The 57081-nt window shown below is 60.9% G+C and carries 53 protein-coding genes, 1 tRNA gene and 1 pseudogene (2 of these 55 running past the window's edge); 24 read left to right on the forward strand and 31 right to left on the reverse strand.

Annotated features, from left to right (window positions below; all coding sequences use genetic code 11):
- On the forward strand, window positions 1-514 hold the 3' portion of the coding sequence (gene ctrA / locus V6617_RS04815) for a response regulator transcription factor CtrA (protein ID WP_014131573.1). Its footprint begins 188 nt before the window's first position; the window shows 514 of its 702 coding nt (coding positions 189-702); the start codon falls outside the window, past its left edge; its stop codon occupies window positions 512-514.
- A 72-nt stretch (window positions 515-586) separates the two neighbouring features.
- Here ctrA and V6617_RS04820 read toward each other — a convergent pair whose 3' ends face one another.
- From V6617_RS04820 to V6617_RS04835, 4 genes are all read right to left on the reverse strand, one after another.
- Window positions 587-1378, reverse strand: a complete 792-nt coding sequence (locus tag V6617_RS04820; RefSeq protein WP_338609491.1) for a DUF2189 domain-containing protein — start codon at window positions 1376-1378, stop codon at window positions 587-589.
- A 182-nt stretch (window positions 1379-1560) separates the two neighbouring features.
- On the reverse strand, window positions 1561-1920 hold the full coding sequence (locus V6617_RS04825; RefSeq protein WP_338609493.1) for a response regulator: 360 nt from the start codon (window positions 1918-1920) through the stop codon (window positions 1561-1563).
- A 138-nt stretch (window positions 1921-2058) separates the two neighbouring features.
- Window positions 2059-2718 (reverse strand): histidine phosphotransferase ChpT, encoded by a 660-nt coding sequence (gene chpT, locus V6617_RS04830; RefSeq protein ID WP_338609494.1) that lies wholly within the window; start codon window positions 2716-2718, stop codon window positions 2059-2061.
- A 100-nt stretch (window positions 2719-2818) separates the two neighbouring features.
- Window positions 2819-3322, reverse strand: a complete 504-nt coding sequence (locus V6617_RS04835; RefSeq protein ID WP_338609495.1) for a YHS domain-containing (seleno)protein — start codon at window positions 3320-3322, stop codon at window positions 2819-2821.
- Window positions 3323-3449: 127 nt separating this feature from the next.
- Here V6617_RS04835 and V6617_RS04840 point away from each other — a divergent pair, with 127 nt between their 5' ends.
- The 3 genes from V6617_RS04840 to V6617_RS04850 all read left to right on the forward strand — a co-directional run bounded on the left by V6617_RS04840 (window position 3450) and on the right by V6617_RS04850 (window position 6853).
- On the forward strand, window positions 3450-4022 hold the full coding sequence (locus V6617_RS04840) for a DUF1134 domain-containing protein (RefSeq protein ID WP_338609496.1): 573 nt from the start codon (window positions 3450-3452) through the stop codon (window positions 4020-4022).
- A 159-nt stretch (window positions 4023-4181) separates the two neighbouring features.
- Complete coding sequence (locus V6617_RS04845; protein WP_338609497.1) at window positions 4182-5318, forward strand: hypothetical protein; 1137 nt, start codon at window positions 4182-4184, stop codon at window positions 5316-5318.
- A 158-nt stretch (window positions 5319-5476) separates the two neighbouring features.
- Window positions 5477-6853 (forward strand): dicarboxylate/amino acid:cation symporter, encoded by a 1377-nt coding sequence (locus V6617_RS04850; protein ID WP_338609499.1) that lies wholly within the window; start codon window positions 5477-5479, stop codon window positions 6851-6853.
- Between the two features lie 129 nt (window positions 6854-6982).
- Here V6617_RS04850 and V6617_RS04855 read toward each other — a convergent pair whose 3' ends face one another.
- The 10 genes from V6617_RS04855 to V6617_RS04900 all read right to left on the reverse strand — a co-directional run bounded on the left by V6617_RS04855 (window position 6983) and on the right by V6617_RS04900 (window position 18254).
- Window positions 6983-7987 (reverse strand): zinc-binding metallopeptidase family protein, encoded by a 1005-nt coding sequence (locus V6617_RS04855; protein WP_338609500.1) that lies wholly within the window; start codon window positions 7985-7987, stop codon window positions 6983-6985.
- Between the two features lie 67 nt (window positions 7988-8054).
- Window positions 8055-10178: a flagellar biosynthesis protein FlhA gene (gene flhA / locus V6617_RS04860; protein WP_338609502.1), complete on the reverse strand. Its 2124-nt coding sequence runs from the start codon at window positions 10176-10178 to the stop codon at window positions 8055-8057.
- A gap of 113 nt (window positions 10179-10291) precedes the next feature.
- Window positions 10292-11683 (reverse strand): sigma-54 dependent transcriptional regulator, encoded by a 1392-nt coding sequence (locus V6617_RS04865; RefSeq protein WP_338609504.1) that lies wholly within the window; start codon window positions 11681-11683, stop codon window positions 10292-10294.
- A 32-nt stretch (window positions 11684-11715) separates the two neighbouring features.
- Window positions 11716-12003 carry a flagellar motor switch protein FliN gene (fliN, locus tag V6617_RS04870; RefSeq protein ID WP_338610636.1) on the reverse strand — a complete coding sequence of 96 codons (288 nt, stop codon included), beginning with the start codon at window positions 12001-12003 and terminating at the stop codon, window positions 11716-11718.
- A 60-nt stretch (window positions 12004-12063) separates the two neighbouring features.
- Complete coding sequence (locus V6617_RS04875) at window positions 12064-12690, reverse strand: FliH/SctL family protein (RefSeq protein WP_338609505.1); 627 nt, start codon at window positions 12688-12690, stop codon at window positions 12064-12066.
- Window positions 12687-13760, reverse strand: a complete 1074-nt coding sequence (gene fliG / locus V6617_RS04880; RefSeq protein WP_338609506.1) for a flagellar motor switch protein FliG — start codon at window positions 13758-13760, stop codon at window positions 12687-12689. Before fliG ends, V6617_RS04875 begins: the two co-directional genes overlap by 4 nt.
- 7 nt (window positions 13761-13767) lie before the next feature.
- Window positions 13768-15393, reverse strand: coding sequence for a flagellar basal-body MS-ring/collar protein FliF (gene fliF, locus V6617_RS04885; RefSeq protein ID WP_338609508.1), 1626 nt, complete (start codon window positions 15391-15393; stop codon window positions 13768-13770).
- Window positions 15394-15665: 272 nt separating this feature from the next.
- Window positions 15666-15944 carry a DUF1153 domain-containing protein gene (locus V6617_RS04890; RefSeq protein WP_014131558.1) on the reverse strand — a complete coding sequence of 93 codons (279 nt, stop codon included), beginning with the start codon at window positions 15942-15944 and terminating at the stop codon, window positions 15666-15668.
- 174 nt (window positions 15945-16118) lie between these two features.
- On the reverse strand, window positions 16119-16832 hold the full coding sequence (locus V6617_RS04895; RefSeq protein WP_338609510.1) for a flagellar hook assembly protein FlgD: 714 nt from the start codon (window positions 16830-16832) through the stop codon (window positions 16119-16121).
- Between the two features lie 12 nt (window positions 16833-16844).
- Complete coding sequence (locus V6617_RS04900; RefSeq protein WP_338609512.1) at window positions 16845-18254, reverse strand: flagellar hook-length control protein FliK; 1410 nt, start codon at window positions 18252-18254, stop codon at window positions 16845-16847.
- Window positions 18255-18531: 277 nt separating this feature from the next.
- On the opposite strand from V6617_RS04900, the gene mnmA reads away from it, so the two are divergent.
- Window positions 18532-19680: a tRNA 2-thiouridine(34) synthase MnmA gene (mnmA, locus tag V6617_RS04905; protein ID WP_422394804.1), complete on the forward strand. Its 1149-nt coding sequence runs from the start codon at window positions 18532-18534 to the stop codon at window positions 19678-19680.
- 15 nt (window positions 19681-19695) lie between these two features.
- On the opposite strand, the gene V6617_RS04910 is transcribed toward mnmA, so the two are convergent.
- Window positions 19696-19914 carry a hypothetical protein gene (locus V6617_RS04910; protein ID WP_338609514.1) on the reverse strand — a complete coding sequence of 73 codons (219 nt, stop codon included), beginning with the start codon at window positions 19912-19914 and terminating at the stop codon, window positions 19696-19698.
- A gap of 254 nt (window positions 19915-20168) precedes the next feature.
- Window positions 20169-21122: a ring-cleaving dioxygenase gene (locus V6617_RS04915; protein ID WP_338609515.1), complete on the reverse strand. Its 954-nt coding sequence runs from the start codon at window positions 21120-21122 to the stop codon at window positions 20169-20171.
- A 131-nt stretch (window positions 21123-21253) separates the two neighbouring features.
- Here V6617_RS04915 and V6617_RS04920 point away from each other — a divergent pair.
- The 3 genes and pseudogenes from V6617_RS04920 to V6617_RS04930 all read left to right on the forward strand — a co-directional run.
- A pseudogene (locus tag V6617_RS04920) lies at window positions 21254-21460 on the forward strand (DUF4130 domain-containing protein); the annotation flags it as partial.
- 52 nt (window positions 21461-21512) lie between these two features.
- Entirely contained in the window at window positions 21513-21722 is a 210-nt protein-coding gene (locus tag V6617_RS04925) for a hypothetical protein (protein ID WP_338610810.1), read from the forward strand.
- 65 nt (window positions 21723-21787) lie between these two features.
- Window positions 21788-21864: transfer RNA gene (locus tag V6617_RS04930), tRNA-Met, on the forward strand.
- Window positions 21865-21954: 90 nt separating this feature from the next.
- Here V6617_RS04930 and V6617_RS04935 read toward each other — a convergent pair.
- Window positions 21955-22521, reverse strand: coding sequence for an alpha-ketoglutarate-dependent dioxygenase AlkB (locus tag V6617_RS04935; RefSeq protein ID WP_338609517.1), 567 nt, complete (start codon window positions 22519-22521; stop codon window positions 21955-21957).
- Between the two features lie 165 nt (window positions 22522-22686).
- Entirely contained in the window at window positions 22687-23841 is a 1155-nt protein-coding gene (locus tag V6617_RS04940; RefSeq protein ID WP_338609519.1) for an ROK family protein, read from the reverse strand.
- Window positions 23842-24069: 228 nt separating this feature from the next.
- Here V6617_RS04940 and V6617_RS04945 point away from each other — a divergent pair, with 228 nt between their 5' ends.
- From V6617_RS04945 to V6617_RS04995, 11 genes are all read left to right on the forward strand, one after another.
- The gene (locus V6617_RS04945) at window positions 24070-25374 is read left to right on the forward strand and encodes an extracellular solute-binding protein (RefSeq protein ID WP_338609521.1); all 1305 of its coding nucleotides are present in this window, start codon (window positions 24070-24072) and stop codon (window positions 25372-25374) included.
- A 71-nt stretch (window positions 25375-25445) separates the two neighbouring features.
- A complete protein-coding gene (locus V6617_RS04950; protein WP_338609523.1) occupies window positions 25446-26327 on the forward strand; it encodes a sugar ABC transporter permease in 882 nt (293 codons plus the stop codon).
- 4 nt (window positions 26328-26331) lie between these two features.
- Window positions 26332-27249, forward strand: coding sequence for an ABC transporter permease subunit (locus V6617_RS04955; RefSeq protein WP_338609525.1), 918 nt, complete (start codon window positions 26332-26334; stop codon window positions 27247-27249).
- A 1-nt stretch (window position 27250) separates the two neighbouring features.
- Window positions 27251-28363 carry a sn-glycerol-3-phosphate ABC transporter ATP-binding protein UgpC gene (locus tag V6617_RS04960; RefSeq protein ID WP_338609527.1) on the forward strand — a complete coding sequence of 371 codons (1113 nt, stop codon included), beginning with the start codon at window positions 27251-27253 and terminating at the stop codon, window positions 28361-28363.
- Window positions 28364-29194 (forward strand): glycerophosphodiester phosphodiesterase family protein, encoded by an 831-nt coding sequence (locus V6617_RS04965; RefSeq protein ID WP_338609528.1) that lies wholly within the window; start codon window positions 28364-28366, stop codon window positions 29192-29194.
- 2 nt (window positions 29195-29196) lie between these two features.
- Entirely contained in the window at window positions 29197-30027 is an 831-nt protein-coding gene (locus tag V6617_RS04970) for an inositol monophosphatase (RefSeq protein ID WP_338610638.1), read from the forward strand.
- A gap of 146 nt (window positions 30028-30173) precedes the next feature.
- Complete coding sequence (locus tag V6617_RS04975) at window positions 30174-31016, forward strand: MurR/RpiR family transcriptional regulator (RefSeq protein WP_338609531.1); 843 nt, start codon at window positions 30174-30176, stop codon at window positions 31014-31016.
- A 144-nt stretch (window positions 31017-31160) separates the two neighbouring features.
- Window positions 31161-32282, forward strand: a complete 1122-nt coding sequence (locus V6617_RS04980; RefSeq protein ID WP_338609533.1) for a substrate-binding domain-containing protein — start codon at window positions 31161-31163, stop codon at window positions 32280-32282.
- A 59-nt stretch (window positions 32283-32341) separates the two neighbouring features.
- Window positions 32342-34087: an iron ABC transporter permease gene (locus tag V6617_RS04985; RefSeq protein WP_338609535.1), complete on the forward strand. Its 1746-nt coding sequence runs from the start codon at window positions 32342-32344 to the stop codon at window positions 34085-34087.
- Window positions 34088-34097: 10 nt separating this feature from the next.
- Window positions 34098-35159, forward strand: a complete 1062-nt coding sequence (locus V6617_RS04990) for an ABC transporter ATP-binding protein (RefSeq protein WP_338609537.1) — start codon at window positions 34098-34100, stop codon at window positions 35157-35159.
- Window positions 35156-35761: a histidine phosphatase family protein gene (locus V6617_RS04995; protein ID WP_338609539.1), complete on the forward strand. Its 606-nt coding sequence runs from the start codon at window positions 35156-35158 to the stop codon at window positions 35759-35761. The genes V6617_RS04990 and V6617_RS04995 overlap by 4 nt, the downstream gene beginning before the upstream one ends.
- A gap of 161 nt (window positions 35762-35922) precedes the next feature.
- Here the strand turns inward: V6617_RS04995 and V6617_RS05000 are convergent, their stop codons facing one another.
- The 5 genes from V6617_RS05000 to V6617_RS05020 all read right to left on the reverse strand — a co-directional run bounded on the left by V6617_RS05000 (window position 35923) and on the right by V6617_RS05020 (window position 43452).
- On the reverse strand, window positions 35923-37089 hold the full coding sequence (locus V6617_RS05000) for an MFS transporter (RefSeq protein ID WP_338609541.1): 1167 nt from the start codon (window positions 37087-37089) through the stop codon (window positions 35923-35925).
- A gap of 29 nt (window positions 37090-37118) precedes the next feature.
- On the reverse strand, window positions 37119-39215 hold the full coding sequence (locus V6617_RS05005; RefSeq protein ID WP_338609542.1) for an ABC transporter ATP-binding protein: 2097 nt from the start codon (window positions 39213-39215) through the stop codon (window positions 37119-37121).
- Window positions 39216-39223: 8 nt separating this feature from the next.
- Entirely contained in the window at window positions 39224-40399 is a 1176-nt protein-coding gene (locus tag V6617_RS05010; protein ID WP_338609543.1) for an ABC transporter permease, read from the reverse strand.
- Window positions 40400-40404: 5 nt separating this feature from the next.
- The gene (locus V6617_RS05015) at window positions 40405-41397 is read right to left on the reverse strand and encodes an ABC transporter permease (RefSeq protein WP_338609545.1); all 993 of its coding nucleotides are present in this window, start codon (window positions 41395-41397) and stop codon (window positions 40405-40407) included.
- 69 nt (window positions 41398-41466) lie between these two features.
- Complete coding sequence (locus V6617_RS05020; protein ID WP_338609547.1) at window positions 41467-43452, reverse strand: ABC transporter substrate-binding protein; 1986 nt, start codon at window positions 43450-43452, stop codon at window positions 41467-41469.
- A 231-nt stretch (window positions 43453-43683) separates the two neighbouring features.
- Between V6617_RS05020 and V6617_RS05025 the strand changes: the two genes are divergently transcribed.
- Entirely contained in the window at window positions 43684-44730 is a 1047-nt protein-coding gene (locus V6617_RS05025) for a LacI family DNA-binding transcriptional regulator (RefSeq protein WP_338609549.1), read from the forward strand.
- Between the two features lie 107 nt (window positions 44731-44837).
- A complete protein-coding gene (locus V6617_RS05030) occupies window positions 44838-46139 on the forward strand; it encodes an HAD family hydrolase (protein WP_338609551.1) in 1302 nt (433 codons plus the stop codon).
- A gap of 59 nt (window positions 46140-46198) precedes the next feature.
- Here the strand turns inward: V6617_RS05030 and V6617_RS05035 are convergent, their stop codons facing one another.
- The 8 genes from V6617_RS05035 to V6617_RS05070 form a co-directional block, all read right to left on the reverse strand.
- Window positions 46199-47107 (reverse strand): ABC transporter ATP-binding protein, encoded by a 909-nt coding sequence (locus tag V6617_RS05035; RefSeq protein WP_338609553.1) that lies wholly within the window; start codon window positions 47105-47107, stop codon window positions 46199-46201.
- Window positions 47104-48144 carry an ABC transporter ATP-binding protein gene (locus V6617_RS05040; RefSeq protein ID WP_338609554.1) on the reverse strand — a complete coding sequence of 347 codons (1041 nt, stop codon included), beginning with the start codon at window positions 48142-48144 and terminating at the stop codon, window positions 47104-47106. The genes V6617_RS05035 and V6617_RS05040 overlap by 4 nt, the downstream gene beginning before the upstream one ends.
- Entirely contained in the window at window positions 48141-49001 is an 861-nt protein-coding gene (locus tag V6617_RS05045; protein ID WP_338609556.1) for an ABC transporter permease, read from the reverse strand. Before V6617_RS05045 ends, V6617_RS05040 begins: the two co-directional genes overlap by 4 nt.
- Window positions 49002-49004: 3 nt before the next feature.
- Window positions 49005-50009 carry an ABC transporter permease gene (locus V6617_RS05050; RefSeq protein WP_338609558.1) on the reverse strand — a complete coding sequence of 335 codons (1005 nt, stop codon included), beginning with the start codon at window positions 50007-50009 and terminating at the stop codon, window positions 49005-49007.
- A gap of 64 nt (window positions 50010-50073) precedes the next feature.
- The gene (locus V6617_RS05055) at window positions 50074-51984 is read right to left on the reverse strand and encodes an ABC transporter substrate-binding protein (RefSeq protein ID WP_338609560.1); all 1911 of its coding nucleotides are present in this window, start codon (window positions 51982-51984) and stop codon (window positions 50074-50076) included.
- A gap of 133 nt (window positions 51985-52117) precedes the next feature.
- Window positions 52118-53626, reverse strand: a complete 1509-nt coding sequence (locus tag V6617_RS05060; RefSeq protein ID WP_338609562.1) for an alpha-N-arabinofuranosidase — start codon at window positions 53624-53626, stop codon at window positions 52118-52120.
- Between the two features lie 111 nt (window positions 53627-53737).
- Window positions 53738-54667, reverse strand: coding sequence for an ArsR/SmtB family transcription factor (locus V6617_RS05065; RefSeq protein WP_338609564.1), 930 nt, complete (start codon window positions 54665-54667; stop codon window positions 53738-53740).
- Window positions 54668-54810: 143 nt separating this feature from the next.
- Entirely contained in the window at window positions 54811-55026 is a 216-nt protein-coding gene (locus V6617_RS05070; protein WP_338609566.1) for a tautomerase family protein, read from the reverse strand.
- Between the two features lie 142 nt (window positions 55027-55168).
- On the opposite strand from V6617_RS05070, the gene V6617_RS05075 reads away from it, so the two are divergent.
- The 3 genes from V6617_RS05075 to V6617_RS05085 all read left to right on the forward strand — a co-directional run.
- Entirely contained in the window at window positions 55169-55864 is a 696-nt protein-coding gene (locus V6617_RS05075; protein ID WP_338609568.1) for a helix-turn-helix domain-containing protein, read from the forward strand.
- 251 nt (window positions 55865-56115) lie between these two features.
- Window positions 56116-56964, forward strand: coding sequence for an ABC transporter ATP-binding protein (locus tag V6617_RS05080; RefSeq protein WP_338609569.1), 849 nt, complete (start codon window positions 56116-56118; stop codon window positions 56962-56964).
- On the forward strand, window positions 56961-57081 hold the start of the coding sequence (locus V6617_RS05085; RefSeq protein ID WP_338609571.1) for an iron ABC transporter permease. It continues 902 nt past the right edge of the window; 121 of the gene's 1023 nt are visible here — the first part of the coding sequence; it begins with the start codon at window positions 56961-56963; its stop codon lies beyond the right edge, outside the window. Before V6617_RS05080 ends, V6617_RS05085 begins: the two co-directional genes overlap by 4 nt.

Here is a 57081-nt window from a genome sequence, read left to right on the forward strand (position 1 = left end):
GCGCACGCTGCGCGTTGCGAAGGTTCAGACCCCCATCCTCATTCTCTCAGGTCTGGCAGGGATCGAAGACAAGGTACGCGGTCTGGGCTTCGGCGCCGACGATTACATGACCAAGCCGTTCCACAAGGACGAACTGGTCGCCCGCATTCACGCCATCGTGCGCCGGTCCAAGGGCCATGCGCAGTCGGTCATCAACACCGGCGATCTTTCCGTCAACCTCGATACCAAGACCGTCGAAGTTGGTGGTCAGCGCGTGCACCTGACGGGCAAGGAATACCAGATGCTCGAGTTGCTCTCGCTGCGCAAGGGTACGACGCTCACCAAGGAAATGTTCCTCAACCATCTCTATGGCGGGATGGACGAGCCGGAACTGAAAATCATCGACGTGTTCATCTGCAAGCTGCGCAAGAAGCTTTCGGTGGCCACGGCCGGCAAGAACTATATCGAGACCGTCTGGGGCCGCGGCTATGTGCTGCGTGAGCCCGACGAAAACGAGTTGGCCGAGAGCGCCTGATCGGCCCTGACAAGTCTGCTGAATTCAAAGGCCCGTGCGATCCCCCTCGCACGGGCCTTGTTCGTTGCGGGCTCAGACCACCAGCTTGCGGTAGAGGTGCCAGGTCGCGTGTCCGAGCATGGGCAGAGCGAGGGCAAGGCCGACAAAGAGCGGGATCGATGCGACAAAGAGCGTGACCGCGACCACGAGACCGAAAATTGTCATCTGAACCGGGTTGGTGGTGAAGGCGCGCACTGAAACGGCAACCGCTTCGCCAGCACTTCCGCCGCGATCGACGAGCAACGGGAACGCGATTGCCGTTGTGGCGAGGACGACAAAGGCAAAGCCGAGCCCGACAAGATTGCCCCAGACCAGAAGGCTCCAGCCCTGCGCTGTGGTGAAGGTCTCGATGAGCAGCGCGATCAGCGTTGCGGGCGGGTTTGCCCCGAAATGGGCATCATAGACGGCATTGGCCGCGGTGAGCCAGAGCGCGAAGACCACGGCCAGCATTGCGCCCAGAATGACAATCGAACCGATCGCAGGGTGTTTGAGCACGCTCAAGGCGTGACGGGGGCTGTCGTCTTCGCCCTGTTCTCGGCGCCGGCTGAGCTCATAGAGACCGATGGCGGCGAGTGGGCCGATCAGCGCAAACCCGGCCGCCAAGGGATAGAGCAGGGGAAACGTCGCGCCACCGGCGCTCCAGACGGCGAGCACGATGCCGACTGCGGGATAGATGAGAGCCAGAAACAGGTAATGGGATGGATGGCGCCAGAAATCGGAAACGCCCTTGCCGAGGGCGTTGAAAACGTCGCCGGTCGAGATCGTGCGGATGGCGCGTTCGGACGTGTGGGATTGGGCAAGGGCGGGGTTGGAAGACACGGGCATGCTTATCTCCTCGGTTCACAAGGAGCGCGGTGCCTCGCATTTCCCCCGGGCGCGGGCACACCGCGCTGCACGGAGCGTTACCAGTATGCGCAACGCAACGGATTGAGCATACAGCAATTTGCGATGATGCGGCATGCCCCGTCACACACATGTGTGTAGCGCCGATCTCCCAGCCCGGTGCCCTAGACGAAGGGCTGGAACTTGGATTCCAGCATCTGCTGGTCGAAGGGCTTGAGCATGTGGTCGTTGGCGCCGGCCTTGCGGGCCATGGCGATGTGGCCGATGTCGCGTTCGGCCAGACAATAGACGATCTTTGGCTTGTCGCCGCCATTATAGCCGCGCAGGGCCTTGAGAAATTCAAGTCCGCTCATGATCGGCATCTGCCAGTCGAGCAGGATGACGTCGGGCATTTCCTGGGCGCATTTTTCATACGCTTCCTGCCCGTCCTCGGCTTCGTCGACGATGAAATCCATGTCTTCTAGAATACGCCGCGCGACTTTGCGGATGACGCTGGAATCGTCAACGATCAGACACGATTTCATGAGCCCGTCCCTCAGCTTCCGGGCTGATTTGCGCCCGGGATCGCCATGAGTTTACCGCCACAATGGTTAGCGAATGGAAAAGGTGCGCCATTTTTGCTGGCGCGGTCCTCCATTTGGGCTCACTCAGGGCCGGGCAGGCTAGTCGATCGTATGGGAGAGCGGATCGGCGGTGAAGCGCAGGATTTCGCCGTCGAGGGCAAGATTGAGCCCCATATGCGACAGACGGGCCAGCACACCGGTGTAAAACGGCTGGATACCGCGGGCGTCGACACTGCCTTCTTCGGGCGTGCCGGCAAGAAGGCTCTGCACCGCATTGGGAATGAGGGTTTTTGGGCCAGTGGCGGTAATGGTGAAATTCTCGGCTCCTGCCTCGCCTTCCACCTCGACGGTCACCGTGCCGCCGCGCGGAACGCCCTGGGTGGCGATCAGCAGCATGTTGAGCAACAGCTTGGCCTTGTTCTTGGGCAAAAGCATGGGAGAGACCTTCCAGTCGAGGTCGGCCTTTTCCCCGGCCATCAGAAGCGTTGCGACCCGATCGGCCTCGCGGGTATCGATCTCGGTGCCGGCGGTCGAGGATGCGCCAAAGGCCAGGCGGGCGAATTCGAGCTTGGCGCGGGCCTGACGGGTCGAATTTTCGATCAGTTCCTTGGCGAAGGTCTGCATGTCGACCTGGGTGGGGTCGGCGAGCACTTCAAGACCATTGCCAATGGCGCCTACGGGGTTGATGAGGTCGTGGCAGACACGCGAGCACAGCAATGCGGCAAGGTCCGGCGCGCTCAGTTCGACAATGCTCGTCATGGCCAAATTCTCGCTTTTCGTTGTTCGAATCAATTTTCAAAGCACTTTACTGTGCAAGTGGGGCAGGGCAACGCCAAGTTTGTCGTGCGGTCGCCCAGCTCTAACGATGTTGGGCGGCACGCCGGTCGGGCAATGCCTCCCAGTTGACGGCCGCCGTGGCCAGCGCGGTGCCCGGCGCCATATCGAAGGCGGCGCGGTTGCCGATGGAATAAAACAGCATCAGCCGTCCGCCGATTATACGGAAAATCTGGGGATTGCCGTCGGAAAGATGTCCCCGGGCCATGGCCATGGCGCAATGGCCCCCGAAAATCGGCGCGTAGATTTCCGGGTTTGCGGCGAATATGTCCCGGTTGGCGGCGGAGACGAAGTACCAGGAAACCCCGTTCCACTCCAATTCGTTGACCGGAGAACCCTGCAGGGCGGCATCTTCGGTAAAATAGGCCACAGGATCGAATCCCGACAGCGCCACGCCGGTCAGAGCGTTGGTGATAATGGACTTTTCCTGCGCGGGGGCCGCCGCGGCAAGGCACAGGGCGAGAAAAAGCAGGCAGAAAGTCGTGTAAGACTTTGTAAGGGTTAAGATTTGTTTACCTATTTGCCGCATTATCGCTCAATGAACCGCTATGCTGTTGGGGGCGGACTGGTCGATCCTAGCGCAGGGCCGTTTGGCCTTGGTTAACCGGGACGCATATCGCGAATTTTTTACGCGCGAAGTGGGAGCATGTAATTTGATGATGAATCGCTTCTTGGCAGCACTGGTTCTCGGTCTGGGCCTTGTCCTGGGCTCTGCACCGGCCAACGCCCAACAGGGATCGCTGTCGGACACCTATTCGAGCGACGAAATCCTTTCGGCCGGGCACCAGTTCTTCGGGTCCGTTGCCCAGGGGCTGGCCTCGGTGATCGAGCAGGCTTTCGAGCAGTATGGCCAGCCAAACGCCTATATTCTGGGCCAGGAGGGTGGTGGGGCCCTGTTCATCGGCGCCAAATATGGCGACGGGACAATGTATACGCGCAATGCGGGGACCCATCAGGTGTTCTGGCAGGGCCCGAGCCTGGGGCTCAACATCGGTGCCGACGGCAGCCGGGTTATGATGCTCGTCTACAACCTGCCTTCGGTGGAATCGATCTATGACCGCTATCCGGGCGTCGAGGGATCGATCTTTGCGGTTGGTGGCATCGGCATGACGGCGCTCAAACTCGACGATGTCTACGTGGTGCCGATCAGCTCGGGTGTCGGGCTGCGGGCAGGCGTTGCCGTTGGCTATCTCAATTTCACGCGCGAGCCGACCTGGAACCCATTCTGATCTCAACCAGTTCCGATGGGCGAGAGGTGTCCAGGTCATGTCACAGCTGTGAGATGACGCTTCGGATTTGATCGAGTAAGGTTACCTGCAACAGGGTGTGGCGTCGGGGGCTTCCCGGCGGCATAGTATGGGCAGGGCTTCCCGCCAGGGGAGAGGCGTATGGTCATTGAAAATGCGATGTATTTCACGCTCGGCTTCCTTGCGGCGGCCCTGTTTGCCATCGCCGTCGGCCCGGCGTTCTGGCGCCGCGCCGTTCGTCTGACCAAGCGCCGGATCGAAGCGGCAACCCCGGTCACGCTCGCCGAATTCCGCGCCGACAAGGACAAGCTGCGGGCTGAATTCGCCATTACGCTCCGCAAGCATCAGCTCAAGATCGACGCGCTGCGCAACCAGATTTCGGGGAACGTGGTGGCGCTGGATGCGGCGATGAGCGAACTGGCGGCGCTGCGCACCGAGCGCGACGAGCAGTTCGCGGCCATCGGGTCGCTCCAGACGCGTGAGCAGGAACTGGTGGCCCGAATCCGCGACATAGAGCGCGACTCCGCGGCGCTTGCCGCACGGCTCCGCCAGTCCGATGTGGATTATTCCGATATCGACCCCGAGCTCATGCCCGATGAGGGCGAGGCCGTTACAGCCGAGCAGCTGACCGGAGATTACCGTTCCGATGTCGAGGATTTGCTGACGGCGCTCAATATCGAGCGCCAGCGCAACGGTTATCTCGAAGACCAGACCCGCATGCTTCTGGCGCGTCTTGAAAAAAAGAAAAAGAGCGGGCTCAAGGACGAAGCGATCGCCATGCTGCGCGATACGCTGTCCCAGAACGATCCCGAAAGCGAGGCGCGTGTCGAGTTGCGTCGAGCCGAAGCGCGGATTTCGGGAGCCGAGAACCGTCTCAACGCGTTGCTCAGCGAATCGGCGGCTGACGGGCACGAAACACATACGGACGGTTCACGTCGGCTCCTGGCCGAAGATTTTTCCCAGGCCGAGCAGAGCGAATTGCTCCGGACCGCGGTTGTCGGGCTCGAGGAGGCCATCATGAACGATTGGGACACTGAACGGTTCGACGCCGAGGCGCTTCGCTCACAACTCGAAGCCATAGCTTCGGACGTATCCAGGCTGGTTTACGCCGGGGACGCCGAAGACGGTCCGGCCATGACCGAAAGCCTTTTCGACAAGGTCCGCAAGTTCGCCGCCGACAGTCTCGATGTGGAAGAGCTCGATCCCCGCGACAAGGCATCGTCCGGCGGCACGGTATCGGACCGCATGCTCGCCATGCGCGATCGGGCGGCGCAGTAGGTTTCATTCCACAGTCTGACGAAATGGCGGGAGGATATTTCCTCCGGGGCACCAGCGGCAGCATGCCCAGACCTTGGCGTCCGCGATCGGTGGGCGTAGATTTTGCCTAATACTTATGCATCGCGTCTATTTCGCGGTCATCGAATACGAGGCAAATAATGTCATCCCCAATTTCCCAATCCGTGGCGCGGAAGCCCAAGGGCCCGCTCTACACCAATTTCGGATTCCAGGTATTGCTGGCCCTGGTTGTCGGTCTGCTGCTGGGCCTGATCGCCCGGCAGATGGGACCAACCGACGCCGGCCCCAACTGGCTTGTGCAAACGCTTTCGACAGTGGGCTCGAGCTTCGTGCAACTGCTTCGAACCATCGTGCCGGTCCTGATCTTTACGGCCATAGTGGCCTCGATTGCCAATCTGCGCGAACTCAACAATGCGGCACGTCTCGTCTGGCAAACCCTTTTGTGGTTCGCGATCACGGCACTCATCGCCGTTCTGATCGGGATTGCGCTGGGTCTCATCATTCAGCCGGGGCTCAATACGGCAGTGACCGACGCCGCTGCCCGCGCGCCTGCACGTTCGGGGTCCTGGCTCGATTTTCTCACCGGTCTCATCCCCTCCAACATCCTTGGCCTGCAGGCCTCTACGCGCGTCAGCGATGGCGGGGCGTCCACGAGCCTGAGCTTTAATGTGCTGCAAATCCTCGTGATTTCCATCGCGGTGGGTGTTGCCGCGCTCAAGGTGGGCGATGCGGCAAAACCGTTCCTCGAATTCAACCGCTCGTTTCTCAAGGTCATCCACAAGCTGTTGTGGTGGATCATCCGGCTGACCCCAATTGCCACAGTGGGGCTGCTGGGCAATGCCGTGGCTGTCTATGGCTGGGAAACGCTGGCCCAGCTTGGCTGGTACGCTGCGGCGATCTATATCGGGCTGGCCATCGTGTTGCTGATTGTCTATCCGACGCTGCTCACCGTTCACGGGCTCAACCCGATCCGCTATTTCCAGGGCGCATGGCCGGCCATCCAGTTTGCTTTCGTGTCGCGGTCGTCGGTGGGCACCATGCCGATTACCGAACGCGTCACCGAGAAAAATCTGGGCGTGCCGCGTGAGTATGCGAGCTTTGCAGTGCCGCTGGGCTCCACGACAAAAATGGATGGGTGTGCTTCGATCTATCCGGCGATTTCGGCGATCTTCGTGGCACAGTTTTTTGGCATCCAGCTCGGTTTGCAGGAATATCTGCTGATCGTGTTTGTGTCGGTGATCGGTTCGGCGGCGACGGCGGGCCTGACGGGCGCGACGGTCATGCTGACTCTGACGCTTTCCACGCTGGGCCTGCCGCTGGAGGGTGTGGGGCTGTTGCTGGCCATCGACCCGATCCTCGATATGGGCCGCACCGCGGTCAATGTCGCGGGACAGGCGCTGGTGCCGACCATTGTTGCCAAGCGGCAGGGGATTCTCGATCAGAGAGTTTATGACACCGTCGAGCACATTGAGGCGCTCGATACGACACCCAGCGGGGTCAGCGCTCCGGCCCAGTAGAGCGTGTCCAGCAAAAGTGGAAACGGTTTTGCGGTTCGGACACGCGACAAAATAAAGATCTAGAGGATTTTCGCGACTCGAAGAAAAGCAGAAATACTCCAGATGAAAGGGAGGCTCCGGCCTCCCTTTTCAGTTCCGCCCGTCGTGAACCAGTTTGGCGATGAAATCGATCTTTCCAACGATCGGATCGGAAAGGATGAAGGGGTAGGCGTCAGGTAGCCCCATTGAGCGATTGAGTTCGTTGAGCATGACGCTGACCCCCACCCAGGCTTCGGTCAGAGCCTGAGTGTCGCTCGTGCTGTAGGGATCGAAATCGATGTCGGCGGAAAGCTCGCCGGACCGGTCACGCATCGGTTCGGTCGATACGCCAAGGCTTCGCGCCGTCTCGAGCGTATCGGCGATGTGGAGGTAATGTGCCCAGGTTTCGGCGAAGTCCTCCCAGGGGTGGGAGCTGGCGTATGTGGACACGAAGCGCTGCGGCCAGTCGGGTGGTGCGCCATTGGCGTAGTGAATTTGGAGCGCTTCATTGTAATTTGCAGCATCATTGCCGAACACCGCGCGGCAGCGCTCGAGCCAATCGGTGCCGCTGACCAGAAGATCCCAATAGTAATGGGCCGTCTCGTGCCGGAAATGACCGAGCAGCGTGCGGTAGGGCTCTCTCATTTCGGTACGGCGTTTTTCGCGCTCGGCGTCGTCGGCTTCGGCGAGCGCTATGGTGATCACGCCCTTGTTGTGGCCGGTCATTATCGTTTCGCCGCCGGTATCGGCAAGAAAATTGAAGGCGAGGCCGCGATGGCTGTCCTCGTCCTTGGTTATCAGGGGCAGGTTGAGGCGGATGAGACTATAGAACAGACGCTTTTTGGCGCGCTCAAGTGTCTGCCAATCGGAGAGATTGCGGACATCGGAGATGTCGGGAACCGTCTCGTTGTGACGGCAGGCCCTGCAAAAGCCGCCAGTGGGGGCAATCCAGTTGCAGGCGCCATGATCGGCGTTGGCGCAATAGGGGGCGGACTGGGAAATGGCGACCATCTGATTGGTCGCGGGGTCGTAGCCGATCGCCGTACCGCACTGGCCACAGGCGCTGTTGTCGAAATAGACGGTCTGACGGCAATTGGGGCAGGTAAAAAGGCGCATTGCTGCCTCCGATGGCGTTCGCTGCTGCAACGCCCCCGACGGCGCTCGGTTGCTTGTTTAGCGCATTCTAGATGCTGCCCACGGTGCGCAGCCTGATGCGCGGGTGGACTTCGTTCTGGCTCATGACGACCGTCTGGGGGCGGAAGCGTTCGATGATGGCACGTACATGCGGGCGGATGTGAGGCGACGTGATCAGGACCGGGATTTCGCCCATCTGGGCGGCGTTTTCGAACCCGTTCTGGATGCCGGCGATAAATTGCTGGAGCTTTGAAGGTGCCATGGCGAGGTGACGTTCCTCGCCTTCGCCCATCATCGCTTCGGCAAAATCGCGCTCCCAGTTGGGCGAGAGGGTGAGCAGCGGCAAATTGCCATCCATGCCCAGATTGGCCGCGCAGATCTGGCGGGCAAGACGGGCGCGGACATGCTCGATGATCTGGGCAGTGCTGCGGGCCGAGCCGGCGATTTCGGCCACGCCTTCGAGAATGGTGGGCAGATCGCGGATCGAGACGCGTTCGGCAAGAAGACCCTGGAGCACCCGTTGGATGCCCGAAACCGAAATCAGCGAGGGGACGATGTCTTCGACCAGCTTTTGCTGATCCTTGTCGAGGCCGGAGAGCAGCGACTGGACATTGGCATAGCTCAACAGATCGGCGGTGTTGGCCTTGAGTACTTCGGTGAGGTGGGTCGAGATCACCGTCGAGGGATCGACGATGGTCAGGCCCTGCACCTCGGCCTCGTCGCGCAGCGCGGCGTCGATCCAGGCAGCGGGCAGGCCGAAGGTCGGCTCGACCGTGTGCTGGCCGGGCAGGGTGATCTTGTTGCCATAGGGGTCCATGACCATCAGCTGGGAGGCATGGACTTCGCCATGGCCTGCTTCGACCTCCTTGATCTTGATCTTGTAGATGTTGGGCTCGAGCTGCATGTTGTCGAGAATGCGCACGGCGGGCATCACGAACCCGAGTTCGGTGGCAAGCTGACGGCGCAGGGCCTTTATCTGCTCGGTGAGCCGGTCGGTCCCTGAATCGTCTTCCTTGACGAGGCTGAGCAGGCCATAGCCGAGTTCGAGCTTGAGTTCGTCGATCTTGAGACTGTCGGTGATCGGTGCCTCGGTTGGAGCAGCGGCGGTCTGGCGGGCCTGTTCGACCACCTGTTCCTGATCGGCGACCGCTTTTTTGGCCTTGAGTTTTTTGGCCGATGTCCAGGCGAGGTAGCCGACGGCACTGCCAAGGGTCACGAACGGGATCAGCGGCATGCCGGGAACCAGCGCCATGGCGAACATGACGGCCGCGCTCATGCCCAGCGCAACGGGGTAGGAGGTGAACTGGGTAGAGAGGGCCTGGTTGGCCGAACCGGAAATGCCGGCCTTGGAGACCAGAATGCCGGCGGCGGTGGAAACGATCAGCGCGGGAATCTGGCTGACAAGACCGTCGCCGATGGTCAGGAGCGAATAGTTCGAGCTGGCTTCCTGGATGGTCAGCCCCATCTGCATCATGCCGATGATGATGCCGGCGATAACGTTGATGAAGGTGATGAGCAGGCCGGCGATAGCGTCGCCGCGTACAAATTTGGACGCGCCGTCCATGGCGCCGAAGAACGAGCTTTCGTCTTCGAGGGTCTTGCGGCGGTTCTTTGCGTCCACTTCATCGATCAGCCCTGCGGACAAATCGGCGTCGATCGCCATCTGTTTGCCGGGCATGGCGTCGAGGTTGAAACGGGCGGCGACTTCGGCGATGCGGCCCGAGCCCTTGGTGATGACGATGAAATTGACGATCAGCAAGATTGCAAAAACGATAACCCCGATGATGAAATTGCCGCGGGTGACGAAATTGCCGAAGGCTTCGATGACGTTGCCGGCCGCCGCGGTTCCTTCATGCCCGTCGGCAAGAATGAGGCGGGTCGAGGCGAGGTTGAGCGCCAGCCGGAACATGGCCGAGACCAGAAGCACCGTGGGGAAGGCCGAAAATTCGAGCGGCGTCTGAATGAACAGCGCGGTCATCAGGATCATGACCGAAAAGACCATCGAGAATGCCAGAAGAATGTCCAGCAACATGGCCGGCATCGGCAGGATGAGGACGGCCAGGATAATCACAACGCCAACCGCCAGCCCGGCATTGGACTGGCGGATGATCTCAACGATCTCGTTGATGCGGCCCAAAGGGCCAGGGGCGGATGGGGCGGTCGTTTCGGTCATCGTTTGGCGCGTGCTTCCCGATAGGTTGGGCAGGTGGGGAGCCGCGGCAGCCCCCACGCCGCGGCCCGGCCCATGATGGGGCGGGGCAGCCGGCGGGAGGGGCGCCGCGATTGTCATGCGGCGCTATAGCGCTTGTTTGGCGCTAAACCGAAGTCACTGCCGGGAGCGGGGATATCCACCCCCTCATCGGCATATTGGTTGAGCTTGTTGCGCAGCGTCCGGATCGAGATGCCCAGTATGTTGGCGGCGTGGGTCCGGTTGCCCAGGCAATGGCCGAGCGTATCGATAATCAGGTCACGTTCCACATCGGCCACGGTGCGGCCCACCATCGAGCGGGCCACGGCGTCCGCAGCGGCGGCCGCCTGGCTGGCAAGCGAATGGCTGGCCACAGCATCGGAGAGCCCCGTGCCGTCGGGCATGCGGATGGCATCAGGCTCGATAACATCGCCCGACGAGAGCAGCACGGCGCGGTGAAGGGTGTTTTCGAGTTCGCGGACATTGCCCTGCCACGGCGCGCGCAGCAATTCCTCTCGCGCCGCCTGGGACAGGATGCGCTGGGACAGGCCGTTGGCCGCCGAATAGCGGGCGACGAAATGGTCGGACAGGGCGACGATGTCACCGGGGCGATCGCGCAGCGGCGGGAGCTTGAGATTGACGACGTTCAGCCGGAACAGCAGATCTTCACGGAAGCGGCCTTCCTTGACCTCGGTTGCAAGCTCGCGGTTGGAGGTGGCGAGGATACGGATATTGACGGGAACCGGCTTGGTGCCGCCGACGCGATCGATAACCCGTTCCTGAATGGCGCGCAGGAGCTTGGCCTGCAGGCGAAAATCCATTTCCGAGATTTCGTCGAGGAGAAGGGTGCCGCCATTGGCTTCCTCGAATTTGCCGACCCGGCGGGCAACGGCGCCGGTAAAGGCGCCCTTTTCATGGCCGAACAGCTCGGATTCGAGCAGATGCTCGGGGATCGCCGCGCAGTTGATGGAGATGAATGGCCGGTTGGCCCGCTTGGAGCGGGCGTGGAGATATTTGGCCATGATCTCCTTGCCGGTGCCGCTCTCGCCGGTGATGAGAACCGAGGCGTCCGAGCCTGCGATCTGGTCGGCGAGCTTGACGACCTTGGCCATGGCGGGGTCGCGATAGAGAAAGTCCGAGCTTTCCCGCGCGACGGCAGCGATGACCGCGGCGATCAGTTCGGCGTCCGGGGGCAGGGGAATGTATTCCTTTGCCCCGGCGCGGATGGCGTTGACGGCGGCGGCGGCGTTGGTTTCGGTGCCGCAGGCGACAACCGGTATGGCGATGCGCTCGGCGTCGAGAGCGGCGATCAGCGCTGGGATATCGACCATGACGTCGACCAGCAGCAGATCCGCACCCTTGCCTGACCGCAGGGAAGCCAGGGCGATCTCTATGGTGGCGGCGTGGGCGACCTTGGCGCCACCATCCATGGCCATCTTGGAGGCCTGGCTGAGCTGTCCTTCGAGGGCGCCGATAATCAGTAAGCGCATGGGTGTGGTCTCCTTGCCGGCGGACTAAAGGTTTAGCCGGCCTTGATAATTTCGGTCATGGTGACGCCAAGGCGTCCTTCAACAAGCACGATCTCGCCGCGGGCGACGAGGCGGTCGTTGACATAGATATCAATGGCTTCGCCAACCTGCCGGTCGAGTTCGACCACCGTGCCGATGTCCATCTTCAAAAGCTTTGCCACCGGCATTCTGGTTCTGCCCAGAACCACCGAAAGGCGCACGGGGACGTCAAAGACGGCCTCGAGGTCGGCGGCGCTCTTTTCGTCGTTGCTGGCGTCGTCCTGGTCGACCTCGGCCAGCATTTCCTCAAACGAGATGCCGTGGGGTGCGGTCTGGATATCGTCGTCGCCATCGGCCATGGATCAGTCTCCCTGCTCGACGCCGCGGGCCGCCAGATAGGCGGAGATGCGGGTGTTGATTTCACTGGATATGGCGTTGATGTCGCGCACCAGCCCGCCATCGGCCCATTCGAGCCTGCCGTCGCCCATGCGGATTTCGGGATCGCCAAGAACGATGAGGCGGCCGGCAAATCCCGAAACCTTCATGCGCTCTTCAGCGATGGCCTTCATGGCGTCGCAAAGGTCGGGATGGCAGCGGATGACGAGGTGAGGCGCCGCTTCGAGCGAGGCCATGCATTCGGATAGCAGCGCTGCCAGCTCGGTCTGTGGTTCGCGGGCAATCAGGTGGGCGGCGAGCTTGCGCCCGACCGATGCGGCGAGCCCGACAGATTGACCCAGATGAAGCTTTTCGTAGTCTTCGATGGTCTGGACCATCTGGGCGACCTGGTTGGCCAGCTTTTCGGCGGATTTGGCAAGTGCGGTCGCCGATTGCGCTTCAACGCTCGATTGTCCGGCGGCGAGGCCCTGCCGGTAGCCCTCTTCGCGCGCTGCGGCGACCATCTGCTCGAACTCGGATTCGGGCATGGTCTTGCTGGCGGGCGGCTTGTGCGCCAGGTCCAGATCGAAGGTGAATTTGTGGGCGACACTCACAGGATCATCTCCTCATCAGCCTTGCCCTTGTTGATGACGATCTCGCCGCGGGCCGCCAGGTCCTTGGCGGTGTTGACGAGGCGGGACTGTGCTTCGTCGACGTCCTTGAGGCGGACGGCGCCCATGGTTTCCATGTCGTCGCGCATCATGCCCGCGGCGCGGGTGGACATGTTGGCAAAGAAGAACTCTCGGGCCGCGTCGGATGCGCCCTTGAGCGCCAAGGCCATTTCCTTTTTGTCGAAATTCTGCAGCAGGGTCTGGATGGCGGCGGATTCGAGGCGGGTGAGGTCATCGAAGGTGAACATGAGGGCCTTGATGCGCTCGGCGCTGTCGCGGCTCTGGTCCTCGAGCGCCGTCATGAAGCGCGCCTCGGTCTGGCGATCGAAAGCATTGAAGATGTCGGCCATCTGCTCGTGGCTGTCGCGCCGCTGTGTGTGGCTGAGGGTCGACATGAATTCGGTGCGCAGGGTCGATTCGATCTTTTCGAGAATTTCCTTTTGCACCGGGTCGATCGAGAGCATGCGCTGGACAACGTCGAGCGCGAGTTCTTCGGGCAACACCGCGAGCACGCGCGAGGCGTGGTCGGGGGAGATCTTGGTGAGGACCACGGCGATGGTCTGGGGGTATTCGTTCTTGAGATAGCTCGCGAGGATATCTTCCTGAACGTTGGAGAGCTTTTCCCAGATGTTGCGCCCGGCGGGTCCGCGGATTTCCTCCATGATCTGTTCGACGCGGTCCTGGGGCAGAAAGGACAGCAACAGGCGTTCGGTGGTGTCGGAATTGCCGGCCATGGTGCCGGTCGAAGAGACGCCCATGATGAATTCGGCCAGCAGTTCGTCGAGCATCTGCTGGGTTATGGGGCCAAGACGCACCATGGCGCGCGAAAGTGTCCTGATCTCGACTTCATCGAGTTCTTCAAGGATGGGGCGACCGAAATCGGGGCCGAGCGCCAAAAGGAGCGCCGCAGCCTTTTCGTCGCCGCGCATCTGGCGCTGGGTGGCGTCGTCACCGACCTGGAGCCCTTTGGCGGGGCCGCCGTTCGGTTGTGCGTTGGGTTCAGTTAGTGCCATGGTGGTCCTATGCAGCCTCGCTCAGCCAGTCACGGATAATCAGTGAAGCCTGTTTGGGGCTTTCTTCGACCAGTTCGCCGACCATCTTGAGGGCCTTGACCTGGGATTCGCCGAGCGATTTTGCGGTTTCCATCCATGCTTCGGTCGCGGCCTCGCGGGAGCGGGCTTCGGCCAAGGGGTCTTCCTGGGGTTCCTTGTATTCGGCAGGGACGCTCGCGGTTTCGGGCAGGGCAAGCGGCTTGGGTTCGGGGGCCAGGACCTTTTTGACCAGCGGGCGCATGACGAACAGTACGAGAGCCAGCGCAATGAGCAGGGTCACTGCCATCTCGGCAAATTTCATCAGATCGTCGCGGCTGAATTCGAACAGACCCGGCTCGGCGGTGCCCGCTTCGATGCCGGGGCGCTCCGCAAACTGCATGTTGACGACCTCGATCTGGTCGCCGCGATCGGCGTCATAGCCCATGGCGGTGCGCACCAGCGCGGTGATCTGATCGAGTTCGGCCTGCGGGCGCGGTTCGTAGATCGCATTGCCTGCCGCATCGTAGGTATAGACGCCATCGACCACAACGGCGACCGACATGCGTTTGATCGATCCGGCCTCGGTGACTTCGGTTTCGGTGGTCGAGGAGATTTCGTAATTGAGTGTTTCCTCGAGCGAGGACGAGGAGCTTTGCGTGCCGCCTTCGCCGCCCTGCTCGGATGCACCGGGCAATTCGTTGGCAACGGTCACCTGACCCGCACCACCAGGACCGTTCGACTGGTCGCCGGTTTCGACCATCTGGGTGGAGCGGACCACCTGTCCGTCCGGGTCGAAGGTTTCGGACGTGCGAGTGGAGCGGTTGAGGTCGAGTTCGGCCGAGACCTGGACCCGGGCCCGGCCGAGACCGACGACCGACGCCAGCAATTCTTCGAGCCGCGTACGCATGCGGGTTTCAACGCCAAGGGTCCGCTCTTCCACCGCCTGCGCGGTGATCGAAACTTCACCTTCGCCGGTTCCCGACGCCAGAAGTGAGCCCGAACTGTCAACGATTGAGACCGCGTTGGGTGACAGGCCTTCGATGGCGGACGCTACCAGATGCTGGACCGCGCGAATTTCGCCGGCCGAGAGCTGGCCGCGGACGGTCAGAACGATCGAGGCGGAGGCCTCCTGGATGTCGCGGCGAAACAGTTCACGTTCGGGCAGCACAAGGTGAACCCGGGCGCTCTGGACGCGGCTGAGCCCGCCGATGGTGCGGGCCAGTTCGCCCTCAAGGGCGCGAATGTGATTGATGTTCTGGACGAAGCTTGTGGCGCCGAGTGTCGACTGGTTGTCAAAGATTTCGTAGCCGACCTGACCGCGGGCCGGCAGGCCGTCCTGGGCCAGCGACATGCGGATCGTGGTGATCTGGTCGCGCGGGACGAGGAGGGTCGCGCCTTCATTGCGGATTTCGTAGGGAATGCCCATGCCGCCCAGTTCGGCGATGATGGCGGCGGAATCGTCAAATTCGAGGTTGGTGTAGAGGGGGGCGAGTTGAGGGGTGGTCGAGCGAACCATGATGAAGGCGAAAAAACCCAGTATCATGACCGCTACGACGGCCATCGCGGCGATGCGCGCCACGCCGAGCTTGCCCAGCAGTTCCCCCAATTGATTCACGCAGCACCCTTAAGCCTAGTCGTTCGCTTTGTTGGCGCATCCTGAGCGGTTGCACCTTGGAATACGGCGTAAAACAAATCACCGAGCCCACTGGGCAAAATATGCCTAGCCTATGGTAAACAAGGTGTTAACCAACTCTCCCACAATGCAAAAACGGCAATTTTTGCCGGTCCGGGGTGTGGGAAAAGTCGGGGGAATGCACAAAACCCGCCACGGTGACCGTAGCGGGTTTTGATTTTGAAGGCGCGAAAACGTGTGCTGAACGCCGGCGTTCAGCCTTCCCGATAGTGCTGAATCCAGGTGGTTCGCAGCCCGGCAAGACCATGCTTGTCGATGGCGGCTTGCCAATTGAGGAATTCATCGACGCTCAGGGTATAGCGCTCACAAGCCTCTTCGAGACTCAAAAGCCCACCACGAACGGCGGCGACGACCTCAGCCTTGCGGCGGATGACCCAACGCTTCGTATTCGGAGGCGGCAGGTCGGCAATGGTCAGCGGACTGCCATCGGGACCTATCACGTATTTCACGCGCGGACGCATTTGGACGGTCATTTTACTCTCTACTCAACCTGACCATAACCAGCGCTTACACTAGCGCGGGTGGCTTAAAAATTGGCTAAGCGGAAACTTACAACCGGTTAAGATGGCATGCAGAATGCGAGGGCAAAACGCACGCGCTCACGACGTCTGTGCAGCAAATTCAATGGGATAGGCGTGAGAGGGACTTCAGGCCGCTTCCTGCTCGGTCTCGGGCGTTTCCGGATCGGGCGTCGGCTCGGCGTTCGTCGAGCGAACGGCGGAGATCGAAGAGAGCGGAATGCGCAGATCGCCGATCAGGATATAGGGTTCGGAGCCGCTGACGTCGACGCCTTCGACAACACCCTGCATCTCGGTGGCCACGGGAACATATTTTCCATCGCCATCGCGGGCGTCGATGGTGATCGTGAACTGGCCCGAGTTGAGCTTGGTGCCGCTCGAGGTGGTGCCGTCCCAAACGATCTGGTCTGTGCCCGCCTCGAGCGACAGATTCTCGGTATAGACGACGTTGCCGGCAGCGTCCTTGATGGTGATGTTGGTGTTTTCGGCTGCCGCATCGACGCGGTAAACCCAGTTTGCCACACCATCGACAAGGTCGGTGGTCGCCCCCGAGGCGGTGACGGTCTTGCCGACATAGCTTACCGCCTGGGCGTTGTTTGAATTCTGCGAAGACTGCATCATCGCTTCGAGAAATTCATTGGTCTTGAGCTGCTGTTCGACCGAGGTGAACTGCACCAGCTGCTGGGTGAACTGGTTGGTATCGAGCGGCTCGAGCGGGTTCTGGTTCTTGAGCTGGGTGGTCAGAAGCTGCAGGAAGGTGTCGAAATTGTCGGCAATGGTCTTGCGGCTGTTGCCGAGATCAGAGCCCGATGTTGTTGATGTGCCTGAGACGGAATCGACCATAGCTTTAGGTCCTTATACCCAGAGGTTTACGGCATCGAGCCGTGCATAGCCATATGCGGAGCCGGCCGGGTCGGACAGCGCCGCCGGGCCTTGAGATGATTGAGATGCAGGATCGATGACACTCATGCGCCAGGGCGTGCGCTCGGTGTCGTTTCCGTCATTGCCGCTGCTTTGCTGGCCGAGCGAAAATTCCAGCTCGGTCTTGCTTGCATCGAGCCCGGCGTCGGCCAGGGCGCGTTCAAGAGCGCGCTGGTCGCGCTGGAGCAGGTCGAGGGTTTCGCTGCGCTCGACGGCGAGACGGGCGACAACATTGCCGGAATTGTCCATTTCCATGCGCACGTCGATGCGGCCCAACTCTGGCGGGTTGAGCCGGATTTCAAAGCGGTTGACGCCGTTCTGAACGTGACGGGAAATCTCGGCGGCAATGTGGGGCAGATTGATCTGCGCTTCGGGGCGCTGATAGAGCGCCGCTTCGGGGCGCGCCAGTGCCGTTGGACCCGATGTCGATGGCTGGGATTGGCCGGGCTGGATGGTGAGCCCATCGGGGGTTTCGACGTTTTCCTGCGGCGCGGTGGCAGCCGGACCGCCGGCTGCACCATTTTGCTGCGCGCTCGATCTGGCTTCGTTGCCCGATGGCGACTGAGACGTTTGCCCACCCTGAACGAGCGAGCGTTCGGGACCGGCGGAAGCATCGCTTTTTGCGGCGCCGGCCGCCGGCTTGTCGGAGGCTTCCGGTTCGCCGGTTTCGCCGGACTGGGCGGCAATGGTGGCGGCGGGGTTCAGGCGGGTTTCGCTTTCGACATGTCTGACCGCGACAGTGGCCTGAGCCTGCTCGTCGGCCATGGCGCTCTGGATGGCGGCCACGTGGCTGTCGAGGGTTTTGGCAAGTGCCGTCAGCCGCGCGGCGACTTCGGGCGCGTCCTCACGCAATGTGTCGGCGATGCGCGCCGAGAGCGCGGCAAGGGTATCGAGCGGGCCGAAACCGTCTCCGGCGTCCAGACCCAATTGAGCTGCGAGATCGGAGAGCGCCGTCAGGCCGGGAGAGCCGAGCGGGGGTAAGGGGGCGCCCTGATCGAGAAGGCCCTCTATTCCGGCCAGCAGGTTTTGAAGCTCGTCAAGATCGGTTTCGTCGATCGGTTCACCGTCCTTGAGCTTGCCGGATAGCGCGGCCAGCTTTTCAAGCAGCGTCGACAACTCGGTTCCCATTCGGGTGGCCAGTTCAGTCCCGGCCAGCGGGTCGATGGTCGGGCCGGGCCGAGCCGGGCCGGTGCCGATCTGGTTGCCGGTGCCCGTGTTGGCCGATGGCCCCAGGGCGATGAGGCTGGAGAAATCGATTGCGCCACCGGCTTGGCTCGCGGCCCCCGGTTTGGCGGGGACGGCGGCGGGAGCGGGCCTTGTTCCGATGCTGATCGCGTTGGTCACTTGGTTCGAACTCGTGTGCGCACAATGGGTCGATCAACGCGTTGCAAGAGGGATGCCAGTTGGAAGGTATCGCATTTTCCCTTTTAAATCAGTTGTTTGGATGATGGTATGTGATGCGTTTTGGGGTTCGGGCGGCAGGTTTGTCCGGGCAAGCGGCAAAAAATGCCGGCCTAAGTTGCGGCCGGCGCCACAAGGGCGTAAAAGCTGCCCATTGTGCCGGATGGGAGTGCCATCCGGTTTGTCCGCTGGCCCTTGACCCCAACCGGATGTGAGAAAAATGGTGAACTCCCTTGGTTTCGACCGGTCCCCCGGCGAAACGCGCGTCGTCGTCGCAATGTCGGGCGGCGTTGATTCTTCAGTCGTTGCCGGACTTCTGGCCCGTGAGGGCTATGAGGTGATCGGTGTTACCCTGCAGCTTTACGATCATGGCGAAGCCACGTTCCGCAAGGGATCGTGTTGCGCCGGGCAGGACATCCACGATGCCCGTCGCGTATCGGCGACCCTTGGCATTCCCCACTATGTGCTCGATTACGAGGAACGGTTCAAAAAGGCGGTGATCGAGCCGTTCGCTGAAAGCTACGCGCTGGGCGAGACGCCAATTCCGTGCGTTTCGTGCAACCAGTCCGTCAAATTCGTGGACCTGATGGAAGTGGCCCGCGATCTGGGGGCTGATTGTCTTGCGACCGGCCATTATGTCCGCTCGCGGATGGTCGATGGCAAGCGCCAGCTTCTGCGTCCCCTCGATGGCGACAAGGATCAGACCTATTTCCTGTTTGCCACAACGGCCGGTCAGCTCGATTTCCTGCGCTTTCCCCTGGGCAACATGACCAAGGACGAAACGCGGGAACTGGCGCGCGACATGGGGTTGGTGGTTGCCGAAAAGAGCGACAGCCAGGACATCTGTTTCGTGCCCAGGGGCTCTTATTCCGATGTGATCAGGAAACTGATGCCCGAAGCGGAAAAGCCCGGCGATATTGTCGATGCGCATGGCCGGGTGCTCGGGCGCCACAAGGGAATAATCCATTACACTGTCGGGCAGCGTCGCGGACTGGGCATTGCCTCGGGTGAGCCGCTCTATGTGCTGCGGCTCGATGCGAAGACGCAGCAGGTGGTGGTGGGACCCAAGGCGGCACTTTCGGCCCATACGGTCCGGCTACGGGACCTTAACTGGCTCGGGCCGCGTCCCCTGGCCGAAATGGCCGATGGGAACGGGTTGGCGCTCGAAGCCAAAGTGCGCTCGACACGGGCGCCCCAGGAAGCGGTGATCAACATTCGCGACGGCGAGGTCTATGTGACACTGATCGCCGGGGAAACAGGCATTGCGCCGGGCCAGGCCTGCGTTCTCTACTCCGACGATAGCGCCGATGCACAGGTTCTGGGCGGTGGGTTCATTGCCGAAACGGTGCCGGCGGCGCTCGTCGCCTGAGCGGCGCCCGACGCGTTATTGTGCGTCCTGAACCTCGTCGGGTGTCTGCGCAGTGGGTTCAGAGCCGGGCTCTATTGTCGAGAGGTCTTCGACGGCGCTGGCTCCTGCCACGCTGCCTTCGCCCCATTCATTGATCGTCGCGACGATCGTTGCGCCAATGGTAACGGCGGCCAGAGCGCCGAAAATCAGAAGGATGATGCGATTGCCCCAATTGGGCTTTTCGGTCTCGGCCATGGCGTTCTCCTTGCTGGAGCCGTTCACGTTCTGATGGAATCAAAGCGAGGGCTCTAAACCTTTGTTCTGTCGCGCGTCCGAACCGGCAAAGTGGCATCCACTTTGTCTGGACACGCTCCAAAAGCGAGTAGCTGTCTCTGACATAAAGGGCCGGGAGAAAAATTTCCAAGGATATTGCCGCGCCAATCGTCACAGTGGGCGGCAGGCCCTGCCATCTGAAAGAAAAGGCCCGGAAGTGTCCCGGGCCTTTTTGATTAATCGATCGATTTGAGGCCCGCCTCTATCTGGGCACGCTTGGGTTCGAGGAACGGGGGCAGGGCAAGGTTTTCGCCGAGCGTTTCCATCGGTTCATCGACATCGAAACCGGGGCCGTCGGTGGCGATTTCGAAAAGGATCCCGTTGGGCTCGCGGAAATAGAGCGAGGTGAAATAGTATCGCTCGACTTCGCCGGAGGTGCGCAGGCCAGCCTGAGCGGCGCGGGCCACCCATTGGTCGAACTGCTTTTTGTCCGGCGTGCGGAAGGCGACGTGGTGCACACCACCTGCGCCAGGCCGGGCGAAAGGCAGGTCGGGTTCGACGGCAACATGCAACTCGGCCGAAGCACCGCCATCGCCCATGGTAAAGACATGGATCTCGCCCTGATCGTCGGTCGCGGGATGGGTGCGGATGTTGCGCATGTTCATGACGACCGTCAGTACGGCCTCGGAGCGCTTGAGATCGGGCACGCTCATGGTGATCGGCCCAAGCCCCTTGATCTGGCGCTCTTTGGGAACGGGGCTCTTGTCCCAGGGCTGGGCGCCGCCGGCCCTTGTGTCGTTGACGAGCCGCAGGCGTTGGCCCTCCGGATCTTCGAAATCGAGCGCCATGTGGCCGGCCCGTTCGGCAATATCGGAGGTCTTGACGCCATTGGCTTCAAGATGGGTCTTCCACCAGGCAAGCGATGTCTCGCCCTCGACCCGAAATGCCGTGCGCACGACGGAATGGGTGCCGCGCTGTTCGGGCGCGGTGGGCCAATCAAAGAAAGTGATATCGGAGCCGGGCGAAGCTTTGCCGTCGCCATAAAACAGGTGATAGGCGCTGGTGTCGTCCTGATTGACCGTGCGCTTGACCAGCCGCAGGCCCAGAACCTGGGTGTAAAAGCGCAGGTTCTCGCGCGCGTTGGCGGTTATCGCGGTCAGATGGTGCAGTCCGGTAAGGTCGAGGGCCATGACGGTCTCCAAATCCAGTGTTCGTTGAGCGTAACATAGTCCGGCTTGGAGTTCGCCAAAACGGGTGCAAACCGAATTCATTATTCGACAGAGGCGAACGATCACTTTTCGGCGCGGGGATTGCCACCAATATGGAATGGACAATTCTAACGCCTTGCCGCTCGTCCGTTTGGGACCGCAAAACGCTGGTATTGGTGGACGGCGCCAGCAAATCCGATGTACCCGGTGCGGATGGGCTCGAGAATGTCTGGCGCTCCTATTTCGCTTCGATCTTCAATCCGGCCCGCCTCAAGGTTTCTGCCATGACCGCCGAAATGCCACGTAAATATTGGCGCAACCGAGCGACCGGGAAGATATCGAGGGCAATCCCTTCGTGGGGCGCGCCGCAGGGTGCTCGATGCGGTCATGCCCGAAGTGGGGATCGACCGGACAAAGGTTTTCGCGACCGTTCACCCCTCCTATCTGCTGCGCATGCCCGACCGGGCCAAGGCCGCCCAGGAGCGGAAGGCTTTCGCGCGCGACCTGGATGCCGTCAGGCACTATATGGAAACCATAAAAGGGGGCAGCGTGGCGCTTGACAGAGACAACGCCGGTCCCTAATAAGCCCCGTGCCGTCAGCCCCTCGCGCCGACGGTCGGCCGCCCCGCGCGGCCAAGCCCTGAAGGGGCGGAGTAGCTCAGCTGGTTAGAGCAGCGGAATCATAATCCGCGTGTCGGGGGTTCAAGTCCCTCCTCCGCTACCAAAATTTCTCTTTATATTACAGGTGGTTAGCGACGGGCGGTGTATGTGAGGTCTTGAGGCAGGGCTTTATGTACAAGTTCGAATGTCGCAATCAGAGCGCTTGTGTTGTGACGACAGTTCGGAACGTCAGCGATACCCGCCGCTCTCTGTGAACTTTCTTGCCACCGACCATATCCGACTTACGAGCAGGGATGCCGTGGGTCCAGTTGAACCGGGCTTCGCCGTTCAGCACGAGCAGACCGCGTGGAGCGAGAAACTGGCTTAACGACTGCCCGGATTGGATGTGTGAGAATTCCATCGAACACGTCGAGCCCAGGCTAAGAGACGTAATCGTCTCACCAAAGCAGGGTTCGCAATCCACATGAGGGGCGATCCCCTGGCCGGGCCAATATTCATTGACGATCACCTGGTCAGGTCGTGCGCGGAAAATGTCATCTTTCATCAGTCGGTCGGCAAGGGCAGACAACCAATCAGGCAACGGGCCCAAATAGGATTTATTTGTTACGCGTCGGGCCCTGTAATCATAGCGAAAGCCATAATGTTGAACACGCCGCTTGAGGTCCCCAAGCCACGCGGACTTGTCGATCGATTGCAAAAGCGCGAGTTCATGGGTTCGATCGATATAGTCCGGAACGTAATGAGCGGCGGGTGGCAACATCGTCGAATCTTTCCTTCAGCGGGAGTGTGGCGAGCCTGAGGATAACCTGATGAGACCGCATTTTAGAGCCGTTCAGGATTTGATTGACTCAAATCCTTGGCTCTAAACCCTTGTTTTGTCGCGTGTCCGAACCGCAAAGCCGTTTCCACTATTGCTGGACACGCTCTAGTAGTATTCAGCCTTGAAGGGCGCGATTGCCGCTCCGATTGCAGAGGCGTCGCGGTCGATATCGGAGACGATAAGCTTGGGATTGGGCTTGCGCACACCATAGCGTGGCTGGGCGTAGCTGATTGAGCGCTCGACCAGCATGACGGCCAGAGCTTTGGGCACCTGGCCACCAAAAACGATCGCCAATGGGTCAAATACCGCCGAGATCGCATTGACAAGGCGGGCCTGCATGGGTGCCACCCGCTCGACCCACTCGGCGACGCCGGGCCAGTTCGGATCGAAATGTTCCCGCATGTAGCTGATTGAGGGAATGTCGATGCCGTTCTCGCGCAGCTGGGCGATCAGATATTGCAGGGCGGGGCGGTTGGGGGAGTCGGTTGCGTGGAACACGCCCGAGAACTCGCCCGCATTGCCGTTTCCGCCGAGCAGAAGTTCGCCATCGCTGATCAGACCGCCGCCGAAGCCATAGTTGAATGAGAGGTAGGCAAAGTCGCGGATGTATTTGCCGACGCCGAACATGGCCTCGGCCAGGGCACCGGTGTTGGCACCATTGTGCACCCAGACGGGCTTTCCGAAGCGCCCGGACAGCAGGGGACCAAGTTCGATCAGCGACCATTCGTGCAGGGGCAACGGGGCATTGAAGGTGGTCCCTGAAACGCGGAAGCCTGCAATGGCAAACCCGATGCCGAACAGACGCGTCGGGTCGAGCCCAAGGCTGCTCGAGCGCATGTCGAGGATGCTTTGGGCATGGGTGAGCGCATCGTCCATGCTCTTGCCATCCAAAGCCAGCCGGTCTTCGGCCAGGATCTTGCCCGCAAAGTTCATGATGCAGATGCCCATGATGTCGGTGTTGATGGAAATCCCGACGCTGTAGGCATATTGGCCATTGAACTTGAGGGTGGGACTTGGCTGTCCGCGACCAAGGCCCGGTTTGGGCGATCCGAGCACAAGCAGCCCGCGCTCGGTCAGCCCGTCGACGATGCGGTAGACCGATTGCTGGGTCAGTTCGCTCATGCCCGAAAGCTCGGACCGCGAAATCCCGCTCTGGCGCCAGACCATTTTGAGAATGTTGCGTTCGTTCGAGGACACCACCTCGTCAGGCAGTTGCCGCAAGAATGCCGGTTCGATCAATGCCCGCGGCAGATAGGCCATGCCCCACCCATCCCAATCGTCCTTATATCACACAGAGCGTGTGATAATTATTTCATTCTTTCCCAATTTCCGAGCGTTTGCAAGGTCTTGCGTTGAAAATCAGACACCAAATCCGGTCTCTTTCAGGTACGTGGAAGCGGATGTCACCTCATTGTTACACTCAAAGTGTAGTTAATCGATGCCCCAAACAAGGGGCCCGGATTTCAGCTCAAAAGACGAGACACCATCATGAAAACCTCCATGCTGGCCCTTGCGGCTACAGCTCTCATGGCCGGTACCGGCGCCGCCAATGCGACCGATATCGAATTCTGGTATGGCAACACCGGCACCGCCGAAGAGGCCATCCAGAATGCCTGCAACGCCTTCAATGGCGCCCAGGACGACCACGCGGTATCGTGCGTCGGCCAGGGCAGCTATGAAGTGGGAATGCAAAAGGCCATCGCCGCTTACCGCTCGGGCAACAGCCCCGTTCTGATCCAGTTCTTTGACGCCGGCACCCTCGATCTGATGCTGTCGGATGCGGTCGTCCCGGTGCAGGACATCATGCCGGACGTGGATTGGGACTCCTACATCAATGGCGCCCGCTCGTATTACGAAACATCGACCGGCGAGCTGTTTTCGCAGCCCTACAACGGCTCGACCCTGATCATGTATGCCAATATGGATCAGCTCGGTGAAGTGGGCGTGACTGAAGTGCCCCAGACCTGGGAAGAGGTCATCACGGTTGCGCAAAGCCTCAAGGACGCCGGTCACGAATGCCCCTTCGTAACCGACGGTCATCCCTGGCGAGTGCTCGAACAGTTTGCCGCACGCCACGGCGAGCCCATCGCGTCCAACAACAATGGCTATGGTGGTCTGGATGCCGAATATCTGTTCAATCAGGGTGTCGTCGCCGAGCATCTGAGCAATCTGGTCGAATGGCGTGACCAGGGCCTTGTTCGCCTCAACCAGGATACCGCAGCAGGCAATTATACCAATGCCTTCAACGCCGGCGAATGCGCCATGATGGAAAATTCCACCGGCTCATATGCCGCCGCCTATGCGGCGCTGGGCGACGCCGTCGAGATTGCCTATGCTCCGATGTACGAAGGCTATGAACGCCACAACACCCTGATCGGTGGCGCCTCGATCTGGACCATGAAGGGTCACAGCGACGAAGAAGTCGAAGCGGCAAAGGCATTCCTTAACTTCCTTCGCCAGGACGACCAGCAGATCGAATTTACCCGCATGACCGGCTATGTACCGGTGACGACAAGTGCGCTCGACCAGCTCGAAGCCGAAGGCAAGCTCGACGAGCCCGAATTCGCAACGGCGCGGACCGGGGTGGAATCCCTCAACATGCCCGGCGACGACAACAGCCGCGGCGTGCGCCTGGGCTTTTACGTCCAGTTCCGCGAGATCTTCAGCGAAGAGACCCAGCGGGCTTTCAACGGTGAGCAGCCGATGCAGGCGGCCCTCGACACCGCCAAGATGCGCGGTGACGAGTTGCTTCGCCGCTTCGAGCAGACCTACCAGGGCGTCGAACTGCCCTGATCAATCCTGCGAGATAAAGCCTGAATGCGCGGTCCCGGCGGCCGCGCATTCCCGGTCGAACGGACAAGACAATGTCGACGCTATTTCCCAACAGATGGCTACCGCTGCTGCTGGCTGCCCCGATGCTGGCGCTGGTCACCCTGTTTTTCTACATCCCCGTCTTTCAGGCCTTTTACTGGTCGTTCTTTCTTGAGCGGCCGTTCGGCGGCGGGTCGATGTTTGTGGGGTGGGACAACCATGCCCGGGTCCTGTCCGATCCCCAATTCTGGTCGGCGACCTACAAAACGGTTGTCTTCATGGTCATCGGCCCCACGATTGCGGTGGCGGTTTCACTTCTTCTGGCAGTGGCGGCGGACCGTCATATCAGGCTGGCCCATCCGGCGCGCAATGTCCTGATCTGGCCAAAGGCCGTGGCAGGGGCCTCGATCGGGGTTGTATTCAACTTCATCTTCAATCCCTTCGTGGGCATTCTCGCTCCTCTCAATGGGCTTTTTCCCGGCCTTTGGAATCCCGGCATCGATGGCGCCGATGCCTTCACCATGCTCATTATCGCTCATGTCTGGGGCGGCATTCCGTTCAACTTCATGATCCTTTTGGCCGGACTGCAATCAATACCGCGCACGCAATACCAGGCTGCGGCGATGGATGGGGCAGGGCCATGGCGCCGCATCATCGACATCCAGATCCCCTTGATCATGCCCCAGATCTTTTTCGCGATGGTGCTCGAATACACCGAGAGCATCACATCGGCCTTCGGGCTTATCGACAGCATGACCCAGGGCGGACCGGGCGGGGCCACAACGCTTCTTGTCTACAAGATATTTGTCGACGGTTTCCGCGGCTACGATTTGTCGGGCGCTGCGACCCAGACCACCATCCTGATGGTTCTGGTGCTCTTATTCGTGCTCGCCCAGTTCGCGCTGTTCGAACGCAGCGTCAAATACGAAAGGTAGGGCGATGATCGAGAATGCCCGCTCCCTCAACATCGCGGCCAGCGCGCTGCTGCTTGCCGGCATGATCTACATTCTGGGCCCGCTCTACATCACGTTGATGACCGCGAGCCAGAGCTATCAGTATGTGGTGTCCAACGGCGTTGCGTTGATCCCCGGCGATCAGCTGCTTGCCAATGTGGTCCGGATCTTCACCGAAACCCGCATTCCCATCCAGCTTGCCAACAGCCTGTTCGTCGCGCTGTTTCATGCGGTTGGCGTGTGTGCGCTGTCATTTCTTGCGGCTTTTGCCATCGTCTATTTCCGCATTCGCTATGGGACGATGATTTTCGCGGTGATCCTTGCGACCAATTTTCTGCCGCTCGAAACACGGGTGATCACCACCTACCAGGTGGCTGCCAATATCTTTTCGCCCATCAACGCCCTGTTCGACGTCACCGGTCTGACAAACCTCTTTGTCGCAGTCCTGGGGCACCCGGTCCAGTTCGAGCTGAGCCTGCTCGACACCCATATCGGGCTGGTGCTTCCGATCATGGCGACCGGCACGGGGACCTTCCTGTTCAGGCAGTATTTCCGCTCCATGCCCGCCGACCTCGTCAAGGCGGCCAAGATGGATGGTGCCGGACCGGTGCGTTTCATGTGGGATATCCTGCTGCCGCTAACCAAAACGCCGCTGCTGGCATTGTTCATCATGATGTTCCTGAGCGGGTGGACCACCTATTTGTGGCCGCTGGTCGCTTCCTCGACACCGGATATGCAGACCGCCGTTGTCGGGCTCGCGCGGCTCTCACCCGACAGCTCGGGTGAAATTCCCGATTATCCCCTGATCATGGCCGGCGCCGTCGTCGTGTGCATCCTGCCGCTGCTCATGGTGGCCATGCTGCAGCGCTTTTTGGTGCAAGGCCTCGTTCTTACGGAGAAATAATGTGACCGAACTCGCAACCACCCTGCGAGCGGCTGCCTCGCGCATCCAGCTCGACGCAATAAGCAAAAGCTATGAGACCAATGAGGTCATTCCCTCGATGTCGGTCGAACTGGCCGCAGGCGAGTTCACGGTCATCCTGGGGCCCTCGGGATGTGGAAAGTCGACGCTTTTGCAGATGATTGCCGGGCTTGAAAAGGTGTCGAGCGGCAAGATCCGCATCGGCAGCCAGGAGGTGCAGGATCTCGAACCCAAGCGGCGCGGTTGTGCCATGGTGTTTCAGAACTACGCGCTCTATCCCCATATGAGCGTGCGCGAAAACATCGCCTACAGCCTCAAGGTTGCCGGTATCCCCAAGACCGAGCGCACGGAGCGCGTCAGGGCCGTGGCGGCCATGCTGGCGCTTTCCGACTATCTCGATCGTCGCCCCGGCCAGCTTTCGGGCGGACAGCGTCAACGGGTTGCCATCGGGCGGGCGATCGTACGGGAGCCGGCGGTGCTGCTCTTTGATGAGCCGCTGTCCAATCTTGACGCCAAGCTGCGCCACGAGATGCGGATCGAGCTGGCCGAGCTTCACCGCAGGATCGGCGCGACCACTGTTTTCGTTACGCACGATCAGGCCGAAGCGATGACGTTGGCGGACCGCATACTGGTCATGAACAAGGGCCAGATCGAACAATTCGATACACCCAGGCAGGTCTATGGCAATCCAGCCTCGACCTTTGTCGCCGGGTTCATCGGGTCTCCGCCCATGAACATCTTTCGCGTTCGAGGCGACGGCGCCAAGCTGTGTCTCGAAAATGGTGAAGCCGTGATGCCGTCATCGACGACGGGCGACGTGCTGCTCGGGATCCGCCCCGAACACGTTGCCATCGATGCGCAGGGATCCTCGTTTCCCACCTTCAGGGCACGCATCGACTATCGCGAGCATCTGGGTTCCCACGAAATCTTGAATGTCTCGCTGGCGTCGGGCGAAACCTTCACCATCGCCACCCAGCTCGGCGACGAACTCGGTTACGGTCGGACCGAACTCGAACTCCAATTTCCCCCCGAGCACATTCATCTCTTCGATGTGCAGACGGGCAAATCCCTCTCAGTCAAAAAGAAAGTCAATTGAGTGTCAGACTACGTCGATTTCATCAGCGGTTCGGACCGCGACTGCGCTATCGTTGCTCACCGTGGCGCCTGGCATGGTGCGCCTGAGAACAGCATTCCTGCCATCGAGGCGGCGATTGAAAACGGCTACGAGATCGTGGAAATCGATGTCCGCAGGAGCGCCGACGGGCAGCTGTTCCTGCTGCATGACGACACGCTCGAGCGCATGGCCGGCATAGCGCGCATGCCTGAGGAATTTACCCTGGCAGAACTTGGAGCCATCACGCTGCGAAATGCCGACGGTGGCACAGGGGCTGCCATGACGGCCTATACGGTTCCCAGCCTCGCGCAGGTGTTCGAGACAACGCGCGGGCGGATATTCATCGACCTCGATCTCAAGGATCTCTCGTTGTTTGAAGATGCTGCCGCCCTTGCAAGACAGATGGGCGTTTCACGCCAAGTCGATCTCAAGGCCGATGTGGATACCGAGGCCGAAATGAGATGGGTGCGGGCTCATATAGAGGGCAGCGACGTTCCGTTCATGGCCAAGGCGCGTTTCCTCAACGGGCAAGGCGACGAGAGCGCTCGCAACGTCATCGCATCGGGCGCATTCATGTGCGAGGCCAAATTTTCCGATCTGACAGCGCTGGCCGAGCAGGCCGAGCGGCTCAACAGCGCGGGCATACCGGTTTGGGTCAATACCCTCGATCCGGTCAATTCGGCAGGGTTCAGGGACAGCGAGGCCCTGCGCCATCCCGATGGTATCTGGGGCAAGCTGATCGCTGCAGGGGTCAGTATCATACAGACCGACGAGCCCAAGGCATTGCAAGCGTATCTGCGGGGGGCCTCTTGAGCATGATCGTGGACAATAGCGCACTGGAGGCCGTTCTTGCCGGTTTGGCCGAGGTGGGGCGGAAGATCGTTATCCCCGGCTTTACCGGGCGTGCCGATCTCGGCATCAGGGCAAAGGCCGACGAATATGATTTGGTGACCGATGCGGACGAAGCGGCCGAAGAGCTGCTTTCCCGCGCCCTTGAAAGGGTGTTCCCGGGGGGTGTGGTCGTGGGCGAGGAGGGCGTGGCGGCCGATCCGGCTGTGCTTTCGGGCCTGGCGGGTGCGGAGATCGGCATCCTTATAGACCCGATCGACGGGACCTGGAATTTCGCCAATGGCGTCCCGATCTTCGGCATGATGGTGGCAATAACCCATTTTGGCCGCACCATCGCTGGGGCTATCCACTATCCACTCACCGGTGATTTCATTTATGGGCGGGCGGACAAGGGCGCCTTCTACCGAGCGCACGACGGAGCCGAGGCTCCGCTCAGGGTTGCGGCGGCGCGCGCCGTCGAGGACATGTCGGGCTTTGTCGCCCAGCCGCTTTTTCCCAAGCACGAACAGCTTGACCTGGCCAGGCGCTCGGCACGGTTCCAGCGGACCACCAATTTTCGCTGCTCGGCCTACGAGTATCGGCTGATCGCCCAGGGAAGCCTGCATTTTTCGCTCAATGCCGGCCTCAAGCCCTGGGATCACGCCGCCGGCGTGCTGATCCACCAGTTGGCGGGCGGTCACGCCGGCCTGCTCGGTGGGCAGGATTATCATCCTGGCGAGACTGAGGGATATCTCCTCCTTGGTCCGGACCCGGAAAGCTGGCAAACATTGCGCGAGGTCTTTACCGGTCAAGGCTAGGCTGAGCGCAAATGCCGCCGCTGGGAAGGCACAAACAGCATCCGGTCCCGAGCGCGCCACGGGCTACCTTGTGCAAGGTGGCTTGCGTTACGATTTTTTATTGCAAGTAAACTTGCACCGTGGTATCAGGCTCCTCAGGAGGAGCGATGTCGATACTCGAACGCGTGCAATCGGTGGCGGAAGATTTGACCCGGGCAGAGCATCTGCTTGTGCGGGAGATCATCGCCAAGCCGCGTGATGTCGCTCTTGGAACGGCATCGAGTCTAGCACAACGCACCGGCGTGCACGAGGCTACTGCGTCTCGTCTGGCAAAGAAACTGGGATTTCAGAGCTATGCTGGATTTCGCGATGCCATTCGCGAGGAGTTCATCGTCAAGGCCGATCCCGCCTTGCGCGTGCGCAATACCCTGGAAGCCACTGGGGATGGCGATCTGCTCGGTGAACTGATTGCGCGGGAGATCGAAGCGCTCACGGCGTTGCCAAGCTATCTCGACTCAAACCGGATTGCCGAGGCAGCGCAGTTGCTCACCGGCGCCCGGCGCATCTTTATCTTTTCGCGCGGCAACGCCGTGACGCTCTCGGTCATGCTCGAGCGACGGCTGCTACGCATGGGTGCGGATGTCGAGGTTCTCTCGGGCGATGGACGGGACCTGGCCGAACAGGTTCTCGGTCTGGGGAGCGAGGATGTGGTGGTGGCCTTCGTCTTTCGGCGCCAACCGCGCCATTATGCGCCGCTGATCGAGCGGGCGCACAAGGTGGGTGCGCGGACGCTGGCGGTTTCGGGTTCGCTGGGACCGGCTCTCACACCAGCGCCCAATCTGTTGCTCTCGGCACCGCGGTCAGGCTCCAATGACAGCTTCCAGACGCTGACCGTGCCGATGGCCATTACCAATGCCCTGGTTCTGACAATGGCAAAGATGAACCGGGATACGACGCTCGAGCGGCTGGAGACGCTGGGCGAACTTATCAGCGATTTCGAGTCGCGCTAGCGGCAAGCGGTGTGGAGGAGGACGCCGGAATTTCGCACGCCAAGTTTCTGCAAGTTAAATTGCACGTCATGCAGATGTTGCAATTATGTGTGCACGAGGAGGGGCCGGCAATGCCGGACCGCAACCAACCGGAGGACAGGACACATGACCCTCAAGCAGATTTTTCTCTCATCGGCCGCTATCGGCCTTTTGGCTGCGCCAGCCCTGGCGCAGGATCTCGATACCATGAGTGCCCAAGAACTTCTGCCGCTGGCGCAGCAGGAAGGAACCGTTACGGTCTATTCCTTCACAAGCCGCATCGCGGCGGTCGAGGCCGCATTCGAAGCGAAATATCCCGGCATCGACCTGGTGGGCTATGACGCCAGTTCCACCGAGCAGATTGCCCGGCTGCGCGCTGAATCGGCGGCTGGCATCGCGTCTGCCGATGTCGTCTATATTTCCGATGCTCCCGTGGTTCTCACCGAACTTCTCGAGACCGGGCTGATCGAAGCCTATGTGCCGCCCCGGGTGGCCGATCGTGTTCCCGATGAGTTTTCCACGCCAGTTCTCGCCCAGCGGCTTTCCACCAAGGTCCTGATGTATAATGAGCAAGCCCATCCCGATGGCGCGCCGGTCGATAGCCTTTGGGACCTGACCCGCCAAGAGTGGAGCGGTCGCGTCGTGATGGTCGATCCGCTGCAGCGGGGTGACTATCTCGATCTCATGGTTGAGTTCGTGCTCCGCTCCGATGACATGGCAGCGGCCTACGAAGCAGAGTTCGGCGAACCGATCGCGCTCGATTCCGGAATCGAAAATGCCGGCATGCAGTTCATCACCGATCTGTTCGCCAACGACGTCGTGCTGGTGTCGTCAACCGACGACGTCAACGCCGCAATCGGCTCGCTTGACCAGGCCCACCCGCCGATCGGCTTTACGTCCTATTCGGATCGCCGAGACAATGAAGACGAAGGCTGGGCGCTCCAAGTCGCCAATGACGTCGCGCCGTCCAACGGCATCATCTTCCCCGCGTTGCTAACGCTCGCGGCCGAAGCCGAACATCCCGCAGCAGCGAGGCTGGCCATCGACTTCCTGATGGGCGACGACAGCGAGACCGGTGGCGAAGGCTTCGCGCCGTTCTACGTGGCGGGTGACTATGCCACGCGCACCGATATCGTCAGCCATCCTGACGCCGTCCCGCTCGAAGACTTTACCGCGTGGCGTATTGATCCCGCTGCAACCGCGGAAATCCGTCAGGATGTGGCCGATATGGTCCTCATCCTGCAATAATTGAAAACCGCATCGGCCCCGGCGGTTAATCTGCCGGGGCGCTCAAACGGAAACCGTTCATGACCACTTTTTCCTCTCTTGCTGGGCGGGCACGCTACGCTGTGCCGCAAGGCCTGCCGCTCAAGCTCGGCGTTCTTCTGGTTATTGGTGCGCTCATTGCCGGACCGCTGCTGCGTATTCTGTTCGAAACGCTGGCGCCGCAAACCATTGCCGCCTGGAGCGATGTCGTTGTCAGCCCGCTCTCGCGCAATCTGTTGTGGGTGCCGCTCACCAACACGCTGATCCTGGGCGTCGGCGTGGCCAGCGGATGCGTTCTGATCGGGGGCTTTCTGGCCTGGCTGGTGGTGATGACGGATGTCCCCTTCCGACGCACGATCGGACTTTTGGCGACGCTCCCCTTCATGATTCCGAGCTTTGCCACGGCCCTGGCCTGGGGCACGTTGTTCCGCAACAGCCGGGTGGGCGGGCAGACCGGGTTTCTCGAAGGGCTGGGGCTGGCCGTCCCGGACTGGCTCAGCTGGGGCATGGTCCCCACCTTCATCGTTCTCACCGCGCATTACTATTCGCTGGCATTCACCGTGATCGCTGCCGCCCTTGCCACCGTCAATTCCGATCTGGTCGAGGCCGCCCAGATGACGGGCGCGAAACGCGGGCGCATCTTTGCCGGCATCATCTTGCCCGTCGCTCTGCCAGCCATCGTTTCTGGCGCTTCGCTGACCTTTGCCGGGGCCGTATCCAATTTTGCCGCGCCGGCACTTCTGGGGCTGCCAGTGCGCATGCAGACCATGGCCACACGCCTGTTCGGCATGATCGAAATCGGCCAGACGGCGCGCGGCTATGTCATCGCAATTCTCCTGATCGTCGTCTCGGCGTTCTTTTTGTGGTTCGGAAACAAGGTTATCTCCGGTCGGCGCTCCTATGCCACGATTACCGGCAAAGGTGGACGTGCCAAACGGTTCGAACTCGGCGCCGCCCGGTTGCCTATGTTCGCCATTGCAGTCCTGATCTGCGCCCTGACCACAATCGTGCCCGTGTTGGTGCTCATCGCGTCTTCGTTGGCACCGAGTTCGTCGTCGCTCTTTTCGGGCTGGACGCTGCATTACTGGCTCGGTGCGTCCAATCCCGCCATTGCCCAGGGCCAGGCCGGGGTTTTCCATAACCCCTTCATCGTTTCGGCCACCTCGACAACCATCAGCCTTGGTCTGGTCGTTGCCGTCACCGGGTCGATCCTTGGGCTCATGATCGCCTTTACTCTGGCGCGCTACCGCACGGGCTTTTTGTCGGGCGTGATCAATCAGCTGGCGTTTCTCCCCCTGCTGGTGCCCGGCATTGCCTTTGGTGCCGCCTATATCGCACTTTTCGGCGCGCCCATCGGGCCGTTTCCCGCGCTCTATGGCAGCTTTGCTCTGCTGGTCATTGCGGGCACCGCCTATCTCGTGCCGTTCTCGGTGCAGACGGGCAGGGCCGTGATCCAGCAGGTCTCGGGCGATCTCGACGAAAGTGCGCGTCTGACGGGGGCGGGCTTTTTCCGACGGCTTTCGGCGATCACCATTCCGCTCGCCAGCCGTGGCCTGGCGGCAGGCGCGATCATCATCTTCGTGAAAATCATGCGCGATCTCTCGCTGGTGGTGCTGCTCTTTACGCCAACCACTCCGGTGCTCTCGGTCCTCGCTTATCGCTATGCATCGGAAGGCTTCACCCAGTTCGCCAACGCCATAACCGTCGTCATCCTCATCATCTCCATTGCAGCCACGCTGCTCGCCAACCGGTTGCAGACCAAGTCGCAGCCCTGGCTCAAGAACTAGGCCGCCTGCCATGATCACTATTTCCAATCTCACCAAGTCATTCGGCGACTTCGATGCCGTGAAATCGGTCAGCCTTTCGGTGCCCGAGGGGTCCTTCCTGGTCCTGGTCGGGCCGTCCGGGTGCGGCAAGTCCACGATGCTACGCATGCTGGCGGGCCTTGAAAAGCCGAGCGGAGGAACGATTTCGTTCGGGGAAAAGACCGTATCGGATGGCGAACGCGGGTGGACCATCGAGCCGGCGCAGCGCGACACCGGGCTGGTGTTCCAGTCTTACGCGCTCTGGCCGCACATGACAGTAGCCGGCAATGTGGAATGGCCGCTCAAGGTGGGAAAGATGCAACCGGCCGAGCGCAAGGCCCGGGTCAACGAGGTGCTCTCCCTGCTGGGCATCGAGATGCTCTCGCATCGCTATCCCAACGAGATTTCCGGCGGGCAGCAGCAGCGCGTGGCGATCGCGCGCATGATCGCGCCCAAGCCGAAAATCCTTTTGTTCGATGAGCCCCTGTCCAATCTCGATGCCAAGCTGCGGGTCGAGATGCGGACCGAATTGTTGCGTGTCCATCGCGCCACCGGGGCGACCTCGATCTATGTCACCCACGATCAGGTCGAAGCCATGACCATGGCCAGCCATGTCGCCGTCCTCAAGGATGGCGAGGTCGAGCAGTTTGGCGCGCCCCAGGATCTTGTCGCCGAGCCTCGAACGGCGTTCGTTGCCACTTTCGTTGGCACCCCGCCCGCCAATCTCGTTCCGGTTGAACCACTCGGGCAGGCCATCGCGGTTGCCGGAGAAGCCATGGGGCCGACATTCGCGCTCGAGCGTCCGGCGCTGGCCATGTTCCGGCCCGAGGACCTCTCGGTCTCAGATGTTGCCGGTCCCCGCGCGATCGCCATGGAATTTGCCGAAGCGAGCCCGGTTGCCGGGCGTGTGATGGTGACTGGAACGCGCAGCGATCTGCGGCTCACGGCAGTCGTTGACCGGGCACCAAGGTTCGCGCCGGGAGACGCCGTTTATTTCACCCTTCCTGAGACACCGTCTGCCCTGTTCACCCTTCAGGGGGAGCGTATTGCATGAAGCGGCTGATGATTGTCAGGCACGGAGAATCCGAGTGGAATGCCAGCCGCCGTCTGCAGGGACAGGCCGATATCGAACTTTCGGACAAGGGGCGAGAGCAGGCGCTGGCACTCAGAGCGACCGTTGAAGCGCTTAACCCGGACACATCAATCACCTCCGATCTCAAACGGGCGATCGAAACGGCCAGGCTTCTGGGAATAGAAGCGCCTTTGACCAACCCTGCACTGCGCGAGATCGATGTTGGCGAATGGACGGGACGCGCCATTGCCGATATCCGCGCCGATGATGCCGAAGGCTATCAGGGTTGGCGGTCGGGGACGGTGACCCCCAAGGGTGGTGAAAAGTGGAGCGAATTCGTTTCCCGCACCAGCACGTGCGTCATGACCAGCCTGCAGGCAAGCGATCGCCTGCTGGTGGTATGTCATGGCGGGGTCATTCGCGCACTTCTCGAAAAGCTTATCGACCTGCCTCCTCAGCGGATCATCCCCGTCGGGCCGGCGAGCCTGACCGTTCTTGCCGAACGCCCGTCCGGATCGGGCAGCATGCGGCTGGAATTGTTCAATTATTCGCCTCTGGGTCCGGTGCTTGATGCTCCGGACTGAGCCGAACGGCTAGAGCGTGTCCAGCAAAAGTGGAAACGGTTTTGCGGTTCGGACACGCGACGAAATTAAGGACTTAGCCAAGGATTTGATTCAATCAAATCCTTGGCTCTAAAGACCAATTCCTGGTCCTGCGCTCATGGGCGCCGCCGACCCCAGAGCGACTATTGGTTGGACACAGCTTGCGAGAAGACCTGGTTGTCGGTGCGGCGGCCTGCGACGGGGGCGAGCAGGAAGCCGACGGCAAGAATGGGCAGGAGCGCCGCAAAAACGATGCGCAGGCCGACGGCTTCCGCCACGAAGCCGAAAAGTGCCGGCACGCCGAAGGTGGCAATGAGAGCGACCATTGAGAGCGCTGCCATGTTTTCGGCCGTGGAGCGGCCAGGAAGATGGGAGACGACGGAAACGCTGATCGGGGCGTTCAAGGCCACGCCGGCTCCCAGCATCGCAAGCGCAAGGCCCGCCTGTATCGGCCCTGAACTCATGAGCAGCACTGCGATGCCGCATGCGCACATGAGCACATTTCCGCGGACGAGCGTTGTATTGGAAAAGCGCATGCGCAAACCATCGCCCATCATGCGCGTGACGCCCATCCCGATGGTAAACGCCGCAAAGACGTAGCCAGCCGTGGAGGGGGCCGATCCGATCACGTCCTGCATGTAAAAGATCGACCAGTCATAGACGGTCCCCTCGGTCAGCCCAATACCAACTGTCATGGCAAAGATGAGCAGAATGGCTCTGCCGGGTATGGCAAAAGCCGGCCGCTTGAGGCCGGCGGTGGGCAATGTCGGATAATCGCGCGGCGCCACTGCCCAAAACACCACCATCAGGAGCGCGACAACCGCGCTGGCGATGATCTGGTGCCACAGCGGTGTGGCGCCGCTCCCCGCCAAAATGCCCGCGGCGAGCGACCCCACGAACAGACCCACCGACCAGAAACCATGGCTACGCGAAAGCACCGAAACGCCGGTGCGACGCTCGATGCCGAGCGCCACCATGTTCTGTGCCACTTCCAGGACCGTGCGAACGAAGCTGTAGCTGGCGAAAAGCAAACCGGCGGCCAGGCCGGGCACCAGCGCGAAAAACGGCATCATCAGCGCATTGACCAACAGCATGACCGGCGCGGCGACATGGGGACCCAGCCGGTCGTTGAGCCGACCGGCGATGGGAAGGGCGAGAACCGTGCCGATCGGGAGGCCGAGCAGCGCCAGGCCGAGCCCGGCCTTGTCGAGGCCGGCGGCACCGGAAATCTCCGGCAAGCGTGTAAACAGCGTGATGTGCATCAACGCATTGGAAAAAAACAGCAAAGCTGGCGCCAAAAGGGCGGTCATGGTGATGATACTCGATGAAGCCGAGGCGACTAGGCGGCCCGGACGGGCGAAATGAGGGCGAGTTCTTCGGCTCTGTGACAGGCCACCGGCTGTCTTCGTCCGTGTCCGTTCAACTGCGGCAGGACTGTGCGGCAAATCTCGACCGCATAGGGGCAGCGATTGGCAAACGCGCAGCCGGACCGGCTCGCGCCACCCGAAGGGGCGTGGCCCTCGATATGGCTGGTCGCCTTGGTGAGCCCTCGACGCGCCTTGCCCGGGATGGCGGCAAGTAGAGCCTCGGTATAGGGATGACGAGGCGCCTGGAAGATCTGCGCGGTGCGCCCGATCTCGACAATACGCCCCGCATACATCACCGCAACGCGATCGGAGATGTTGGCGATGACGCCCAGATCGTGCGACACGAACAGATAGGTCAGGCCGTGCTGGCGCTGCAGGCGCTTCATCAGATTGATGATCTGGGTCTGGACCGACACGTCGAGCGCAGAGACCGCCTCGTCGGCAATCACCAATTGAGGATCGGAGGCCAGGGCTCTTGCAATGGCCACACGCTGGCGCTGGCCGCCGGAAAAAGCGTGCGGATAGCGACCCGCATAGTCCGGGCTCAACCCCACTTCGAGCAGCAGGGCCTCCACTTTGGCGTCCATTTCAGCCCGGGACATGCTGGTGTTGACTTCGAGCACTTCGGCGATGATGTCGCGTACGCGTAATCTGGGATTGAGCGATCCGGTCGGATCCTGAAACACCATGCGAATGTCGCTGCGCATCTTGGCGGCCGCGCCGCCGCGTGCCGAGAGGACGTCGATGGGTGCTGCATCGGCGTCGGGCCGGAAGCTCACAGTGCCGTTGTCGGCTCTGTGAATGCCGATCAGCGTCTGCGCCAGCGTGGATTTCCCGCATCCGCTTTCTCCGACCAAACCCAGCGTTTCACCCTTGTCTATCGTCAGGCTCACATCTTCCACCGCTCGGACGTGGCCCACGACGCGTTCGAGAAAGCCGGCCCGGATTGGAAAGGCTTTCGAGAGACGTTCGACGGTCAACAGCGGTAGTGCGCCATCGGGTTTGGCTCGCACCGGGATTTCGCGGGCATTTTCGACCGGGCGAGGTTTGTGGGTTGCAAAGGCGTTCCTGGCGCCGTCATAGGCATGACAGGCGACCTTGTGGGAGGGCCCGGCGTGGCTGTATTGGGGCATTTGGGCGTCGCAGACCCCGGGGATCACCTGGCTGCACCGCGTGTGGAACGGGCAACCGGCGGGCCGGTTGGCAGGCGTGGGCACCATGCCGCGAATTGCGGTGAGCGGAGCGGTATAGTCCCCGTCCAACCGCGGCATCGAATTGAGAAGGCCGCGCGTATAGGGATGCTGAGGATTGCCCAGGACCTCATCGACCGGACCCTGTTCGACGATCTTGCCCAGATACATGACCGCCACCTCGTCGGCGATTTCCTCGACCACGCCCAGGTCGTGGGTGATAAAGAGGACCGACATGTCGTTTTCGCTCTGCAGATGGCGCAGAAGGTCCAGAATATTGGCCTGGGTGGTGACATCGAGCGCGGTGGTCGGCTCGTCGGCAATCAGCAGTTTGGGACGGGTTACCAGAGCCATGGCAATCATGGCGCGCTGGCGCTGGCCGCCCGAAAGCTGGAAGGTGTAGCGGTCGAATTTTTCCTCCGGGTCGGGCATGCCGACCTGGCGCAGTGTTTCGATTCCGATCCTGCGGGCCTCGGCCTTGCCGATCCTGCGGTGCAGCGTCAGCCCCTCGCTGATCTGGTTGCCGATCGTATAGAGCGGCGACAGAAAACTCATCGGCTCCTGATGGATCATGGCGATTTCACCGCCCCGGATGGCGCGAAGCGTCTTGTCGTTTTCGGCCAACGCCACAAGGTCGGTAGGGCCGCCCTCACCATCCAGCACGATCGATCCCGAGGCGATAAAGCCCGGCTGTTCGACGACCCGCAACAGGGCCTTGGCGGTCACCGATTTGCCGCATCCGCTTTCCCCGACAAGGCAGAGGGTCTTGCCGCGGGGGATATCGAGGGAAATGCCGTCGACAACGCGGATCGTGTGTTTGTGCAGCGCAAAATCGACCGAAAGATTGTCGATGGCGATGAGGGGTTTGGAGCCGGACATGGGCGGGCCTAGTTCTGGTAGGGGTCGGCGGCGTCGCGCAGGCCGTCACCGAGGAAATTGAGAGAAAGCACTGCGATGATGACGGCAGCGCCGGGCAGCATGAGCCAGGGCGCACCGGCAATGGTGCGGACATTCTGGGCCTCCTGGAGCAGCACGCCCCAGCTGACGATGGGCTGGCGCAGGCCGATGCCGATATAGCTCAGCGCGGTTTCGGCCAGGATCATCGATGGGATGGCCAGGGTCACCACCGCAATGATGTGGCTCATGAAACTGGGCAGCATGTGACGGAACAGGATGCGGAACGTCGATGCGCCGTCCAGCCGCGCCGCCTTGACGAAATCGTCCCCGCGCATCGAGAGAAACCGTCCACGCACCACCCGCGCCAGCCCGGTCCAGCCAATCACCGAAAGGATGATGGTGATCATGAAATAGACCTGTAGCGGTGGCGTATCGAGCGGAATGGCCGCCGCCAGCCCGATCCACAACGGGATCGAGGGGACGGACTGGATGAACTCGATCAGCCTCTGGATGATGTTGTCGGTGACCCCGCCGAAATAGCCCGAAATTCCGCCGATCAGGATGCCGAAAAACAGGCTCAGCCCCACCCCGATCAGCCCGATGGTCATGGAAATGCGGGCGCCGTGGATGGTCCGTGTGAGAATATCGCGTCCGAGACGGTCTGCGCCCACGAGATAGAATGGCGCGTCTTTTTCGAGCGTACCGAACAGGTGGATATCGGTCGGGACAAGGCCGAAAAGGCGATAGGGCTCGCCCGATACGAACAGCCCGACCTCATGGATTTCATCCTCGCTCGTTTCAAAGACCCGGCGACCGGAATCGTAATCGATAACGGAATTGTAAGCCCGGACGTGAGGCCGGAAGACTGTTCCTTCCTCGGTCTCGAGCAGGAAATGGATCGGCTGAGGCGGGGCATAAGTGTATTGTGCGTTGTAAACTTCCGGCCCGGTGGGCGAGAAGAACTCGGGCGCCGCAGCGATGATATAGAGCAGGATCACCACCACCCCGCCCGCCAGCCCGAGCTTGTGGCGGGCGAACTTGCGCCACATCAGCGACCACTGGCCCTCATAGGCGGTGCGGTCGATGGCGGCGCTGCTGGCGTCGATATCGGCTTTTGTGGCGGTATCGGGAAGGGCGTGGTCCTGGCCGAAGGGAAGCGTGCTCATGTCTCTTATCCTTGGGCGTAGCGAATGCGGGGATCGAGCCAGGCGAGCAGCAGGTCCGAAACCAGCGTGCCAATCACTCCGAGCACCGAAAGCATCAGGATGAAACTTGCCGCCATGTGCATGTCCTGAGTCTGGAGCGCATCGAGCAACAGCGGTCCAGTGGTCTGCAGGCCCAGAACGATCGAGACGATGGTCGAACCCGAAACCAGGTCGACAAAGATGTCGTTCATGCCTGAAACGAACGGGTTGAGCGCCTGGCGGACCGGGTACTTTATCAGCAGCCGGGTTTCCCCCATCCCTTTGGAGCGCGCCGCCATAACATAGGGCTTGGGCAATTCATCGATCAGATTGGCGCGGATAGTGCGGATCACGCTCGCCGTGCCCGCGGTGCCCAGCACCACCATGGGAATCCAAAGATGGCCCAGAAGATCGAGGACACGGTCGATCGACCACGGTGCCTCGATATATTGCGGTGAAAACAGCCCGCCGACCGCCTGCCCGAAATGCGCGTAAGCGACGTACATCAAGACCAGCGCGAGCAGGAAATTGGGCACCGCAACGCCGAAAAAGCCCAGCGTGGTGAACACGTAATCCTGCAGCGAATAGCGCCGGACGGCCGAATAGATGCCGATTGGGATCGCAACGATCCAGATAAAGACCAGCGAGGCCAGTGACAGGATGGTCGTCAGACCCAGCCGCTGCCAGATGAGATCGGAGACCGGCATCTGCCAGGAGAACGAATAGCCGAAATCACCGCGGGTGATGATGTCGGTGATCCAGCGCCAGTATTGCATCAGGATGGGCTGGTTGAGGCCATAAGCCTCCCGCAGGGCGTCGATATCGGCCTGGGTCATGTAGTCGCCCCTTGAGGCTGCCTCGATGGCCATCCGATCCACAAAATCGCCCGGCGGCAGGGCGATCACGAAGAACGAAATGAGCGAAACCGCAATCAGGGTGGGAATGATGTAGACGATGCGGCGCAGAACGAAGCGGAGCATGGGGCGGTCTTTCGTAAGATCGGGATGGAGCGGCCCGCAAGGGCCGCTCCAAAGAGGATGGGTGCGCTCTTAGTCTTCGCGGTAGAAGAAGGCTTCAAAGTTTGCGGGCGCCGGACCGGGGTAGTACCAGCCCTCGATCAGCGGCTGGGGCACGTTGTGGATATCGTTGTCCACCGAGCGGTAGAACCCGCCAGGCGTAGCGATACCGATGGCGAGGAATTCTTCAGCCAGAAGGTCGTTGAATTCGTTCATCAGATCGGTCTGCTCGTCACCGACAGTGGTCGGGATCATGGCGCGCAGCTCGTAAAGGCGGGCGATATTGGCCGGCGGCTCGACCGGCTCGGTGCCTTCGGGAACGTCCACGGTCACGCCGAGGCGCTCCTGGTCCCAGGCCCGCCAATTGTCCCAATTGCCCCACTGGGTGGTGCCGCCGTCATTGATCAGCCGCGAGGCGTTGAGCAGCGGAAGCTGGCCACAGCCGTTTTCGCCAACCCAGACCACGGCATCGCGTTCGGGATCATTGACATAGGTGCCGTGCAGGTCGTTGGCGCGGTAGTCCATGGTCACATCGACGCCAGCTTCGCGCCATGTGCGTTCAACAAGCTGGAACACGTCGACCGTGTCGGGCTTGAAGTCGGCATTGATGCCCACGCGGAACGAGAAAGGCTCGCCATCGGGACCAAGACGCATGCCGTCCTCGCCACGCTCGGACATGACCCTGTCGAGATACTCGTTGGCCTGGTCCATGTCGAACTCGGTGTACTGGGTAGCCAGCTGTTCATTGTAGAACGGCGAGTTGGGCAGCGGAGCGGCCTGGAACGGTTCGCCCTGTCCGAGATAGACGACGTCGATGATTTCCGGGCGATTGATGGCGAGCGAAAGGCCGGCGCGGAAATCGTGGTTCTGGAACACTTCGGCCTTGGTCTCGTTAGGATGGTTCATCGAGAACCAGACGATGGCCGTGTTGAAGTCGCAGGTATCGGCAGTGACCAGGCGGTAATCGCCCTGTTCCTGACCGTCCACGAACACGGCGCGGTTCTGCGGGATCGAGACGTTACGTCCCGACATAGAAACGTCACCCTGGAGCGCTGCAAGCAGATCGACTTCGGCATCCTGGCTCAACGTCCATGTGTGGGCATCGAGATAGGGAAGCTGCTGGCATTCGGGATCGACCTTGAAGTAGTAAGGGTTGCGAACGAACGAGAAGCGCTGCTTGTCAGCATAAGGTTCGGTCGGGATCCAGGCGATGACCGAGGGACGCTCGGGATCGTTGAACTGGGCAGCGTCGTCATAGGATCCGACATTGGCGCGCCACCAGGCGGTGTAGTCGGTTTCGCCGTCTTCTTCCATCATCTCGGCTACGCCCTCGGGATTGAGGTCGATGTCGAACTGGGAAACGTAGTGCTCAGGGAACATCACGACGCGCTGGCCGTAAGGGGTGGCAAGCTGCTGGAGCAGGAGGCCGTAGGGCTGGGACCAGCTCATTTCCACTGTGTAGTCGTCGATGACAGTGAGGGTCATGGGCTCGCCGTTGACCACGAAGATATCACGCGGACCGCGGGGGTTGATCTTTTCGTTGGTCTCGACGTTTTCCCACCAGTAGCGGATATCGTCGGCGGTGAAGTCCTCGCCGTCGGACCATTTCATGCCTTCACGCAGATGGAAGGTATAGGTTGTGGCGTCTTCCGAGACGTCCCAGCCTTCTGCGACGCCGGGAATGACTTCCGAGCCATCGACACTCCAGCGCACCAGCGGCTCATAGCCGTAATGGCGCATGTCGGCGATGCGGCCGCCGCCCCAGCGATCCTGGAACTCGCCGCCATAGACGCCGATTTCGTCGGCCGGCTCGATCACCAGCGGGTGGAGCGGAAGGCGTTCGTCAACGGCAGGCAACTCACCCGCGGCCACCCGATCGGCGAGCTGGGGCGCCTGGGAATAGCTGGAGCATTGTGCGGCCGGCGTATCCTGCGCCAGTGCCGGAACCGCCGGAACTGCCGTCAACGCGGTGGCGGCGAGATAGCCCGCCATAATGGCTATAGTCGGTTTCTTGATCATGAGTCCTAACCCTTGTTTGACCCGTTGCATGGACGCGGGGGGCGCCGGCGGTTGAACTCCGATCCGGCACTCGCCCCATGAAGGACGGGTGCGGTTTAGCGCCCGGAGTTTGCGCAAGAGTGACGAAATCTTGAAAACGATTTCAAAAACGTGCTACGGCGAACATCGTGGATCACGATGGACCCTTGCATGGTTGTGTGAAGCTGTTGCGATGGCGGAGAGAGTGCTCGCATGATTACCATCAAGGATGTGGCGCGCGCCGCGCAGGTATCGATCGCCACGGTTTCCCGGGTCCTCAATGCCTATCCCCATGTGCGGCCGGAGGTGCGCGAGCGGGTGCAAAAGGCGATTGCCGAATTGGGCTATTCGCCCAATCGGCTGGCCACAAGCTTCAGAACGCAGCAATCGCGGGTGGTGGGCGTGTTCCTGCGCCAGCAACGCACGCCGTTTTCAAGCGCGCTGGCCTACGCTGTTGAAAGCGCCATCTTCGAAGCGGGCTACCGGGCACTTTTGTGCTCGACCGATGGGGATCCCGATCGCGAGGAAACCTATGTCGAATCCATGATCGAGTTGCGCGCCGAAGGTGTTGTCATCCGGCCCACCGGGTCGGCCGCCCGAACCGCCCGGCATGTTGCCCGGCTCAGAGAGGCGGGAATTTCCATCGTCTTTGCGGACATGAAACCGCCCATGACCCAGGTCAGTGCCGTTGTTTGCGACAATTATTCGGGCGGCTATGAAGGTATGCGGCACCTTTTGGGGCTGGGGCATCGCAAGATCGGCATCATCGCCGGATCGCGCGCCCAGGCCGGGGGCGCCAAGGGCAATGGCAATGTGGGCAGCGAGCGGATGCGCGGCATCATGCGCGCCTCCCAGGATCTGGCCGAAGGTGTCGAGCTGTTCTTTTCCGGACCGTTCGATGAGGCGACGCTGGAGGAGGGCGCGCGTCAGGCGGAGTATATCTTCGACAGCTATCCCGATGTCACAGCCCTGTTCGGCACCACGGACGTCCTGGCGATCGGCGCCATGCAGACCGCTCACCGGCGCGGCATGGCGGTTCCTGATGAAATCTCAATCCTTGGCTATGATGGCATCATGGAATCGGGGATTACCTTTCCCAGTCTGTCGACGGTGCGCCAGCCGATCCATGAAATGGGCACTCTGGCCGCTCAGACGCTTCTCCATCACATCCGAAATCCGCAGGCGTCCGCGCAACAGATCGTTCTGGAAAATTCGGTTCTCGTGCGCAATTCGACCGGGCCGGTCTCCGAGACGAGATGAAAAAATCGTCATATTTTGAAATCGTTTTCAAGACTTTCGTTACAGACCTGCCATCTGCTCCGCCTAAGCAGTCAGCACTTCGTCCGACTCAATGAGAACCTTCAAAAATGGCCTATGATGCGCGTTCCGCCGTTCCGGCGCTGCCCACCCCTTCCGACCTCGCGCTTGCACGCCAGCTTGCGCCGCGCATCCGGTTTGCCCGCAATGAGCCGTTTTATCCTTCAAAGGTCGGCGTGACGGTTCTCGATGCGCCCGGCCAGTCGCCTTCGGCGCCCCTTGCCGTCACTTTCGAGCCCGGCGTCAAAAAGGTGATCGAATACGCGATCTGGTGGGATTGGGATATCCAGCATCTCTACGAACTCGAGCACATCTGGCTCAAGCTCGATGCCAGTGACGCTGTTGTCGGCGTCGACGCCAGCGCCCATGGCAAGCTCTATCCCATGGTTTCGGCCGATGGGGCACTGCCGCTCGAAGAGGGGCGCGTTACCCTTTATTCCGAACCGGGAAAGCACGCCTTCCACGCCAGCGCCGATCCCATTGTTGAACGCCGCCAGTGGCTCACGGCAAGCTGCACCTCGATGACCAGTGCGGGTCACGTTCTGATCAATGCCATGTTCGAAGACGTGTTCGCCACGATAACCGCCCAGGACCACCGGGCTGTGCGCCGTTATCTCCAGAACCGCGCGTTCATGCCGGCATTCGATTTCAGCACTGCCTTCGACCTTTCCACCCTCGATCACATCTCCTGGCCCGACCTGCACGCCTTTATCTGCCAGCGCGTGCCTGAGGTGCTCGCCCAGGTGCGTGCCGACCAGCCGCTCATCAAGGCTGTCCTGCTCGACAGCGGCGACACTCTCGTCGATGAAGCAAGTGAGATTCGAGATAGCGATGGACACGTCATAGAGGCCGATCTCATTCCCGGCGCCATGGAAATGGTCGAAGCCCTGGCCCGCGAAGGCTATCGCATCGTGCTGGTCGCCGACGGATCGGTGAAGAGCTTTGCCAATATTTTGGGCGGCCACGGGGTTTCGGCGTATTTCGAGGCCGAAATCATCTCCGAAGCGCAAGGGTGCGAAAAGCCTGCCGCGAAGATGTTTCTTGCTGCGCTCGCGGCGCTGGGGATCGACCCGACCGATGCCGCCGAAACGGTCATGGTCGGCAATCACCTAGGCCGCGACGTCAAGGGCGCCAACGAGCTCGGGATCATCTCGATCTGGCAGAACTGGTCGCCCCGGCGCCACAAGACCCCCTTCGACGCCAGTGAGTTTCCCGCCTACACCATTTTCGCGCCGGGCGAACTCCCCACGCTGCTGGCGGAGATCGAGTGCGCCATGGGGCGCCGCTCCCGCAACCCGGCTATGGTCGATTTGCCGATGGGACTCGCAGACCGGGCAGTCCTCGAGGTTTAGCCTCGAGGACTGCCGAAATACCCAGGAGGAGCCTTCGGCTGGCGATCGCCCCCATTGGGCTATCGTCGGACCCAGCGTCCGCCTTCGCCCTCGTGTAAATGACCGGCCCCGGCCTGCTCCCATGCGGCCTGGGCAATGCCGCGGTCGGCCGGCTGCAAGGAGGTCTGGCCGGCGTTTTCGGTCGAGAGCACGGAAGCCTTGAGCAGTTGCGAATAGGGGTGCTCGGGTTGCTCCAGAATCGGTTTTGCCGGCCCCATCTCCACGACATGGCCCTGCTGCATGATCATGATGCGATCCGAAATATAGTAGGCCGTCGCAAGATCGTGCGTGATGTAGATCACCGAGACGCCGAATGTGTCGCGCAAATCGCGCAGCAGATTGACGATCGACATGCGCAGGGAAGCGTCCACCATCGACACGGGCTCGTCGGCGATCAGAAGAGCTGGTTCGGGAATGAGCGCACGCGCAATGGCCACCCGCTGGAGTTGGCCGCCCGACAACTCATGGGCATAGCGGCCGGCGATTTCCCTAAGGCTCAGTCCCACCTTCTGAAGGGCCGAATCCATTGCGGCGTCGATCTGATCGGGTTCGGACACACCCAGCAGCGTCTGCGCTGTGGAGCGCAGATAGCCATCGACCTGCTTGAGGGGGTTGAAGGCCTCGAACGGATTTTGAAAGACCGGTTGCAGGCGTTTCATGAAGGCAAGGCGTTGGCTGCGCGACAAGCTGTCGGAAACCTCCTGTCCGTCGAAGGTGATGGCGCCCGAGTTCGGTGTCTCGAGCCCGAGGATCATCCGTGCCAGCGTCGTCTTTCCCGATCCCGATTCCCCGATGATCGTGAAGATTTCCGCGGTATCGGCCGACAGGGCGAAACTCACATCGCTTACGGCGTGGACCACGTCCCGCGAGAACAATCCGCCCATGGCAAAGTGCTTTGAGACGCCGGCAACGTTGAGAAGCTCCTTCATGCCGCACCTTCCGATTGCCGGATTGCCAGTGAATCGGGCGGGCCCACCTCGTCGCTGCGCCAGCATGCGGAGCGATGATCGGCTCCCACCGTTTCGAGTGGCGGGGTCTGCTTTTTGCATTTTTCGATGGCCATGGGGCAGCGGGGATGGAAGCGGCAGCCCTGAGGCGGGTCGGCCAGATTGGGCGGTCGGCCCTCGAGCGACACCCGGGGTGCGGAATCGCCGATCCTTGGAAGGCTGCCCACAAGATGAGCCGTGTAAGGGTGCCTGGGCGCTTCGAACAGCGTACGGGTGGGGCCTTCTTCGACCAGTCGCCCCGCATAGATGATCCCGATACGGTCGGCGATATTGGCGTGAACGCCCATGTCATGGGTCACGAACACCACCGATGAGCCCATTTCGCGCTGCACGTTGTGGATCATCGCCAGCACGTCTTTCTGGACGACCACGTCCAGCGCCGTCGTCGGTTCATCGGCGATGATGAAGTTGGGGCGGCACACCGTTGCGAGCGCGATGATGATGCGCTGGCGCATGCCGCCCGAAAGCTGGTGCGGATAGGCGTCGAGGACATTGGGCGACAGGCCGAGCCGCTCCAGATGGGCCTCGATGGCTGCCTGGAACTCGGTCTTGGGCAGCCCCATGGGCCGGAAGGCGAAGTCGTGAAACGAATGCCTTATACGCCGAACCGGATTGAGCAGGCTCATCGAGCCCTGCATGATGTAGGAGAGGTTCTTCCAGCGGATGGCATCCACTTCGGCCTTGCTGGCCTTGTAGGGATCGATCACCTTGTCCCCGAAGGTAAAGGTCATCGATCCGTCCACGATCCGCAGGGGCGGCCGGATGGCTGCGGCGAAAGTCTTGATGAGCGAGGTTTTGCCCGACGAGCTTTCGCCGGCGATTCCGTACACCTCGTTTTCGCGAATGGTGAGCGTGATGTCGTCAACGGCCCGCACCTCGCGGTCGATGCCGAAATAGGCCATCTGGTAGTAGGCTTTGAGGCCCTTTACGGTCAGAACGGGTTTTGCCGTTTCCATCATTGACCTCCCATGCGCCGCAGCCGCGACCGCGGATCTATGTACTCGTTCATGGAGACAGCCAGAAGGAACAGTCCCAGGAACGTCAGGACGATCAGGATCACGGGAATGATGATCCACCACCAGGCACCCACGACCATGGCCGAATGATTGTTGGCCCAATAGAGCGTTGTGCCGATGGTGGGGTTGTTGATGTTGGTAAAGCCCAGAACGCCCAGTGTGACCTCGAAACCGATCGACCAGATCATGTTGGCCATGGCCGTTGAGAACACGATGGGCATCACATAGGGCAGATGTTCCTGAAACATGATGCGGGACGGCGCCATGCCGGCAAAGACCGCGTGCCGCGTGAACTCGCGGTGACGCAGCCCGAGTGCGACCGAACGGATGAGACGAGCGTCGAACGGCCAGCCCAGGGCCGCCATCACCAGCGCCAGCGTATAGGTGTTGAGGTCACCGCGGAGCACGAAGTAAAAGAGGATAAGGATGGGGAAGATGGGAATGGCCACGAAGATGTCGGCGAAAAACATCAGCACCCGATCGACCCAACCGCCCATGTAGCCGGCGAGCAGTCCGACTGTGATCGAAATGATGCGGCTCAGGATTGCCACGATGAGACCGAAGGTCAGCGTGCTGCGGAACGCGTAGCTGAGATTCCAGAAAAGATCCTGGCCGCGCGAGTTGGTTCCGAACCAGAATTGGGCGCTGGGCGGCTGATCGGGAAAGACCACGTAGATTTCATTGGGCGGGTAAGGTGAGAAAAAGCTGAGCAGCGCGAATATGGTGATCACGCCCACCAGCACGACGCCTATGGCGAACTCGATGTTGTAGCGGATGAGATCCTTGAAAACGGAGAACATTGCTCAGCTCACCCTTATGCGCGGATCAAGGAAGGGGTGCACGAGATCGATGAGAAAGATTGCCGTCGCCACCGCGATCACCGATATGCACGACACAGCCAGCACCAGGGTCGTATCTCCGCCGTTGACAGCCCGGATCAAAAGGCTTCCAAGCCCGGGATAGGCGAAAACCTGCTCGGTGATGATGGTCCCGGAAAAAATCTGCCCCAGAGCCATGGCGAGCGCCGTCAGTTGCGGCACGAGCGCGTTGCGGATCACATAGGACGATACGATCCTGCCTTCCTTGACGCCGGCAAGCTCGGCGTAGGTCACATAATCTTCGGTGATGATGTTGGACACCAGGGACCGCATGCCCAGGAACCACAACCCCAGACCGGTGATGACGAGCGAGAGTGCGGGAAGGATGGCGTGGTGAAGGACTGAAAGCACAAATTGCAGCGACCAGCCGGGGCGCACATTCATCGCAAAGCCGCCGCTGATGGGAAGGACCGGCCACAAATAGCCGAAGACGATAACCATCAGAAAGGCGACGATGTAGTAGGGAATGGGCTGGATGCCGATAGCGACGATGCCGACACCCTTGAGCACGCGCGAGTTCTGGTAATAGCCGGCCAGCCCGCCCAGAATGTTGCCCAAGATCCATGTGAACACGATTGAAACGAGCAGCAGTCCCGCCGTCCAGGGCAGGGCAAGCATGATCAGTTCCATCGCCGGGGTGGGATATGCGATCAGGGATGGGCCGAAATCGCCGGTGAACAATCGCACCCAGAAATTGAGGTATTGTTCGAATAGCGGCATGTTGACCCCGAACAGTTCTTCGTAAGTCGCGCGCAGCGAGGCGATGGCCGTCGGGCTCATGCTGGATTGATTTGAAACGCGCGCGATGATGGTTTCCACCGCGCTGATCGGGCTGAGCTTGGCAATGAAAAATGCCAGCGAGGTCCCGGCAAACACGACTGCCGCAAGCTGCAGCAACCGCTTGAACACGAAAATCAAATATCCCTTCATCGGCCCGTTCGTTCTGTTGGAAGGGTCGGGAATGGCGCCCGGCCTGAGCCGGGCGCCACGGGAATTACTCGTCGCCCGTCGCGGTCAACTGGGTCAGGATGTACCTGGAGTTGGCCCAGTTGTTGACGATGTTGGCATAGGGACGTTCTTCAGCGGTCGGGAAGCCCGTCCAGTACCGGGTATCGTAGGCGGCAAAGACGTTATAGGCCATTACCGGAATGATCGGCATTTCATCGACCATCAGCTCGACGAAATCACGGCCGAGTTCGAGGTTTTCCTCCGAGGTGAACTCGGTGACGCGGATCTGCTCGATGATGGAATCCAGCTCATCATTGGACCAGCGCTGCCAGTTGCGGGCCGGCTGGCGTTCACCGGGCTCGACCAGATATTCGGAGTGCCAGGAGTCGATGAAAAAGCTCAAATCCGGATCGCCGCCCCAGGTTTCGATCGACCATGCGGTGGCCGCTTCGAAATCGCCCAGCGGCAGGGTCTGGGGAAACATCTGAGGATCGGCTTCTGCCGTCACATTGACGCCCGCCTGGGTCCACTGCTGGGCAATCATGGTGCCCATGCGATTGATCACACCTTCGGGGAAGGTCTTGATCGTGAACGCGAAGGGCTGTCCGTCCGGCATCATCCACTGGTTGCCCTCGCGGGTGAAGCCGGCGCTTTCGAGCAGCGCGGCGGCGGCCTCGAGGTCTTGCTTCCACCAGCCATAGCCAAAGGCTGTGCGGATGGCGTCTGGATCGGTGGGCACGTCCTCGAACTGGCCAGAGACCATCTGGGCGATCTGGCTGCCGATCTCCGGATCGTAGGGCTGGGTGGTCTCGCCATTGCCCAGATCAAGTTCGTAATTGGTCAGCCATTCCTGCATGGGCCCGTGATAGTCGGACGGATGCGTGCCGGTGGGCGGCACGGCGATGGCCGACAGCGTTGCGGCGCCGCGATAGGAGGCGATGGCGATCTGACGCGCGTCGAGCATCAGTGCCAGGGCCCAGCGGACGCGCTTGTCCTGGAACATCTCGTTCTGGTTGTTGAAGATGATCATGGGCAGGGTGGGATCGGGGTGGGCATAGGGAAAGCCCGGGAACCAGCCGCGCGCCGTATCCGATTGCTCGACCAGCGAGAACATGGCCTCCGGGGTGAGGTCATGGATCATGTCGAGATTGCCATTGACCATCTCGATAAGCCGGTTGTCGGTCGAGGGGATGCTGCGATAGATCACATATTGCGGCCCGGGCTCGCCATACTGGGCCATCGTGGTGCGATCCCAATCCTCACGCTTTTCCCAGATATACCAGAACCCGTTCGGGTCGAACGAATGCAGCGTGTAGGGGCCCAGCCCCACCGGGGGGTTGAAGTCATAGGACATCACGTCGTCGATGCCGGCAAATACATGTTCGGGCATGATCCACGCGCCGTTCCAGCGGACCGAGAAGGTCGTGTGAAAGCGTGAATTGGGCTGGTTGAGCTCGAAGCGGACCGTATAGTCATCGACCGCTTCCACGCTCGCCACGTTTTCCGTGAACGTGGCGCTCCAACCCATCCCCGGGGTTTCGATCTGCGTTTCGACGGTAAACACGATGTCTTCGGCGGTGAATTCCTCGCCGTCGCTCCAATATATTCCTTCGCGCAGATTCACGGTCATTTCCGTGAAATCTTCGTTGTACTGCCAAGGCTCACTGGCAAGGCTGTTATAGAGCGAACCGTCCAGCCCCTCGTCGGGATCGATGTACCACAGGGTGTCCATCATGAGTTGCTGGAGGCCTGTCGAAAGGCCGCCGCCGCTGCCGGGAATCCAGATGTTGAACATCGATGGATTGGTTGCGGCTTGTTCGGGGTTCTGAATGATCAGTGTCTGTTCGCGTGGCAGTTCCTGCATTGGTGGCGCGCTTTCCTCCTGCGCCATAATCTGTCCAGGTATCATGCCGGCCATGAGGCCAGCCGATGCCAGCAGCACCTTCCAGCTATCCATAGTCTCCTCCCTTTATGAAAAAGCGCTCCTCCGCGCTCCCGCAGTTATGCTACCTTAGTCGAAGTATCTGTCAACATGTTATATGATATAAATCCAACAAATGGATATACATTCCCCTGGCGGCAGGCGCCCTTTAGCGGCCCAACCGGATCATCTGATAGGAATAGGGGGGTAGCGAAACGGACAGTTTGCCATCGGCCAGTTTGGCGCCTGCGCCCTGTTTCGGTGCGACGTCGTCCTGGTGATCGCGGGTGTTGGTGGCCTGCAAATCGTCATGGACCATCATCTGGTGGTCGATGATGCGCATTCCGGGAAAGCCGATCATGTCGATATCGAGGTCGACGGCTTCGTCGGGGTGGCGGCATACGGCAAAGATCGTGACGCCATCGTCCTCGGTGTGGACGGCCGCAACGTCGGCATAGGCCACGCCTGCATACTGCTCACTGTCATAGGTGGGGCAGCTTATTGCCAGATCCAGGGCCGTTCCACGTCCGAACCGTGAGGCGAAATAATAGGGGTAATAGATCGTCTGGCGCCATGCGGGCCCGCCGCGTTCGGTCATGATGGGGGCGATGACGTTTACGAGCTGGGCGATGCAGGCGATCTTGACCACGTTTGAGCGGCGGATAAACGTGTTGATGATCAACCCGACCTGCAGCACGTCCTCGAAATTGTAGATGTCTTCGAGAAGCGCCGGGGCGTGGGGCCAGCCATCGCCGCCGTTCAGAATTTGGCGGTCCTGCTGGTTTGAATGATACCAGACGTTCCACTCGTCGAACGAAATGTAGATGTCCTTGTCGGATCGACGCTTCGCCTTGACGAACTGTATGACGCCGGCAACCGTATCGATATAGGTTTCGAGTTTGTGGGTGAGGGCGAGATAGTTTCCGGTCTTTTTTTCGTGATTGGCGAAATACATGTGAAGGGAAATGTAGTCGACCACATCATAGGTGTGCTCGAGCACCGTTGCTTCCCAGTCGGGATAGGTCGGCATTCCCGAATGGCTCGATCCGCACACGACGAGTTCGAGGCTTGAGTCAAAGGCGCGGATGGCCTTGGCGGTCTCGGCGGCCAGCCTGCCATACTCGGCCGCGTCCTTGTGGCCGATCTGCCAGGGGCCGTCCATTTCGTTGCCCAGACACCAGAGCTTGACGTTCCAGGGTTCTTCCTGGCCGTTCTGGCGTCGCAGGTCGCTCCAATAGCTGCCGCCGGGGTGGTTGACGTATTCAACGAAATTGCGCGCGGCATCGAGCCCGCGTGAGCCCAAATTGACCGCCAGCATCATCTCGGTGCCCACGCTCTTGCACCAATCGGCAAATTCATGGATTCCCACCTCGTTGCTCTCGGAGGTGTGCCAAGCCAGATCGAGGCGAACGGGCCTGTCCTGCTTGGGGCCGATGCCGTCTTCCCAATTGTAGGCCGAAACGAAGTTGCCGCCGGGGTAGCGCACGACCGGAACGTCAAGCTCCTTGATGAGATCGACCACGTCGCCGCGCATGCCGTCGGTATCGGCCGTCGGGTGATCGGGCTCGTAGATGCCGGAATAAATGGCGCGGCCAAGATGTTCGAGAAACGCTCCGTAGATGCGTTTGTCGATCTTGCTGATCGTAAACTCGCGATGCGCCGTTGCCGTCGCCTTCATGGCCATCCTCCCTCGAATCCCGATATCTGGATTTATATCGGAAAAGATGATGGTAATAGCCGTGCTTGTCAACGCCCTGAATGGGCCTTTGAAACCAAACTTCGGGTAGTCTCATTGCGCCTTGTGAATGCGCATTACGATATCCTGGTCGTAATTGCCGAAGCCCCGGCCGAAGATGTTGATGCCGCCGGGGTGCTTTGCGTCTTCGCGAATGCCGATGCGCAGGCGGATCGAATGGTGTGCGGCCAGATCGAGATCGGACAGCTTGACGTTTGAAATCTTGACCCCGTCCACGAAACTGCCCGTTCCATTGACGCGAAAGGTCTTGAGCTTGCCGTATTGCGAGCCCTTGAGCTTCCACCAGTCGGGCGTATAAACGCCGCGCTTGTCGCCATAGTCGCCCGGCGAGGTCCATGTGCCCACTTCAATGCCGTTCACCCAGGCGGTGATGTCGGAGGGCCAATCGGCACTGGTGCCGGGCACTTCCGAGGAGAGTTCCATGGAAAACTCGATAGCGTCTATTTCACTCTTGGAAAGCTTTGCATTGTTGGGGAACTGATATTCCACATGCCCGCGCGTGAACCACACCAGACCGGCGCGCATGCGCTCGGGGTCGAGGAAGGTATCGGGTACATCGAGCAGGCCTACGACACCATCGGGCGTACACAGCCCGCATGGAGCGACGACTTCACAATTGGTGTACAGCCCAAGCGGCATGGCCACTTCGATCTGTCCGGTGGGGGCGGGGGTCACGTCGTCCTTGAAGGCCACCAGGATTTCATCGAAATTGGAATGGCAGATTTTCTGGTTGCCTTTGCGGGCCTTGAGCACGTCCGAGCGGATAAGGTCCGCGTCTTCCAGGATCGAGACGTTGGCCGATACCGTCGACTGCGGCAATTGAAGAACGCGCGCAATGTCGTTGATGTTCTGGGATCCCTGCTCATGCAAGAGCTTGAGGATTCTGATCCTGACGGGCGAAGCAAGGCCCCTGAGGACGTTCATGCCGTCTTCTGGATCCACCACCAAAAAATTGCGGGCCATTTAAATCCGATTCCCCAAACCTGAGCTTGGGGAGGTGTATCAGAGTTTCGGATAGAGTCTAGCCTTTAGGCCCGAGGCCATGCACGCCTCGAGCCTGCTTGAGCGTTCCGGCTCCCTGTTGAAGCCGATATGGTGCGTACCGATCAGCTTTTGGCCATGGCCTTTATGTCATCGGCGCTCGGCGTATTGCCGCCGATGCCCCATTGCCCGCTGCGCACCTCCTTGACGCGCACCCATGTTACGGCGCGCATCGCCTCGCCCTCCACGGCGACCATGGCATCGGTCACCTTCTGGATCATGCGGGCTTTCTGACCTGCGTCAAAGACGCCGTCGATCACTTCGATATCAACCAGTGGCATGTCATTCTCCTTGTGTCTGACATGTGCCAGAGTGCGGAGATCGGGCCCATCGAGCCAGTTCTGCAAATGAAGCAGATCCACTATAGTTTTTGAACTGGACCGGAATGGGCGCGCTGTGGGAACCTGATTGCGGAGGTTCATCATGAGCCAGACGGTTTACCCCAATTTCTGCCCCATCGCGATGGCGTCCACAATGCTCGAGCCGCGCTGGACACTGCTGGTGCTGAGCGAGATGTGGGCCGGCGCGTCGCGCTTCAACGAAATTCAGCGCGGGGTGCCCGGCATGTCGCCGGCCCTGCTGTCCAAACGGCTCAAGGATATGGAGGCCAAGGGCCTTGTTACGCGCCGCGACGGTGCAACCAGCGGCCACGCCGAGTATTTCACCACACCGATTGCCGATGAGTTGGAGCCCCTGGTTCAAAAGCTGGGAGAATGGGCCCATCGCAACGTCAATTGCGAGGTCTCGATGCAGCATCTCGATGCCCGCACGCTGATGTGGAACATCCGGCGCAAGATCGATCGTCTCGAACTTCCCCAGCACAGATGCGTCATCCAGTTCACGCTGGACGATCCGCACCATGAGACGATGAATTACTGGCTGATTTTCAAGCCCGGCATCGAGCCCGATCTGTGCTACTCCGATCCTGCCTTCAGCGTTGATCTGTTCATCGTCAGCCAACTGCGCGCCCTGACATCGGCCTGGATGGGACACACCAGTTTCGAGGCAGAGATCGAAAGCGGGCGGATCGTCCTTATCGGGCATCCCACCATGGCCCGCACCCTCACCAAATGGCTGATCCGCAGCCGCTACGCCAGCGTGGAAAAGGCTGCACCATAGCCAGGATCGTTCGGCGTTTTTCGGGCCGGATGCGCTTGGGGGCGAACGGTCGACGACCGGTGCAAATTGGCGCCGGTTGAAAGGGTGAGCGACCGACGTCCATAAATATGATTGCAATTGTCATGTTCAGTACGTATGACTGCGCCTGTTGTTTTTTGCCTTTGGGGGCACCGGGCGGCGCAGGCGAAGCACTGACGCGCGCCGGCTGATGGGCCGCCCCTGTTTGAGGCACCAGAAGACGAGAGGGCGCGATGCCCAGCGACGATCATTCCGACGCCAGGACAAATTCCGCGCGTCTTTCCACACAAGCCGTTGCTGCGGGCTATGAGGGGACACAGATCCTTTCGGATGTTTCGCTCGGGGTTGCCAATGGGCAGATGACCGTACTGGTCGGGCCGAACGGGTCAGGAAAGTCGACGCTGCTCAAGACCATGGCGCGAATTCTAACCCCCAATGCGGGGCAGGTCCTGCTCGATGGAAAATCGATCCATGCCGCAAAAAGCCGCGATGTGGCGCGGGCCATGGGCATTCTTCCCCAGGGGCCGATCGCGCCCGAAGGGCTGACGGTTCGGGAGCTGGTTGCCCAGGGGCGTTTTCCCCATCAGGGCCTGATGCGGCAATGGACGCGGCAGGATCAGGACGCTGTCGAAAAGGCGATGGCGACGGCCGCGGTCACCGAATTTGCCGATCGCCCGGTGGATTCGCTTTCGGGCGGGCAGCGTCAGCGCTGCTGGATCGCCATGGTGCTCGCCCAGGAAACCGATCTCTTGCTGCTCGATGAGCCAACCACGTTCCTTGATCTCAAGGTTCAGGTGGATCTGATGGAGTTGCTGGCCGATCTGGCCCATGGCGGCGGCCGCACGCTGGTCGTGGTTCTCCATGAACTGAGCCTTGCTGCAGCCTATGCCGATCATCTGGTGATGATGAAAGAGGGCAAGGTCGCCTGCGAGGGCACGCCAGAGGCCATTTTTACCGCCGAGCGCCTCAAGGATGTTTTCGATCTCGATGCCCATGTGGTGCGCGATGTTACCACAGGCCATCTGGTTTGCGTGCCGCTGGGCACCCATGCCCGCCGCAAGGCGGCGGTTCGCGTCGCATGAGCGCGGTCACACATGAGCCGGGCTCGCGGCGCATGGTCCTCACCGCTTCGGGGCTGCCGCTGCTGATCGGGCTAACGGTTGTGCTTTTTGGCCTGCACATCGCCGTGGGCGCCAAGC

Origin of the sequence: Pelagibacterium nitratireducens (genome assembly GCF_037044555.1) — a bacterium.
In the GTDB taxonomy this organism is placed as follows: domain Bacteria; phylum Pseudomonadota; class Alphaproteobacteria; order Rhizobiales; family Devosiaceae; genus Pelagibacterium; species Pelagibacterium nitratireducens.

Bases quoted from the DNA above. Each gene is read 5' to 3' on its own strand.
- V6617_RS04820 (WP_338609491.1), bottom strand. From the start codon at position 1,378: ATGCCCGTGTCTTCCAACCCCGCCCTTGCCCAATCCCACACGTCCGAA.
- V6617_RS04825 (WP_338609493.1), bottom strand. From the start codon at position 1,920: ATGAAATCGTGTCTGATCGTTGACGATTCCAGCGTCATCCGCAAAGTC.
- chpT (WP_338609494.1), bottom strand. From the start codon at position 2,718: ATGACGAGCATTGTCGAACTGAGCGCGCCGGACCTTGCCGCATTGCTG.
- V6617_RS04835 (WP_338609495.1), bottom strand. From the start codon at position 3,322: ATGCGGCAAATAGGTAAACAAATCTTAACCCTTACAAAGTCTTACACG.
- V6617_RS04840 (WP_338609496.1), top strand. From the start codon at position 3,450: ATGATGAATCGCTTCTTGGCAGCACTGGTTCTCGGTCTGGGCCTTGTC.
- V6617_RS04845 (WP_338609497.1), top strand. From the start codon at position 4,182: ATGGTCATTGAAAATGCGATGTATTTCACGCTCGGCTTCCTTGCGGCG.
- V6617_RS04850 (WP_338609499.1), top strand. From the start codon at position 5,477: ATGTCATCCCCAATTTCCCAATCCGTGGCGCGGAAGCCCAAGGGCCCG.
- V6617_RS04855 (WP_338609500.1), bottom strand. From the start codon at position 7,987: ATGCGCCTTTTTACCTGCCCCAATTGCCGTCAGACCGTCTATTTCGAC.
- flhA (WP_338609502.1), bottom strand. From the start codon at position 10,178: ATGACCGAAACGACCGCCCCATCCGCCCCTGGCCCTTTGGGCCGCATC.
- V6617_RS04865 (WP_338609504.1), bottom strand. From the start codon at position 11,683: ATGCGCTTACTGATTATCGGCGCCCTCGAAGGACAGCTCAGCCAGGCC.
- fliN (WP_338610636.1), bottom strand. From the start codon at position 12,003: ATGCTGGCCGAGGTCGACCAGGACGACGCCAGCAACGACGAAAAGAGC.
- fliG (WP_338609506.1), bottom strand. From the start codon at position 13,760: ATGGCACTAACTGAACCCAACGCACAACCGAACGGCGGCCCCGCCAAA.
- V6617_RS04890 (WP_014131558.1), bottom strand. From the start codon at position 15,944: ATGACCGTCCAAATGCGTCCGCGCGTGAAATACGTGATAGGTCCCGAT.
- V6617_RS04895 (WP_338609510.1), bottom strand. From the start codon at position 16,832: ATGGTCGATTCCGTCTCAGGCACATCAACAACATCGGGCTCTGATCTC.
- mnmA (WP_422394804.1), top strand. From the start codon at position 18,532: ATGGTGAACTCCCTTGGTTTCGACCGGTCCCCCGGCGAAACGCGCGTC.
- V6617_RS04910 (WP_338609514.1), bottom strand. From the start codon at position 19,914: ATGGCCGAGACCGAAAAGCCCAATTGGGGCAATCGCATCATCCTTCTG.
- V6617_RS04915 (WP_338609515.1), bottom strand. From the start codon at position 21,122: ATGGCCCTCGACCTTACCGGACTGCACCATCTGACCGCGATAACCGCC.
- V6617_RS04935 (WP_338609517.1), bottom strand. From the start codon at position 22,521: ATGTTGCCACCCGCCGCTCATTACGTTCCGGACTATATCGATCGAACC.
- V6617_RS04940 (WP_338609519.1), bottom strand. From the start codon at position 23,841: ATGGCCTATCTGCCGCGGGCATTGATCGAACCGGCATTCTTGCGGCAA.
- V6617_RS04945 (WP_338609521.1), top strand. From the start codon at position 24,070: ATGAAAACCTCCATGCTGGCCCTTGCGGCTACAGCTCTCATGGCCGGT.
- V6617_RS04950 (WP_338609523.1), top strand. From the start codon at position 25,446: ATGTCGACGCTATTTCCCAACAGATGGCTACCGCTGCTGCTGGCTGCC.
- V6617_RS04955 (WP_338609525.1), top strand. From the start codon at position 26,332: ATGATCGAGAATGCCCGCTCCCTCAACATCGCGGCCAGCGCGCTGCTG.
- V6617_RS04970 (WP_338610638.1), top strand. From the start codon at position 29,197: ATGATCGTGGACAATAGCGCACTGGAGGCCGTTCTTGCCGGTTTGGCC.
- V6617_RS04975 (WP_338609531.1), top strand. From the start codon at position 30,174: ATGTCGATACTCGAACGCGTGCAATCGGTGGCGGAAGATTTGACCCGG.
- V6617_RS04980 (WP_338609533.1), top strand. From the start codon at position 31,161: ATGACCCTCAAGCAGATTTTTCTCTCATCGGCCGCTATCGGCCTTTTG.
- V6617_RS04985 (WP_338609535.1), top strand. From the start codon at position 32,342: ATGACCACTTTTTCCTCTCTTGCTGGGCGGGCACGCTACGCTGTGCCG.
- V6617_RS04990 (WP_338609537.1), top strand. From the start codon at position 34,098: ATGATCACTATTTCCAATCTCACCAAGTCATTCGGCGACTTCGATGCC.
- V6617_RS04995 (WP_338609539.1), top strand. From the start codon at position 35,156: ATGAAGCGGCTGATGATTGTCAGGCACGGAGAATCCGAGTGGAATGCC.
- V6617_RS05000 (WP_338609541.1), bottom strand. From the start codon at position 37,089: ATGACCGCCCTTTTGGCGCCAGCTTTGCTGTTTTTTTCCAATGCGTTG.
- V6617_RS05005 (WP_338609542.1), bottom strand. From the start codon at position 39,215: ATGTCCGGCTCCAAACCCCTCATCGCCATCGACAATCTTTCGGTCGAT.
- V6617_RS05010 (WP_338609543.1), bottom strand. From the start codon at position 40,399: ATGAGCACGCTTCCCTTCGGCCAGGACCACGCCCTTCCCGATACCGCC.
- V6617_RS05015 (WP_338609545.1), bottom strand. From the start codon at position 41,397: ATGCTCCGCTTCGTTCTGCGCCGCATCGTCTACATCATTCCCACCCTG.
- V6617_RS05020 (WP_338609547.1), bottom strand. From the start codon at position 43,452: ATGATCAAGAAACCGACTATAGCCATTATGGCGGGCTATCTCGCCGCC.
- V6617_RS05025 (WP_338609549.1), top strand. From the start codon at position 43,684: ATGATTACCATCAAGGATGTGGCGCGCGCCGCGCAGGTATCGATCGCC.
- V6617_RS05030 (WP_338609551.1), top strand. From the start codon at position 44,838: ATGGCCTATGATGCGCGTTCCGCCGTTCCGGCGCTGCCCACCCCTTCC.
- V6617_RS05035 (WP_338609553.1), bottom strand. From the start codon at position 47,107: ATGAAGGAGCTTCTCAACGTTGCCGGCGTCTCAAAGCACTTTGCCATG.
- V6617_RS05040 (WP_338609554.1), bottom strand. From the start codon at position 48,144: ATGATGGAAACGGCAAAACCCGTTCTGACCGTAAAGGGCCTCAAAGCC.
- V6617_RS05045 (WP_338609556.1), bottom strand. From the start codon at position 49,001: ATGTTCTCCGTTTTCAAGGATCTCATCCGCTACAACATCGAGTTCGCC.
- V6617_RS05050 (WP_338609558.1), bottom strand. From the start codon at position 50,009: ATGAAGGGATATTTGATTTTCGTGTTCAAGCGGTTGCTGCAGCTTGCG.
- V6617_RS05055 (WP_338609560.1), bottom strand. From the start codon at position 51,984: ATGGATAGCTGGAAGGTGCTGCTGGCATCGGCTGGCCTCATGGCCGGC.
- V6617_RS05060 (WP_338609562.1), bottom strand. From the start codon at position 53,626: ATGAAGGCGACGGCAACGGCGCATCGCGAGTTTACGATCAGCAAGATC.
- V6617_RS05065 (WP_338609564.1), bottom strand. From the start codon at position 54,667: ATGGCCCGCAATTTTTTGGTGGTGGATCCAGAAGACGGCATGAACGTC.
- V6617_RS05070 (WP_338609566.1), bottom strand. From the start codon at position 55,026: ATGCCACTGGTTGATATCGAAGTGATCGACGGCGTCTTTGACGCAGGT.
- V6617_RS05075 (WP_338609568.1), top strand. From the start codon at position 55,169: ATGAGCCAGACGGTTTACCCCAATTTCTGCCCCATCGCGATGGCGTCC.
- V6617_RS05080 (WP_338609569.1), top strand. From the start codon at position 56,116: ATGCCCAGCGACGATCATTCCGACGCCAGGACAAATTCCGCGCGTCTT.